Annotated in this window: 57 protein-coding genes (1 of these 57 cut by a window edge); 21 read left to right on the forward strand and 36 right to left on the reverse strand. The window is 58.6% G+C overall.

The window, feature by feature from the left end; all coding sequences use genetic code 11:
* Positions 1 to 405 precede the first annotated feature (405 nt).
* Complete coding sequence (gene sfsA / locus TQ39_RS04930; RefSeq protein ID WP_050004768.1) at positions 406 to 1,092, forward strand: DNA/RNA nuclease SfsA; 687 nt, start codon at positions 406 to 408, stop codon at positions 1,090 to 1,092.
* 135 nt (positions 1,093 to 1,227) lie between these two features.
* Here the strand turns inward: sfsA and TQ39_RS04935 are convergent, their stop codons facing one another.
* Positions 1,228 to 2,805, reverse strand: coding sequence for an ABC transporter substrate-binding protein (locus tag TQ39_RS04935; protein ID WP_050004769.1), 1,578 nt, complete (start codon positions 2,803 to 2,805; stop codon positions 1,228 to 1,230).
* 229 nt (positions 2,806 to 3,034) lie between these two features.
* On the opposite strand from TQ39_RS04935, the gene TQ39_RS04940 reads away from it, so the two are divergent.
* The 9 genes from TQ39_RS04940 (at position 3,035) to TQ39_RS20705 (ending at position 13,105) form a co-directional block, all read left to right on the forward strand.
* Positions 3,035 to 3,616: a helix-turn-helix domain-containing protein gene (locus TQ39_RS04940; RefSeq protein WP_050004770.1), complete on the forward strand. Its 582-nt coding sequence runs from the start codon at positions 3,035 to 3,037 to the stop codon at positions 3,614 to 3,616.
* 132 nt (positions 3,617 to 3,748) lie between these two features.
* A complete protein-coding gene (locus TQ39_RS04945; RefSeq protein ID WP_050004771.1) occupies positions 3,749 to 4,696 on the forward strand; it encodes an ABC transporter permease in 948 nt (315 codons plus the stop codon).
* 13 nt (positions 4,697 to 4,709) lie between these two features.
* Entirely contained in the window at positions 4,710 to 5,567 is an 858-nt protein-coding gene (locus TQ39_RS04950) for an ABC transporter permease (RefSeq protein ID WP_050004772.1), read from the forward strand.
* 1 nt (position 5,568) lies between these two features.
* On the forward strand, positions 5,569 to 6,573 hold the full coding sequence (locus TQ39_RS04955) for an ABC transporter ATP-binding protein (RefSeq protein WP_050004773.1): 1,005 nt from the start codon (positions 5,569 to 5,571) through the stop codon (positions 6,571 to 6,573).
* On the forward strand, positions 6,551 to 7,591 hold the full coding sequence (locus TQ39_RS04960; RefSeq protein WP_050004774.1) for an ABC transporter ATP-binding protein: 1,041 nt from the start codon (positions 6,551 to 6,553) through the stop codon (positions 7,589 to 7,591). Before TQ39_RS04955 ends, TQ39_RS04960 begins: the two co-directional genes overlap by 23 nt.
* A 57-nt stretch (positions 7,592 to 7,648) precedes the next feature.
* Positions 7,649 to 8,725: a mandelate racemase/muconate lactonizing enzyme family protein gene (locus TQ39_RS04965; protein ID WP_050004775.1), complete on the forward strand. Its 1,077-nt coding sequence runs from the start codon at positions 7,649 to 7,651 to the stop codon at positions 8,723 to 8,725.
* Between the two features lie 90 nt (positions 8,726 to 8,815).
* A complete protein-coding gene (locus TQ39_RS04970; protein WP_050004776.1) occupies positions 8,816 to 10,909 on the forward strand; it encodes a CocE/NonD family hydrolase in 2,094 nt (697 codons plus the stop codon).
* A 397-nt stretch (positions 10,910 to 11,306) separates the two neighbouring features.
* On the forward strand, positions 11,307 to 12,464 hold the full coding sequence (locus TQ39_RS04975) for a ribose-phosphate pyrophosphokinase (protein ID WP_050004777.1): 1,158 nt from the start codon (positions 11,307 to 11,309) through the stop codon (positions 12,462 to 12,464).
* Between the two features lie 170 nt (positions 12,465 to 12,634).
* Entirely contained in the window at positions 12,635 to 13,105 is a 471-nt protein-coding gene (locus tag TQ39_RS20705) for a helix-turn-helix domain-containing protein (protein WP_139056064.1), read from the forward strand.
* Between the two features lie 67 nt (positions 13,106 to 13,172).
* On the opposite strand, the gene TQ39_RS04985 is transcribed toward TQ39_RS20705, so the two are convergent.
* From TQ39_RS04985 to TQ39_RS05005, 5 genes are all read right to left on the reverse strand, one after another.
* Positions 13,173 to 13,616: a PH domain-containing protein gene (locus tag TQ39_RS04985; RefSeq protein ID WP_009322295.1), complete on the reverse strand. Its 444-nt coding sequence runs from the start codon at positions 13,614 to 13,616 to the stop codon at positions 13,173 to 13,175.
* 13 nt (positions 13,617 to 13,629) lie between these two features.
* Positions 13,630 to 15,234: a hypothetical protein gene (locus TQ39_RS04990; RefSeq protein ID WP_050004778.1), complete on the reverse strand. Its 1,605-nt coding sequence runs from the start codon at positions 15,232 to 15,234 to the stop codon at positions 13,630 to 13,632.
* The gene (locus tag TQ39_RS04995) at positions 15,227 to 15,952 is read right to left on the reverse strand and encodes an ABC transporter ATP-binding protein (protein ID WP_009322293.1); all 726 of its coding nucleotides are present in this window, start codon (positions 15,950 to 15,952) and stop codon (positions 15,227 to 15,229) included. Before TQ39_RS04995 ends, TQ39_RS04990 begins: the two co-directional genes overlap by 8 nt.
* A 679-nt stretch (positions 15,953 to 16,631) precedes the next feature.
* Entirely contained in the window at positions 16,632 to 17,786 is a 1,155-nt protein-coding gene (locus TQ39_RS05000; RefSeq protein WP_050004779.1) for a Gfo/Idh/MocA family protein, read from the reverse strand.
* A gap of 27 nt (positions 17,787 to 17,813) precedes the next feature.
* Positions 17,814 to 20,918 (reverse strand): alpha-mannosidase, encoded by a 3,105-nt coding sequence (locus tag TQ39_RS05005; protein ID WP_050004780.1) that lies wholly within the window; start codon positions 20,916 to 20,918, stop codon positions 17,814 to 17,816.
* A gap of 305 nt (positions 20,919 to 21,223) precedes the next feature.
* Between TQ39_RS05005 and TQ39_RS05010 the strand changes: the two genes are divergently transcribed.
* From TQ39_RS05010 to TQ39_RS05040, 7 genes are all read left to right on the forward strand, one after another.
* Positions 21,224 to 22,975, forward strand: a complete 1,752-nt coding sequence (locus tag TQ39_RS05010) for a sensor histidine kinase (protein WP_050004781.1) — start codon at positions 21,224 to 21,226, stop codon at positions 22,973 to 22,975.
* Between the two features lie 20 nt (positions 22,976 to 22,995).
* Entirely contained in the window at positions 22,996 to 24,042 is a 1,047-nt protein-coding gene (locus TQ39_RS05015; protein WP_050004782.1) for a response regulator transcription factor, read from the forward strand.
* Between the two features lie 279 nt (positions 24,043 to 24,321).
* Positions 24,322 to 25,656 carry an ABC transporter substrate-binding protein gene (locus TQ39_RS05020; protein WP_133303731.1) on the forward strand — a complete coding sequence of 445 codons (1,335 nt, stop codon included), beginning with the start codon at positions 24,322 to 24,324 and terminating at the stop codon, positions 25,654 to 25,656.
* Positions 25,657 to 25,820: 164 nt separating this feature from the next.
* A complete protein-coding gene (locus TQ39_RS05025) occupies positions 25,821 to 26,744 on the forward strand; it encodes a carbohydrate ABC transporter permease (protein WP_009322287.1) in 924 nt (307 codons plus the stop codon).
* Between the two features lie 7 nt (positions 26,745 to 26,751).
* A complete protein-coding gene (locus TQ39_RS05030; RefSeq protein ID WP_050004784.1) occupies positions 26,752 to 27,615 on the forward strand; it encodes a carbohydrate ABC transporter permease in 864 nt (287 codons plus the stop codon).
* 33 nt (positions 27,616 to 27,648) lie between these two features.
* Positions 27,649 to 29,544: a glutaminase domain-containing protein gene (locus TQ39_RS05035; RefSeq protein ID WP_050004785.1), complete on the forward strand. Its 1,896-nt coding sequence runs from the start codon at positions 27,649 to 27,651 to the stop codon at positions 29,542 to 29,544.
* Positions 29,545 to 29,678: 134 nt separating this feature from the next.
* The gene (locus TQ39_RS05040; protein WP_050004786.1) at positions 29,679 to 30,734 is read left to right on the forward strand and encodes a Gfo/Idh/MocA family protein; all 1,056 of its coding nucleotides are present in this window, start codon (positions 29,679 to 29,681) and stop codon (positions 30,732 to 30,734) included.
* Between the two features lie 252 nt (positions 30,735 to 30,986).
* On the opposite strand, the gene TQ39_RS05045 is transcribed toward TQ39_RS05040, so the two are convergent.
* The 5 genes from TQ39_RS05045 to TQ39_RS05065 form a co-directional block, all read right to left on the reverse strand.
* Complete coding sequence (locus TQ39_RS05045; RefSeq protein ID WP_050004787.1) at positions 30,987 to 31,901, reverse strand: glycoside hydrolase family 43 protein; 915 nt, start codon at positions 31,899 to 31,901, stop codon at positions 30,987 to 30,989.
* Between the two features lie 890 nt (positions 31,902 to 32,791).
* Positions 32,792 to 33,268, reverse strand: a complete 477-nt coding sequence (locus tag TQ39_RS05050) for a hypothetical protein (RefSeq protein WP_050004788.1) — start codon at positions 33,266 to 33,268, stop codon at positions 32,792 to 32,794.
* Between the two features lie 71 nt (positions 33,269 to 33,339).
* Positions 33,340 to 34,518 (reverse strand): cation:proton antiporter, encoded by a 1,179-nt coding sequence (locus tag TQ39_RS05055; RefSeq protein WP_050004789.1) that lies wholly within the window; start codon positions 34,516 to 34,518, stop codon positions 33,340 to 33,342.
* A gap of 35 nt (positions 34,519 to 34,553) precedes the next feature.
* Positions 34,554 to 34,886, reverse strand: a complete 333-nt coding sequence (locus TQ39_RS05060) for a P-II family nitrogen regulator (RefSeq protein ID WP_009322280.1) — start codon at positions 34,884 to 34,886, stop codon at positions 34,554 to 34,556.
* A 160-nt stretch (positions 34,887 to 35,046) separates the two neighbouring features.
* Positions 35,047 to 36,270: a 6-phosphofructokinase gene (locus tag TQ39_RS05065; protein ID WP_009322279.1), complete on the reverse strand. Its 1,224-nt coding sequence runs from the start codon at positions 36,268 to 36,270 to the stop codon at positions 35,047 to 35,049.
* 260 nt (positions 36,271 to 36,530) lie between these two features.
* Here TQ39_RS05065 and TQ39_RS05070 point away from each other — a divergent pair, with 260 nt between their 5' ends.
* The 3 genes from TQ39_RS05070 to TQ39_RS05080 are packed head-to-tail and all read left to right on the forward strand — an operon-like array spanning position 36,531 to position 38,496.
* A complete protein-coding gene (locus TQ39_RS05070; RefSeq protein ID WP_050004790.1) occupies positions 36,531 to 37,556 on the forward strand; it encodes a DUF4349 domain-containing protein in 1,026 nt (341 codons plus the stop codon).
* A 31-nt stretch (positions 37,557 to 37,587) separates the two neighbouring features.
* Complete coding sequence (locus TQ39_RS05075; RefSeq protein ID WP_050004791.1) at positions 37,588 to 38,202, forward strand: hypothetical protein; 615 nt, start codon at positions 37,588 to 37,590, stop codon at positions 38,200 to 38,202.
* Positions 38,203 to 38,223: 21 nt separating this feature from the next.
* Entirely contained in the window at positions 38,224 to 38,496 is a 273-nt protein-coding gene (locus tag TQ39_RS05080) for a hypothetical protein (protein ID WP_133303730.1), read from the forward strand.
* A 181-nt stretch (positions 38,497 to 38,677) separates the two neighbouring features.
* On the opposite strand, the gene TQ39_RS05085 is transcribed toward TQ39_RS05080, so the two are convergent.
* From TQ39_RS05085 to TQ39_RS05095, 3 genes are read right to left on the reverse strand one after another with little or no spacing between them, the layout of a single operon-like run.
* Positions 38,678 to 39,250, reverse strand: coding sequence for an AAA family ATPase (locus tag TQ39_RS05085; RefSeq protein ID WP_208489924.1), 573 nt, complete (start codon positions 39,248 to 39,250; stop codon positions 38,678 to 38,680).
* Between the two features lie 39 nt (positions 39,251 to 39,289).
* Positions 39,290 to 39,835 carry a flavodoxin domain-containing protein gene (locus TQ39_RS05090; protein WP_009322274.1) on the reverse strand — a complete coding sequence of 182 codons (546 nt, stop codon included), beginning with the start codon at positions 39,833 to 39,835 and terminating at the stop codon, positions 39,290 to 39,292.
* Positions 39,832 to 40,293, reverse strand: coding sequence for a MarR family winged helix-turn-helix transcriptional regulator (locus tag TQ39_RS05095; protein WP_009322273.1), 462 nt, complete (start codon positions 40,291 to 40,293; stop codon positions 39,832 to 39,834). The genes TQ39_RS05090 and TQ39_RS05095 overlap by 4 nt, the downstream gene beginning before the upstream one ends.
* A gap of 119 nt (positions 40,294 to 40,412) precedes the next feature.
* On the opposite strand from TQ39_RS05095, the gene TQ39_RS05100 reads away from it, so the two are divergent.
* On the forward strand, positions 40,413 to 40,682 hold the full coding sequence (locus tag TQ39_RS05100) for a GNAT family N-acetyltransferase (protein ID WP_009322272.1): 270 nt from the start codon (positions 40,413 to 40,415) through the stop codon (positions 40,680 to 40,682).
* A 67-nt stretch (positions 40,683 to 40,749) separates the two neighbouring features.
* Here TQ39_RS05100 and TQ39_RS05105 read toward each other — a convergent pair whose 3' ends face one another.
* From TQ39_RS05105 to rplE, 22 genes are all read right to left on the reverse strand, one after another.
* Entirely contained in the window at positions 40,750 to 41,202 is a 453-nt protein-coding gene (locus TQ39_RS05105; protein ID WP_009322271.1) for a hypothetical protein, read from the reverse strand.
* A 28-nt stretch (positions 41,203 to 41,230) separates the two neighbouring features.
* Complete coding sequence (locus TQ39_RS05110; RefSeq protein ID WP_050004793.1) at positions 41,231 to 43,642, reverse strand: transglutaminase-like domain-containing protein; 2,412 nt, start codon at positions 43,640 to 43,642, stop codon at positions 41,231 to 41,233.
* Positions 43,629 to 44,609 carry a DUF58 domain-containing protein gene (locus TQ39_RS05115; protein ID WP_082052124.1) on the reverse strand — a complete coding sequence of 327 codons (981 nt, stop codon included), beginning with the start codon at positions 44,607 to 44,609 and terminating at the stop codon, positions 43,629 to 43,631. Before TQ39_RS05115 ends, TQ39_RS05110 begins: the two co-directional genes overlap by 14 nt.
* Positions 44,606 to 45,523, reverse strand: coding sequence for an AAA family ATPase (locus tag TQ39_RS05120; protein WP_050004795.1), 918 nt, complete (start codon positions 45,521 to 45,523; stop codon positions 44,606 to 44,608). The genes TQ39_RS05115 and TQ39_RS05120 overlap by 4 nt, the downstream gene beginning before the upstream one ends.
* Positions 45,524 to 46,149: 626 nt before the next feature.
* Complete coding sequence (gene rplQ, locus TQ39_RS05125) at positions 46,150 to 46,491, reverse strand: 50S ribosomal protein L17 (RefSeq protein WP_009322266.1); 342 nt, start codon at positions 46,489 to 46,491, stop codon at positions 46,150 to 46,152.
* 21 nt (positions 46,492 to 46,512) lie between these two features.
* Positions 46,513 to 47,466, reverse strand: a complete 954-nt coding sequence (locus tag TQ39_RS05130) for a DNA-directed RNA polymerase subunit alpha (RefSeq protein WP_009322265.1) — start codon at positions 47,464 to 47,466, stop codon at positions 46,513 to 46,515.
* A gap of 81 nt (positions 47,467 to 47,547) precedes the next feature.
* Positions 47,548 to 48,174 (reverse strand): 30S ribosomal protein S4, encoded by a 627-nt coding sequence (rpsD, locus tag TQ39_RS05135; protein ID WP_009322264.1) that lies wholly within the window; start codon positions 48,172 to 48,174, stop codon positions 47,548 to 47,550.
* A 17-nt stretch (positions 48,175 to 48,191) separates the two neighbouring features.
* Complete coding sequence (gene rpsK / locus TQ39_RS05140) at positions 48,192 to 48,602, reverse strand: 30S ribosomal protein S11 (RefSeq protein ID WP_009322263.1); 411 nt, start codon at positions 48,600 to 48,602, stop codon at positions 48,192 to 48,194.
* Between the two features lie 21 nt (positions 48,603 to 48,623).
* Entirely contained in the window at positions 48,624 to 48,992 is a 369-nt protein-coding gene (gene rpsM / locus TQ39_RS05145) for a 30S ribosomal protein S13 (RefSeq protein ID WP_009322262.1), read from the reverse strand.
* 101 nt (positions 48,993 to 49,093) lie between these two features.
* Positions 49,094 to 49,207, reverse strand: coding sequence for a 50S ribosomal protein L36 (gene rpmJ, locus TQ39_RS05150; protein ID WP_009322261.1), 114 nt, complete (start codon positions 49,205 to 49,207; stop codon positions 49,094 to 49,096).
* Positions 49,208 to 49,241: 34 nt separating this feature from the next.
* Positions 49,242 to 49,460, reverse strand: coding sequence for a translation initiation factor IF-1 (gene infA / locus TQ39_RS05155; RefSeq protein ID WP_009322260.1), 219 nt, complete (start codon positions 49,458 to 49,460; stop codon positions 49,242 to 49,244).
* 4 nt (positions 49,461 to 49,464) lie between these two features.
* Positions 49,465 to 50,223, reverse strand: a complete 759-nt coding sequence (map, locus tag TQ39_RS05160; protein WP_009322259.1) for a type I methionyl aminopeptidase — start codon at positions 50,221 to 50,223, stop codon at positions 49,465 to 49,467.
* Positions 50,220 to 50,858 (reverse strand): adenylate kinase, encoded by a 639-nt coding sequence (locus tag TQ39_RS05165; protein WP_050004796.1) that lies wholly within the window; start codon positions 50,856 to 50,858, stop codon positions 50,220 to 50,222. The genes map and TQ39_RS05165 overlap by 4 nt, the downstream gene beginning before the upstream one ends.
* Positions 50,859 to 50,890: 32 nt before the next feature.
* Positions 50,891 to 52,210: a preprotein translocase subunit SecY gene (secY, locus tag TQ39_RS05170; RefSeq protein WP_050004797.1), complete on the reverse strand. Its 1,320-nt coding sequence runs from the start codon at positions 52,208 to 52,210 to the stop codon at positions 50,891 to 50,893.
* A 1-nt stretch (position 52,211) separates the two neighbouring features.
* A complete protein-coding gene (gene rplO / locus TQ39_RS05175) occupies positions 52,212 to 52,649 on the reverse strand; it encodes a 50S ribosomal protein L15 (RefSeq protein ID WP_009322254.1) in 438 nt (145 codons plus the stop codon).
* 21 nt (positions 52,650 to 52,670) lie between these two features.
* On the reverse strand, positions 52,671 to 52,835 hold the full coding sequence (gene rpmD, locus TQ39_RS21585; protein WP_040909768.1) for a 50S ribosomal protein L30: 165 nt from the start codon (positions 52,833 to 52,835) through the stop codon (positions 52,671 to 52,673).
* 266 nt (positions 52,836 to 53,101) lie between these two features.
* Positions 53,102 to 53,602, reverse strand: a complete 501-nt coding sequence (rpsE, locus tag TQ39_RS05185; protein WP_009322250.1) for a 30S ribosomal protein S5 — start codon at positions 53,600 to 53,602, stop codon at positions 53,102 to 53,104.
* 11 nt (positions 53,603 to 53,613) lie between these two features.
* Positions 53,614 to 53,973, reverse strand: coding sequence for a 50S ribosomal protein L18 (rplR, locus tag TQ39_RS05190; RefSeq protein WP_009322248.1), 360 nt, complete (start codon positions 53,971 to 53,973; stop codon positions 53,614 to 53,616).
* A gap of 18 nt (positions 53,974 to 53,991) precedes the next feature.
* Positions 53,992 to 54,537, reverse strand: coding sequence for a 50S ribosomal protein L6 (gene rplF, locus TQ39_RS05195; protein ID WP_009322246.1), 546 nt, complete (start codon positions 54,535 to 54,537; stop codon positions 53,992 to 53,994).
* A gap of 16 nt (positions 54,538 to 54,553) precedes the next feature.
* Positions 54,554 to 54,952, reverse strand: coding sequence for a 30S ribosomal protein S8 (gene rpsH, locus TQ39_RS05200; RefSeq protein ID WP_009322244.1), 399 nt, complete (start codon positions 54,950 to 54,952; stop codon positions 54,554 to 54,556).
* A gap of 55 nt (positions 54,953 to 55,007) precedes the next feature.
* Complete coding sequence (locus TQ39_RS05205; RefSeq protein WP_009322242.1) at positions 55,008 to 55,193, reverse strand: type Z 30S ribosomal protein S14; 186 nt, start codon at positions 55,191 to 55,193, stop codon at positions 55,008 to 55,010.
* 15 nt (positions 55,194 to 55,208) lie between these two features.
* On the reverse strand, positions 55,209 to 55,624 hold the 3' portion of the coding sequence (gene rplE, locus TQ39_RS05210) for a 50S ribosomal protein L5 (protein ID WP_009322240.1). It continues 124 nt past the right edge of the window; the window shows 416 of its 540 coding nt (coding positions 125–540); its start codon lies beyond the right edge, outside the window — the gene reads right to left on this strand; it ends in the stop codon at positions 55,209 to 55,211.

Here is a 55,624-nt window from a genome sequence, read left to right on the forward strand (position 1 = left end):
ATGCGGTTTTGTTGGGGCCGCTGCGCGGCGTCAGGGTATAATAACCCCAAAGCCGCCGCTTGTGCGGCTGCGCGTGTGCACGGCACACGCCCCTGTGCCGGCGCACAGGGCTTTGTGAACATTGAACCATGCAAAACCGCAGCACATGCGGTTTTGTTGGGGCCGCTGCGCGGCGTCAGGGTATAATAACCCCAAAGCCGCCGCTTGCGCGGCTGCACGTGTGCACGGCACACGCCCCTGTGCTGGCGCACAGGGCTTTGAGAACATTGAACCATACAAAACCGCAGCACGTGCGGTTTTGTTGGGGCCGCTGCGCGGCGTCAGGGTGTAATATACCATCCGGAATGTTTCATAAAAATATACATACGGTCATCTTTGACGGACGGCCGGAAAGGACAATCTGCGATGCAGTACTCCAATGTGGTCCCGGGACGCTTCGTTTCCCGGCCCAACCGCTTCCTTGCACAGGTGGAAACCGCGGACGGCGTGCAAACCTGCCATGTGAAAAATACCGGACGCTGTGCCGAGCTGCTGCTGCCCGGCGCTCCGGTATGGCTGCAGCGGTTCGGCGCGGACGCAAAGCGCAAGACAAAATTCGACCTTATCGCCGTGCAGAAGGGCGCGCTTCTGCTGAACATCGACAGCCAGGCGCCCAATGCGGCGGCACGGGAATTTCTGGCCTCCGGCGGGTTAGGCTGGATTCCCAGCGTACTGCGCCCCGAATACACCTGGGGCGATTCCCGTTTTGACTTTTATTTGGAACACGGCGGGCGCCGGTGCCTTGCAGAGGTGAAGGGCGTCACGCTGGAGGAGGACGGCACGGCGCTGTTCCCCGACGCGCCCACGCTGCGCGGCATAAAGCATCTGGAGGGCCTTTCACGCGCCGCGGCGCAGGGCTTTGCGTGCTGCGTGCTGTTCGTCGTTCAATTTTCTCCCGCAGCCGCCTTCGCGCCCAACCGGCGCACGCACCCTGCTTTCGCAGACGCCTTGCGCGCCGCACGGGACGCAGGAGTACGCGTACTGGCCTACGACTGCGCCGTCACACCGGAGTCCATGGTCCTGCGCGCGCCCGTCCCCGTCACAGGGCTTTGAAAAACGCGCCGCCCATCAGCGTCCTCCCCGTCCCTGCATCCGGACGGCAAAAGCCCCGTCCCCAAAGGCCGTTCGGCCGCTGGGGGCGGGGCTGCTTTTTATCCTTTATCCTGCGCCGTGCACGATTTTTCGCGCTCAGACCGTTTTCTGCATGGTATAAGGCAGGATGCCCAGGAACAGGTTATACTGCACGCCGGACACATTGCTGTGCATGGCATAGACGTCCTGGTTCACATAGGTGGGGATGAGAGGCGCTTCGTCCAGCTCGATCTCCTGCATGCGCGCCCACATCTCCGCACGTTTTTCAACGTCCAGCTCGGAGCAGGAGGCCAGATAAAGGCTCTCGCACTCATCATTCTGCCAGCCGGTATACATACCGTTGGTGATTGGGTTGTACACAATGAAAGACAATGCCAAGGCGCTGTCCGGGCCCGTGCGACCCAGATTGGTCAGGCCCACCTGATACTCGCCGTTTTTCTTCATGGCGGTAAGCGTGGCCGCGTCGTATTGGGTGACCTCCAGCGTCACGCCCGCCTGCGCCCACTGCTCCTTTAGAATGGCGGCGATCTGTGCCTCCGTGGTATTGCCGGAGGTGATGCTCAGCGTGAGCGTCAGGCCGTCGGCATAGCCCGCATCCGCCAGCAGGGATTTCGCCTTTTCCACATCGTGGGTGTAGCCCTCCAGCCCGGTGTTGCGCAGCACGTCCAGATTGTCGGTAAAGGTGGTGACGCGCTGGGCGTACCCCTGGTTCGCGCCTACGATCAGATCATCCACATTGGTAGCATACGCCAGCGCCTGGCGCACTTCCTTGCTGGAGACCGCCTCAGCCTCCACATTGAAGCCGATGTAATTCACCGTTACGGTGTCAAAGGCTTCTACCTTATAGTTGCTGTCCGCGCTGAGCTGGGGCAGATTGTTGCGCGGCGTGCTCATCATCAGGTCGATGTCGCCGTTCTGGAACTCCATCAGGCGGGTGGAATCATCCGCCACGACGGTCACCTTGATCTCCTCGGTAACAGCCTTGGACGGGTCGTAGTAATTGGGATTCTTTTTGAACAGCATGTACTGGTCTTTCACCCAGTCGGCAATATAATACGGGCCGCAGGTGACGAGGTCCTTATAGTCGCCGCTCTCGCCGCTGTCCTTCTGGACAATGGCGCAGCAGGGCATTGTGAAATTGGACAGGAAGTCCGGCGTCGGGGCCTTCAGCGTCACAACGACCGTCGTGTCGTCGGGGCATTCAATGCCCGCGATGGCCGTCAGAAAGCCCGCGAAGATGGATTTTTCCGGGTCGATGGCACGGTTGAGAGAATACAGGATATCCTCTGCCGTAACAGCGTCGCCATTGTAGAATTTCAGCCCGTCGCGCAGATGGAAGGTGTACGTCAGGCCGTCCTCGGAAACGTCCCAGCTCTCGGCCAAAGCGCCCTCGATGGCGGTGCCGTCATTGGCCGGAAACACAAGGCCTTCAAAGTTCCAGGCCACAGTCATCAGGTCCGTGGCGTTGGAGGTCTGCGTCGGATCCACAAGAGCGGCGTCCTTATTGCGTGCAACGACGATCTGCTGCGCAATGCCCGCGTCCGCCGCGCCGGAGGAGGCGGACGCCGCACCCGAGGCCGCCGCGCCGCCGGAGGAGGCGGGCGCGCCGCCGCAGCCGGCAAGGCCCGCTGCCAGCAGGGCCGCCGCCAAAAGGCTGGCGATCAATTTTTTCATATTGAAAACTCCTTCACAAGTTTTTTCTTCCCCGCGCCCGGCCCCACCCTGTTCCTGCCGTAAGCGCTTGTTTTTTAACTGGAAGTTAAACCAAATTATAAATCTCCGGCTGCGCCCTGTCAATAGAAAATATGTATAAAGATACTCTTTTTTGTTTTTTGAATGCAAAATCGGGGCTTGCAAAACGCCGCCGCATCCCGTACAATATCGGTGAAACGAGGTGCATGTTATGCTGGAATCCATCCGCGAGCTGCGGCGCCGGAAAAACTTCACTCTGCGCCAGCTCAGTGAAAAAACAGGGTATACCGTCAGCTTCCTTTCCCAGCTGGAGCGCGGCATCAAAAACCCGTCTCTGGACGCGCTGCGGGCCATTGCGCAGGCGCTGGACGTCTCGCTTGTGAGCCTGATGAACAATTCCGATTACACGGCCGGAAGCCGCGGCGAAACCGGCGACGACGCCGGAGAGAGCGGCTTTTGCGTGCTGCCGCCGGACGGCCGGCGCACAATGCCCATTGATCTTCCGGGCGTCCGCTACCAGCTTTTGAACGCGCAGCAGCTTGCCCCGGGCCACGCGGGCGACGTGACGATGGTGCTGTGCACGCTGCAGCCCGGCTGCTCCTCCAGCGGCAAAATGGTGAGCCACCTTTACACCGAGGTATGCTTTGTCATCGCGGGGCGCATCCGCGCGCTGCGCGCGGGCGGCGAGGAGCTGCTCGGCCCGGGAGACACCATCCGCGTGACGCCCGGCGTGCTGCATGATTTTTACAACGTGGGCGATGCGCCCGCTGTTGTACTGGCCGTTACATTTTAGCTTGACAATTGGTTTGTGTTTGCTATAATTTACTGTAAGTTAACTTTGTCGCATTAAAGCGGAAAAGAGCGATCCAATTGCGAAGGCTCTCCGACGGCGGAGGGCTTTCGCATATCTTTTTTGTCGGGGGAGATGTCCGTGAAAGAAATCAATTACATTTTAAAGCGGGTGCTGCAGATGATCCCGGTGCTGCTGCTGGTGATGGTGCTGATCTTCGCGCTGATCCGCTTTATCCCGGGCGACCCGGCCGACGTGATGCTCGGCGCGCGCGCCACCGAAGAATCACGCGCCATGCTCCATGCCAAGATGGGCATCGACAAGCCCATCTATGAGCAGTTTTTCCTGTTTATGAAAAACTGCCTGCGGCTGGATTTCGGGGAATCCATCCTCAGCGGCGAGCCTGTTTCGCAGATCCTGGCGCGCCGCTTTCAGGTGACGGCCTCGCTCACGGGCATGACGGCCCTGTTCACGATGCTGCTGGCGCTGCCCATCGGTTATTTTTCGGGTGTGAACAAGCACAACGCCGCCGGAAAGGCCATAAATACCTCGGCGCTGGTCGTCATGGCGGTGCCTGCGTTCTGGGTCGGCATCCTTCTGATGTATTTCTTCGGGCTGAAGCTGCACTGGTTTCCCATCTCCGGCTGGGGCGATACCTTCGGCGAGCATGTGTGGTCCCTCATCCTGCCGGCGTTCACACAGTCGCTGGGCATCTCGGCGCTGCTCATCCGCAATATGCAGAACGAGGTGGCGCAGATTTTTACCATCGACTATGTGGATTTTGCCCGCAGCAAGGGCCTTGCCCCCATGCGCGTGCGCGTGTGGTATATCCTGCGCAACGTAATGATCTCCACCACCACGCTTTTTTCCATCGGCATCGCCAGCATGCTGGGCGGCAGCGTCATCATCGAAACGGTGTTCTCTTTGCCGGGGCTCGGCTCGCTGATCATGTCCAGCATCCTGGCGCGGGATTACCCCGCCGTACAGGGCTGCGTTATCCTGTTTGCCGTTATCATCATGGCGGTGAACCTGCTCACCGATATTTTGTATTCCGTGCTTGACCCCCGCGTCAAGCTGCAGTAAAGGAGGCGCACAGATGCAGGCAGAAGCTGTAAAAGCAACGCGGCGGCGCACCGTATGGAACGTGCTTCGCCGCAACCTTTCGCTCACCGCAGGGTGCTTGATCCTGCTTTGCGTGGTGTTCACGGCGCTGTTCCCGGGGCTCATCGCAAGCCAATCCCCCACGGACCAGAACCTCACGGCCATGCTCGCCGCGCCTTCGGCACAGCATATCTGGGGCACCGACGAGCTGGGGCGGGATATTTTCGCCCGCGTCATCTGGGGCACCCGGTATGACCTTGTCATCGGCCTGGCGGCCGCCAGCATCCCGTTCGTCGTTGGTACGCTCATCGGCCTGTTCACGGCCTATTTCGGCGGCATTCTGGACACGCTTTTCATGCGCCTTGTGGATGTAATGATGTCCTTCCCCGTCATCGTGCTCATCATTGCCATCGTGGCGGTGCTGGGGCCCGGCATCGGCAATATGTACCTGGCCATGTGGCTGGTGGGATGGACGAGCTACGCGCGCCTGGTGCGCAGCGCCGTCATGGTGGAAAAAAACGCTGAATATGTGCAGGCCGCGCGTACGCTGGGCTATTCCCACCTGCGCATCCTGTTCCGGCATATTCTTCCCAACGTCATCTCCGGCGCCATCGTATACGCGGTTTCAGACGTATTGATGTGCATGCTCATGGGCGCGGGGCTCAGCTTTCTGGGCGTTGGCGTACAGCCGCCCACCCCGGAGTGGGGCGCCATTATTTCGGGCGGCCGTTCCTTTTTGTTCAACGCGCCGTGGATCAGCATTTTTCCCGGCGTCTTCCTGGCCGTCACGGGCGTGGGGCTCAGCCTTTTGGGCGACGGCCTTGCAAAGTTCTTCCAAGTAAAGGGGCATTGACATGGATAAACCTGTATTGCTCGAAGTCAAGGACCTGAAAACCTATTTCTATTCCGGCAAACACGCGCTCAAGGCCGTGGACAGTGTGAGCTTTTCCATTCGGGAGGGCGAGGTGTTCGGCCTCGTGGGCGAGAGCGGCAGCGGTAAGAGCATCACCTGCAAATCCCTCATCGGGCTCATCCACCGCCCGGGGCGCATCGCGGGGGGCAGCATCCGCTACCGCGGGCAGGAGCTTGCGGGCCTTTCCGAAAAGGCGCTCACCGCCGTGCGCGGCAAAGAGATCGGCATGATCTTCCAGGAGCCGATGGTGGCGCTGAACCCGGTGCTGCGCATCGGCCAGCAGATAACGGAATCCTTCAAGGACCCCGGGCTTTCAGGTGAGGAAAAGCACGCCCGCGCCGTGGAGCTGCTGCGGCGCGTGGGCATTCCCAACCCGGAGCAGCGCATGCGGGAATATCCGCACCAGTTCTCCGGCGGAATGCGCCAGCGCGTGGTCATCGCCATCGCGCTGGCCTCCAATCCCAAGCTGCTGCTGGCGGATGAACCGACCACGGCGCTGGATGTGACCATCCAGGCTCAGATCCTGCAGCTGCTGCGGGAGCTGAAGGACGAATACGGCATGGCCATGGTGCTTGTGACGCACAACCTGGGCGTGGCCGCGCAGATCTGCGACCGCATCGCGGTGATGTACGGCGGTCATATCATGGAGCTTGGCCCCACGCGGGAACTGTTCGCACACCCGCAGAACCCGTATACCCGCAGCCTGTTGGCCTCGCTGCCCGTGAATAAACGCAAGGGCGAGCCGCTCTCCGCCATACCGGGCACGCCGCCGAATCTGGGCGAGATGCCCGTGGGCTGCCCGTTTGCCCCACGGTGCGCGCGGGCGCAGGACGTGTGCTTCAGCCAGCCTCCCGCCGAGCGGGAGGTCGGCCCCGGCCACACCTGCCGCTGCCATTTCGCGGACGGCCCCTGCCGAGAGGAGGATGACTGTGGAAAACCGCAATAACGCACAAGAGCCCCTGCTGCAGGTGCGCGGGCTGAGCCTGCGCTTTCCCGTAAAGCAAGGCCTGCTGGACATCCTGATGCGCCGCCCCCAGCAGGCGGTGACGGCCGTGGACGATGTGGACCTTGCTATCTACCCCGGCGAATGCCTGGGCCTTGTGGGCGAAAGCGGCTGCGGCAAAAGCACGCTGGCCAAAACCATCATCCGCATCTACGACCCGGACGCGGGCACCGTACTGCTGGACGGCGTGGATTTTACCGCGCTGAAGGGCAAACGCCTGCAGGCCGCGCGCCGCAGCGTCCAGATGGTATTTCAGGACCCTTACTCCTCGCTGAACCCGCGCATGAGCGTGGGCGCCATGCTCAAAGAAGTATTGCAGGTGCATCATGTGTGCCCGAAGGACGAAATGGACGCCCGTGTGGCGGCTCTGCTGGAGATGGTGGGCCTTGCGCCGGACGCCGCACAGCGCAGCCCCGGTGAATTTTCCGGCGGCCAGCGCCAGCGCATCGGCATCGCCCGCACGCTGGCCCTGCAGCCCAAGCTGCTCATCGCGGACGAGGCGGTCTCCGCCCTGGACGTCTCCGTGCAGGCGCAGATCATCAACCTGCTGGAGGAGCTGCAGAAAAGCCTGCATCTGACGATGCTGTTCATCTCCCATGATCTTTCCGTGGTGCGCTGCATGACGGACCGCGCTGTGGTGATGTACCTGGGCAAGATCATGGAAATGGGCCCCACGGAACACCTGTTCGGCGCGCCCGCCCACCCCTACACGCGCAACCTCATCGACGCCGTGCCCGAGCCGGATCCCGACTGTCCGCCCAAAGAGAGCACGATGATCGGCGAGCCGCCCAGCCCCATGGATATCCCCGGCGGATGCCGGTTCCATCCGCGCTGTCCCTATGCAAAAAACGTGTGCCGCCGCGCTCAGCCCGAACTCACGGACCTGGGCGGCGGACATTTTGCGGCCTGCCATTTCCCCTATGCGTGCGCTGGGGCGCCGCAGACGGAAGCTGAACAATAAGACCGCCCCGCGGCGCGCCGCGGCCCGGACAATGAATATGGGAAAGGAACATCTATTATGAAAATCACCGGCGTAAAGATCGAAAAGCTGCTGCTGGAGCTGACCAGCCCGTTCCGCGTGGCCTTCGGCACCATCACGCATTCCGAAAACGTAATGATCAAGGTCACCACAGACGAAGGCGTTACCGGCTACGGCGAGGCCGCGCCGCTGGCGTTCGTCACAGCCGAAACCACGGATTCCGTCATTGCGGCGCTGGAGCTGTTCCGCACCGGGCTGATCGGTATGGACCCGCTGGACATCGAAGCCGTGCATGCCATGATGGACGGCCTGATGGGCGGCAACTCCTCGGCCAAATGCGCGGTGGACCTTGCCATGTACGACATCCGCGGCAAAGCCGCGGGCATGCCCGTGTACAAGCTGCTGGGCGGCTATTCCAACACCGTGCTCAACGATATCACCGTCAGCATCATGGAGCCGCAGGCCATGGCGGACAAGGCGCTGAGCTATGTGCGCGACAAGGGCTACCGCGTGCTGAAGGTGAAGGTGGGCGCGGACGTGAACGACGACATCCGCGCGCTGACGCTCATCCGCGAGGCTGTCGGCCCGGACGTCCGCCTGCGCGTGGACGCGAACCAGGGCTACGACGTACCCACGGCGCTCAAGGCGTTGAACGCCTTTGCCGCACTGGGCGTGGAATCGGTGGAGCAGTGCCTGCCCGCATGGAACATGGAGGGCGCGGCCTACCTGCGCCGGAAAGCGCCCGCCATCCATCTGATGCTGGACGAATCGATCCACGGCCCGGTGGACGCAGCCCGCGCCTGCCGCATGGACGCGGCGGATATCCTGAACATCAAGCTGATGAAATGCGGCGGCCTGTATCCGGCCGAGCAGATCAATGCCCTCGCCCAGGCCAACGGCCTCACCTGCATGGTAGGCTGTATGATGGAGACAAAACTTTCCATCACTGCCGGCCTGAGCTTTGTGGCGGCAAAGAAAAATGTAATGGACGCAGACCTGGACAGCTTTATGGAATATGTGGGCGGCGAGACCCACTTCCCCGGCGGCTTCACCCACAAGGGCAGCGATTTTGTGCTGTGCGACGCACCGGGTTTCGGGCTGGACATCGACTTTTGATTTACCGGAAAAGGCCGTGTGCGGGCGCTCCGGCACCCTTGTGCCCGGGCGGACGCCCGGCCTTTTCCCATTTTACGGAGGGATGAGCATATGGAGACATGGTCGTTTTATTCCGCGGGCATCCGCATCGCCCGCTTTTGGCCCGCCGCCGGCACGTTGGAGTGGGCGTGCCTGGACGACGGGGCGGGCGTTTTGGGCGCGCGCGGTGCAATGAACGAGGAGAACGCCGAATGGTTTGCCAGGCGGTACCAGTTTTCGCCCGCGGCATTTTTTGAAGGGCTGTCCGCATGGAACGAAGCGTTCGCGGGAGGCGGCTCGCCCGTCAGCTGCGGCGGCTCGCGCTACGACCGCCGTCCGGATGGATTTTACGCCCAGCGCGAGGCGCGTTTTCCCAAGGATATTTTGTTCGCGGACGGCGCTGTTCGCGCGCAGCTTTGTTCAAACGGCAACGGAACCACGGTGCTGGTGCAGGACGGCTGGGAGGCACGCACGCCCGCGGGCGCGTGGCTTGCCTATGCGCCTGCGGAGCCGGCATGCCCGGTGCGCGCGCTGGGCACCTTTATGGTGCCCGCGCGGGATGGGGTAAGGCTTGCCACGGATGTCTATGTGCCCGGCAATGCCCAGGGCCCCGTGCCTGTGATGCTGGTGCGCACGCCATACGACAAAACAGCTGCTCCGTGGAATTATTTCAACTTCGTGCGCCGCGGCTATGCGCTCGCCGTTCAGGACGTGCGCGGCCGCAGCGCAAGCGAGGGCGATTTTCTGCCCTGCTACCATGAGGTGGAGGACGGAGACGACACGCTGAACTGGCTCGCCGGGCAGGAATGGAGCAACGGCCGCGTGGGCATGATCGGCGGGTCTTACCTGGGCTATGTGCAATGGTGTGCAGCGGCCAGCGGCAACCCGCATTTGCAGGCGCTCGTCAGCATGGTCACGGCGGGCAGCGCTTTTGCCGACATTCCCCGCCGGGGCGGCTGCTTTGAATCCGGCATGATGGCTTGGGCCTTTGCGGTGTCCAACCATCAGATGGACGCCGCCCGCATGGTGCGGGACGACTGGGACGACGTGCTGCAGATCCGCCCGCTGGAAAGCATGGCCCGGGAGGCCATCGGCGAGGACATCCACTTTCTCAACACCTGGTTCGAGCACCCGGACAACGACGAATTGTGGCAAATGTCCGACTGGCAGGCCCGCAGCAAGGGCGCGCGCATCCCCGCGCTGATCTTCTCCGGCTGGTTCGACGACGACGGCATGGGCACCACCCAGGCGCTGGAGCTGGTCCACGACTGGCCCGCCGTTCAGCGTAAGGCCGTCCTTGGCCCGTGGATCCACAGCTTTAACAGCCGCTACGACATCCACGGCGTTCCCATGGGCCTGCAGGCCATCCGCTACGACGTGGACCTGCTGTACTTCCAGTGGGTGGACCATTTCCTGCGGGATGTGGAAAACGGTGTGGAGAAAGGAGCGCCCGTGGAATACTTCACCATCGGCGAAGACAAGTGGAAAACCGCTGAAAACTGGCCTGTCGCGGCGGCCCGCCCCCAGACGCTGTACCTGGACGGGGAGGCCGGCGCGGCCGTGGAAAACCACGGCCTGCTGGCGCTGTCCGTGCCTGGGGCGGACGCCTCCGACACCTACCGCTATGACCCGGACGACCCGGCCGTCAACATCATTGACATGTCGGAAAATGAAATCGAGGTGCCGGAGGATTACGCGGCCGAGGAGCTGCGCCCGGACGTATTGTGCTATACCACGCCCCCTCTGGCCACGGATGCCGTCATCACCGGGGACTGCAGCGTGGAGCTGTTCATTTCCTCTGACGCCGAAGACACGGATTTCATCGTCCGCGTCACCGAGGCCACGCCGGACGGAAAGTCCATCAAGCTGGCGGACGGCGTGCTGTGCGCCAAATACCGGGAAGGCTTTGAGGCTCCCCGGTATCTGCAGCCGGGCGCCGTATATCCCATCCATATCCGCACCACAAAATTCTCCAAGCGCTTCGAGAAGGGCAGCCGCCTGCGGGTCACCGTTACCTCCAGTGCCAAAAATTTCCTGTTTCCCAACAGCAACACGCGGGCGGGCTTCAACAGTGCGGAGACCGTGGTCGCCCACAACACCATCCATCACGGCCCGACGCATCCCTCCGCCATCACGCTGAACGTAGAAAAGGCATTGGAATTTTAAGCCCCGCAGCTTTTTTGCTCATATTTCCATTTTTCGACAGGATTCTCCATGGTTTGCCCGGGCAGACTGCGTTATAATAAGAATGCTGCCGCGTTCCCACTTCGCGGCGGCGGGCCGCGGCTGTTGCTTTGAATGGCCGCGGCCCATCCATTTCATGCGGCCGGCAGACGCACCGCCCGTCCCCCGAGCCGCCGCACAGCCTTTTCTACTACTTTTGTCTAAAAAAGCCATGCTTTACGCACGCTTTACGAACAAAACGACAAAAATATAAAAAATAGCAAAACATGTCCGATTTTGGCAGGCTTTTGTGATACAATATCGGTGTAGTATGCCCGGCCCCGCGGAGCCGGGCCAAACCCGCTTTGCGGCATCATAAAATTAGGAGTGTGCTTTCCCCATGGTGCAAGCCAGAACCAGTGCGAAGGAATTTTTCAACGCCGATGAACGTCTCGCCGACCTCGGCCTGATTGCCGTGCCCGGCGCCGAGGAGCTCACCGCCAAGATCGACCGTCACCTGCTCCGCTGGGCGCAGGAGGCCGGGATGGACCAGGACACGTTTATCATCGAGAGCGAATGCCCCCGCTTTTCCTCCGGCGACGGCAAGGGCCTCATCCGCTCCACCGTGCGCGGCGACGATATCTATTTCGTCGTAGACGTGGGCAATTACAACCAGAAATACAAGATTTTCGGCCATGAGAACTTTATGTCCCCGGACGACCATTTCCAGAACCTGAAACGTCTGATCCAGGCCACCAGCGGCAAAGCCAAGCGCATGAGCGTCATTATGCCGCTGCTGTACGGCAGCCGCCAGCACCGCCGCGCCTACCGGGAAAGCCTGGACTGCGCCGTCGCGCTGCAGGAGCTGCAGGCCATGGGCATCTCCAACATCGTCACCTTTGACGCCCACGACCCCCGCATGCAGAACGCCGTGCCCCTGATGGGCTTTGACAACGTGATGCCTACCTATCAGGTGCTGAAAGCCATGCTCCGCGCCGTTCCCGACCTCCAGCTGGACCGCGACCATTTCATGGTCATCAGCCCCGACGAGGGCGCGATGAACCGTAACATGTATTACGCCTCCGTGCTGGGGGTGAATCTGGGCATGTTCTACAAGCGCCGCGATTATTCCCAGGTGGTAAACGGCCGCAACCCCATCGTTGCCCACGAATACCTGGGTGAAAGCGTAGAGGGCAAGGACGTGTTTGTGGCGGACGATATCATCTCCTCCGGCGAAAGCATGCTGGACATTGCCTACGCGCTGAAAAAGCAGGGCGCAAAGCGCATTTTTGCCAACGCCACCTACGCCATTTTCACAAACGGCCTGGATTCCTTCGACAAAGCCTATGCCGACGGCATGATCGCGGGCGTGTTCGGCTCCAACCTTACCTACCGCACTCCGGAGCTGCTGAGCCGCCCCTGGTTCCACGAGGTGGACGTATCCAAGTATATCGCCTATTTCATCGCCGCGCTGAACCACGACCTTTCCGTCAGCGCCATCATCGATCCCCACGAAAAGATCAAGGCTCTGCTCGAACGCACCGGACAGGCCCGCTGAGCATTTTCCTTCGTTTTTACCGGAAGGCCCGCTGTTTTTACAGCGGGCCTCTTGTTTTCCGCCGTTTTTCGGCGCTCGACCAGCGGTCGGTTGTCAAAAGCGGGCTTTGGGGATACAATCAGGACAAAATAAAAACAGCACGGCAAAGCCGCCGCGCAGGGAGGAATCGAATGGACGCCAGATATACGGGAGAGCAGATCGCGGCCGCGCGCCGCGCCAAAGGGCTGACGCAAAAGCAGCTTGCGGACGCCTTGGGGGTAACGGATAAGGCCGTCAGCAAATGGGAGCGCGGACTGAATTATCCGGATATTGTATTGTTCCAGCCCATCTCCGAGTTGCTTGGGCTTCCGCTTTTGCAGCTTTTCTGCAAGGACGGGCTTTCCGCCGAGCAGGCCGTGGCGGCGGCGGCGGCGCTTTCCGCACAGGAAAAGCAGGCCGTCAGGCGCGACATGAAATGGCACGCGGTATTCCGCCTGGCGGCCGCCCTGACGCTGTCCGCTGCGCTGGTCTATGTTTCCCGCGTGCTGGATCTGCACGGCATTTACGGCTGGCCGCAGGGGTGTACCATGGGAATGCTGCCTTTCACCGGCTGGCTTGCGGGCGACGCTGTTTTTACGCTTCGGCAGATAAAAAAGCTCTGACAGGGTGGAAGAACGCCAAAAGGCCCGGCGCTGTTGCGCCGGGCCTTTTGGTGAGCGCCGCACCGGATTATGTCTTTGCGCGCGATGCCAGCTCTTCATAAACTTCCTTTGTCTTTTCCTCTGTTTCGCCGTTGAATACAGTGGTCTCATCCGCTCCGTGCCGCACGACAACGGCGCAGCGCACACGGTTGTGGAGGTACAGCCGGTATGCGCCGAATTCATCATTGGTAAAGGTACCGCTGGATATTTTTCCGGTCCCGGTCCCCCAGGTACGGCTTCCCTTGTCAAAAACATCGCGCCATTCCACGCCGGTGATCTCCGTGTATGGGATAGACGCCCTGTCCCCGATCCCTCCGGAAAGCTCCAGCGCCGTTCCGGTGAGCTTTACACTCACACCGGAAAACACGACGACGGCCATGGCGAACACGATGGACGCAATGCCGATCACGCCGCCGATCACTCCGCCGGCCTTCTGTATCCGCGCCTCCCGTTTTTTCATGTTCTCCGCCACTGTTCCCGCCTCCTTACAGTTTCTGCAGGATACGCGCGCCGGAACCGCACAGCCAGTGCCAGCCCAACGCCGCGCCCGCCAGCAGCACCGCGGCCGCGGCCAGGCTGAACCACACGAAGCCCAGCAGCTTGCCGCCAACAGCCCACAGCAGTGCGCCAAGCCCCACGACCAGCATGCCGCCGAAAATGCCGATCATCGATGAGGCAGACTGCTTCACCACAATGGTGTCGTTTTCACAATCCAGACGCGGCAGCCACAGGTTGACGGCCAGCCCCGCCACGGGAATGAACAGCCCCATGCACACACACAGCGCCAGCAGCGCCAATGCGTCCGGCGCGGACAGGCCCAGCCCGAACCACAGCAGCAGCACGCTCAGCGCCGCGGGCACGTCGGACACCAGCACGTTCACCAGCGCCTTTGCGCCAAACAGCTCACGGGGCGGGACGGGCGCTTCCTTCAAAATCCACAGCGTACGGCCCTCCAGGCTGATGGAGACGCACGCGGTATTCACCGTCGCCTGCATCAGGCAGACAACGGCCGCCAGCATGGGAGCCACCGCCTGCGCGCCGCCCATCTGCGCAACAAGCAGCGCCGCCTGTCCCCGCACGAACAGCACGTATACCGAAAAGCCCAGCAGCATCACCGCGCCGATCCCGGTGTTCAGCAAATAGATGGTGGTGCCGAAATAGCGGCCGCACTCCTTTTTGAACAGCGCCGCGAACCGGCCGCCGGCTTTTACCTCACGCAGCCTGTAATCGCTGCGCGTCACGTGGCTGGCAAGGCTGGACAGGATTCGCTTGTACTGCGTGCTCATACCCCAGACAAGCACCAGGAAGGGCGCCAGGCTGATGAGCAGAAAGCCCAGCAGCGCGCCCCAGCTGCCCACAAGGCCGTCCAGCAGCAGGCCCAGCGGCAGCAGCCAGGTATGCAGCGTGCGCCGCACGCCCTCGATGTTTTGCAGCAGTGCCGCCGCCAACGCATTGATCTGCAGGCTCCCCACCAGCACCGCCCCCGTCAGCACGATGCTGAGCACCGTGCCCACCAGGGATTTGTGCTTCATACGGCCGGAAAAATAGGCGATCACCCAGCCCCCCAGCAATGCCAAAACGGAAGGCAGCAAAGGCAAAAACAATGCGGCGGCAAGCAGCCGCACACAGAAGCCCGCAGCCTGCCCCGCTCCCAGCCCCGCATACACCAGATAAGCCGCGCCTGTGGGCAGCATCCACAGCCCGCAGAACACAAGATTTTCCAGGTACAGCGCCAGGATCTTGCTCAGCATCACGGTAAAGGCCGGCACCGGCAGCGCCAGCACGATATCGCTGTCCTTGCCGCCGAACACAAGACCGCTGGCTGCGAATAATGTAAACATCAGCGACATCACGCAGGCCATCAGCGCCATCAAAGGCAGCACCATCTCCACGATGCCCACCTCCGCCAGCATGGAGGCCAGCAAAAAGCTGTACACGCCGGAAAGGTACAGCGCCAAAAAGGCCATCAGCAGCAGCGCGCCCAGGCCGCCCGCGGCCTTCTTTTTGCTGCTGCCCGCTCCGCTGCGAAACGAAAACGCCCGCAGCATCGCGCGGAAATTCAGCTTCAAAAGCACCCACAGTTTACGCATGTGCACCGCCCTCCTGCGCCAGCTCCAGGAACACCTGTTCCAGACTCTCATCTCCAACAACGGACGCCGTGGTGCCCATTTTCACCAGTCGGCCGCCTTTTATAATGGCAATGCGGTCGCACAGCTTTTCCGCTACCTCCAGTACGTGCGTGGAGAAAAACACCGCGCCGCCTGCCGCGCAGATCTCGCGCAGAAAGCCCTTGAGCACGAACGCGGCCTGCGGGTCCAGCCCGACAAAGGGTTCATCCAAAATCAGCAGCCGCGGCGCGCGGATAAGCGCCGAAATGACAGCCAGCTTCTGCTTCATGCCGTGGCTGTATCCGCCGATGGGGCTGCCCAGCGCGCCCGTCAGCTCAAAGGCATCCGCATACTTGCGGATACGCTCTTCGCGCACGTCCTTCGAGATACCGTAGATGTCCGCAATGAAAGCCAGATATTTGATGCCCGTCAAAAATTCGTACAGATCCGGATTGTCCGGCAAAAACGCCGTCACCTGCTTTGCCGCCACGGGTTCGTCCTTTACGGAATGCCCGTCGATGACGATCTCTCCCTCGGTAAAATCCAAAATGCCCGCCACGGCGCGCAGTGTTGTGGTCTTGCCTGCGCCGTTGTGGCCGATAAAGCCCATGATCTCGCCTGCATTGACGGTCAGCGACAAATTGTCAACAGCCTTTTTGCCGCCTGCATACGTTTTTGAAAAGTTGGTGATGGTCAGCATGATACCCTCCGTTCCGTCCGGCTGTGCGGACAAAAGGCGCGGCATTTTGCCGCGTCTCATTTAGATGAATTTCTAAATGTAGTATAACACAAAACCCGCACCTGTCAATAGGTGCTGCACGATAAAGACGCATTATAAATATGGGGATATACTGTTTTGGGAAGACGCAGGCAGCAGAGTTACCCGCACCGTTCTTCCGCTATACCGCAGCGGCAGTGTCAAACAGGTGATTCTCCATATTCAGTTCTTCATCGGGGAGCTTTCATCCCCTGATCGGAAAGCTGTCCTTTCCCCTCGCCTCCGCTACAAGCCTACATTTTCCCTCGGCGTTTTTCTATATTTTATTCCTGGCGCTCACACATACATTCGCAAATAACCAGAAGAAGGGGCCGTGGCCAACCGCATAGCTTTCTTCATGGCGCCGATGCCGTGGAACATGCGGGCCAGCCCGACAAACGGGTACGCGCCCGGCTCATACTTGCCAAAGCCAGGGGCAGGTCACATAGGCAGCGGCCGGGCAGGGGCTGGACAAGTTCATCCTGTCCCGCCCCTGCCCGGCCGCTCTCCGACTCACCCAATCAAGAAACCTGGAATGAAATTTCATGTGGCATCTGTGTCTCAATTTACAAAGGCAGGCCAAACGGGGCCTGCCTTTGTAAATTGTTGAAATGGCGCGCTGTCAACCCAGCTGAATCCCCAGCTCGGAGGGCAATGCCCGGTTTTCCGCACAGTGAACCAGCATCTGCTCCAGATTTTTAACACAATAGAAATCATCCGTATCCGTATGCACCGGCTGCACCAGCTCGGAACGCACCGGAGTGATAGGGTTTTGCTGCACCAGACGTACCGCGTGGATATGCGGCAAATCCGCTTCCACACCGCAAAGTGGCGGGTCACCGCTGTCAACCGCCTGAATCGCATCCATCAGCTTCTGCATATCGGCGCCTGGGTCCACATCGCTGTAATCAAAGGCGCTTCCATCCGCCATCACTCCGCGAAATACCGGCTTTTCCCGGGTGTAAGTGATGGTGGCGTTTTCAAATTCCAACACGCCCACCGGCCCCCAAAACTCTGTGCGGATCGGGTGCGCCGTATAGTACAGGAGCGGCAGCCCCTGTGCCGTTTGAAACCGCAGCGCGGCAATGTCATAGTTTTCAATCGTGGGATTCGCGCGGTACAGCTCCGCCTGCACGCTCTCGATGTCACAGGCTGTACGCATTGTCGGTCCCAGCAGAAAGGTCAGCATCTGAAAATGATGGGCACACGCGTTTGTAAAGGGACTGTCGAATACTTCCCGCCCCTGGCAGGTGATCCGCCCGGCCCAATTGTTGCGTGCATAGTAAGCGGCGCCGCGGCGGAAGCCATGGTAGACGGCGATGTGCTTTGCCTTGCCGAAACGCCCAAGCAAAATATCACGCTTGAGCGCCTGTACGTCCCTGCGGTAATTGAGCTGATAGCCGATGCAAAGGAATTTTCCCGTCTTTTTACTGGCTTCCTGCATGGCGGCGGCTTCCTTTACGGTCAGGCAGAGCGGCTTCTCGCACAAAACGTTCACGCCATGCTCCAGGCAGGAAAGTACCATATCGGTATGGAAATGCACCGGCGATACGAGCACCGCCAAATCGGCGCTGTCTTTGGCAAAAAATGCGTCCAGAGTAGGATAAACAGGGATCTGCCGCTGCCGTATCTGCGGCACGCGCTCTGCAAGATTGGGATCAATATCACAAATGGCCGTAAGCTCCGCCCCCATATCCTGAGACGTCAGAGCTTCTACATACAGCCTGCCGTATCCGCCCGCCCCTACAAGCACAACGCGCGGCCTTGTTTTTGACATAGCAATCTTCTCCTTCTTTCCAATTGGTTATTCCCGCAGCTTTATGCGGTAGGTGCTCACTTCAAAGGGCCGGACGTGCAGCTCGGCCTTCAAGGCTGCGGCCCTGCCGACAGGCGTTTCCAGCAGGTCGCAGGGTATCAGCGTCTCCACCGGCAGATCGGAGCGGATGTGGAAATACGTATCAGCCTTCTTGCTTTCGTACAGGCGCAGGATCAAATCTCCGCTTTCATCATCCGCCCGCTTCACCGTGTCGATGACAACGTTCGCCGCGTCGGTGGAAAAGGCAGAAAAGGCCTGCAGGCTTCCCGCTTCAAGCCAGACGGGGTCGTTGAAGGCCGCCGCCTGCTGTACAACAGGCGCCTGTGCAAAGCTCTCGCTCCAAGCCGTAAACCCGTAGCGGAAGCGATGCTCTCCCTGGTCACTGGCCATCTCCGGAGAGGCCGCAGCCCGCAGCAGCGTCAGCTCAATGCTGTTCTGCTCTACTCCGACACCGTATTTGCAGTCGTTCAAAACCGCACATCCATGGCTGTTATCGCACAGGGCCGTGTAACGGTGGTTGCATACCTCAAACCGCTGCTGGTCATAGCCGCGGCTGCGATGCGTCGGACGTTCCACATAGCCGAACTGAATCTCATGGATCGCATTTTCAGCCCGCACGTCTACCGGGAATTCCACCTTCAGCAGACGGTGAAGCTCCCGCCATTGAATCGTGGTGTCGAACTCCGCCACCGGACTTCCTGTACGCAGGGTGATGACCTGCGTAACCGCCGAGCGGCCAATGCTCCCGGTCCAGCGAACTGAGACGGAAAAGCCTTCCTCTTTCAGCAGTTCAAGCGTGTCGGCCCGTGCGGTGCAGGCCTCTTGTTCGCGGTAGTTGCTGTCAATGTCCCATGCGTCGAAGATGCGGGGTACGTCCTTGTACATCCGCAGGACGTTCATCGGACGGCCCGCCGCCATCTCACGCCCATCCAGCGTATAGGAGATCACATGTCCCTGCCGGTCCACCTGCATCGCCACGCGTTCGTTCTGCAGAAGGACGCCAGTCTCCAACTGCTTTGCAAACGCCCTGGGCTGGCTTTGGCCGCCCCCTGCGGGCAGCAACGTCACCGCCCCCAGAGCGGGCAGCGTTACCAACGCCTGCGTGCCGCACACTGCAACCGGCTCACCCTCGGCAGTCTGCGCACCGTGCGCGAAAGCCCGGGGCAGAGCAACGAGTTCCTCGCGCGCAAAGCTCAAGCCGTTGAAGACCGTTACGGCATCGTCCTGTTTCACAGGGCGGAGCAAGGCCCGGCGGGCGTCGGTGCACAGCGTCTGCGCGTCCCGCTGTAACGCTTCAAGCGCCTGGTTCGCTTCATTATATACCCTGGCAATGGAAGACCCCGGCAGAATGTCGTGAAACTGGTTGAGCAGCAGCGTTTTCCATAGCCTCCGCGCCTGTTCGGCATCATATGGGTGGCCGTGCCGCGCCGCCAATGCACCCCACAATTCCATGTGGTGAAGCGCGCGCTCACTGAGGCGATTGTTTTTCTTCACAGAAGCCTGTGTGGTGTATGTACCGCGGTGAGCGTTGAAGTACAGCTCTCCATCCCAGGTGTTTTGAGGCCCGCCCTTGGCCTGCAGGGCCTCAAAGAATTCCAGCGGGGAACACATCTCTACCTTGGGCATCCCTTCAAGGTCGCGTTCCCGCAGGGCATACTCAATGTGGTCCCGGCACGGGCCGCCGCCGCCGTCTCCGTAACCGAAGGGGATCAGGAAATCTTCCAGATGCCGCTTTTGCACCCGCTTTTTCCAAACGCCGCATAATTCCTTCGGATCGGTCCGGTAGGTGTAATTGGTAGGCAGAAAGGACACGACCTGGCTGCCGTCCATGCCCTTCCAATTGAAGTAATGATAGGGAAACGGGTCGCCTTCGTTATAGCTCCAGAAAATTTTCTGGGTAACCAGATACCGAACGCCGCAGCCTGCCAAAAGCTGCGGCAGAACCGCGGAGTAGCCGAACGTGTCCGGCAGCCACAGGACCTGGCTGTCAATACCCAGCTCATCGCGGTAGAAGCGCTTGCCAAACACCAGCTGCCGCACCAGCGCCTCGCCGGAAGGGATGTTGGTATCCGGTTCCACATACATGGCGCCCTCCGCGATCCAGCGGCCGGACCGGACGGCGCTGCGGATGCGTTCATACAGCTCGGGGTAATGCTCCCGGCACATCTCGTAGGCGGCCGGCTGGCTTTGGATATAGCGGTATTCCGGATATTGTTCCAAAAGACGCAGCTGGGCGGCAAATGTACGCGCCGTCTTTCGGTGAGTCTCTTGCATAGGCCACAGCCAAGCCAGATCCAGATGAGAATTGCCCACTGCCGCCATCAATGGTGCCGTGGAACCATTGTGGCATTCCAGCAGAGGCCGCAGCGAGGCACGGGCTTGGCGGTAACACTCGTCCCGCGTTTCAGCCGGTTGTTCAAAATCGACGATGCGCGTATACCGCTCCAGGCCGTCGGCGATCTGTGAAGCCCGCAGCGAATCTTCCGGCAGCTCATCCATCAGCATGGACAGAGTGGAAACATCCATCCAGAGCTGGTAAGCATTTTCGTTCCAGATGCCAAAGGTATTGCGTCCCATCCGGCTGCGGCAGCCTTCCGCCGCAGGGTCCTGCAAAGTTCCGGGAAGCACCGGTCCTGTGCTGCAGCCTCCCACATCCGGAAAATAATGCCCCGCGTACACCTCAAACAGAAGTGAAAAACGCTCCCCCGGTTGGGCACAATGGGTCAAAATATTGTCACAGATATAATGGTGCGGTACACTGACCCATTCGGCCCGGCGGGTGCCAAACGCTTTTCCGTTCACAAAGAGCGTGGCCTCGCCTCCAAGGTCCAGCTCCATGGCAACCGTTTTGTTGGCTGCCGCTTCCGGCAAGGTGATATCGGCGCGGCACCACATATACTCCCAAGTGTGCCCCCAGGCCGTTCCTTCCTCCATCGGGCAAAACGGTCCCTGCGCGGCCTGGCCGGGCGTAAGATGCCGCATGGTGGTAAAACCGTCAAATTGGATGCTTTCAAGCGGACGGTAAAAATCGCTGGCCAAGACACGCTGCCAATGAGCCAGCCGATCCCTGTATTCGGAATGAAGCAAAGACATGGCGTATTCCCCCTTAAGACATGTGTGATACGGAAAGGCCTTCCGACACTGGAAAGCGGATTTCTGATATGATACAATTTAGCATAGGTTCCATAAAACCTCTCCGGGCATAGCATACAGGAGATTATGGGGACACACAATTCACAAATTCGTAAATTGTTGACAAAATTTCGACTTTGTCTTTCGGAGGCATGCTTTTTGGGCAGCAGGATGCGAAAAGGCTCGAAAAAATGAACAGAAAACCGAAAATCTGAATTGACATTGATATGCCGCTTATTTATCCTAATATAAAAAGGAAGAAGTTTATGCAAAAATTGATTCGGTTCTGGCAGAATCTGCGCTTACGCGCAAAGTTTTTGCTGATTCTGCTGGTTGGCATTGTGCCGGTCGGCATTGTCGCCATCGTGACCCTCTATATCCCGCTTCGAGCCTACGACAGACAGCTCTACAAAAGCAGCGCTCAGATGATTTCCCTGTTCGCAGAGCAGATTCAGGACGAACTGATGAACTTTGAGGATATCAGCTACCGCATCCTGACAGATACAGCCCTTCAGGAAAACCTGTCCATCATGAAGGAGGCAGCCCCCGGCACACTGACGTGGATCAACGCTCAGACAAAGGTCGCAAACCGGGTAGCCTATTACAGCCTGTGGTTTTCGAACGCCGTCAGCTTTCAGCTAAAAACCAGCAGGGGCAATTCTTACAATCACTTTTTTGAAGTATCTGCGGGCAGCGACGAATTGACAGAAGAACGGATCACCGCCGCTGTCAACCATCGGGGGCGTTTTGTCTGGCTTACGGAAGAGGGGGCGCAAACCCGTCTGTTTCTTGTACGGGAGATTCGTGAAATGCAGGATATGGACCTGGACACCCTGGGCTGCCTGCTGATCGAAGTGGATTTCCCCGCACTGGTGGAGCAATACAACCACAGCATGGCACAGATGGGAGTGATGCCGCGGTGCGCTGTTTATAACGACGGGCTTTGTCTGTACGCCAGCGACGCGGCCATCCAGACTCTCGGTGTGGGCGAAGACGGCTACACCTATATGAAGCTGGACGGCCAACCGATGCTCTGTGTCCGTTACACGTCCAGCAATGGAATGAAGTATGTGACATTAGTAGATTACAGCGGCATCCGGGCCACCACACTGGTAGCGGTCAGCGTTACCATCCTTTGCATTCTTGCCGCAGTACTTTTAACATTGGCCGTCAGCACCGGGTTGATCGATAACATTCTGAACGATCTGCAGCTCCTTTTGCAGAAATTTGACGCCTTTGCCATCAGCGGAGAGCCAATCACCACCCATAACAGCCCATATCAGGGGCGGCTGGACGAGATTGGCGATCTGCACCGCGGTTTTGATTGGATGACCCGCGTATGGACTCGAGTCAACCATGAAAAAGAAGAACAGCGTCATCTTTTGCAGGAAAAGCAGATCCAACAGCTGCGTGCCCAAATCCGGCCGCATTTTTTATATAACACTTTGGAATCCATCTACTGCCTGGCCCAGAATCTGGAGGACCAGCGCATCGCAGTGATGACCAACGCTTTGGGCAAGCTGCTGCGTTCCTCCCTGAATGACAAGCGGGATGTAATTACCGTATCCGAGGACTTACAGGTCACGCGCGATTACCTGAGTATCCAGCAAATCCGCTATGGCGAACGGCTGCAGGTGGAGTATGATTTTCCGCAGGATATCCTAACCTGCCGGATTCCGGCCATGACCATCCAGCCGCTGGTGGAAAACGCCATTCACCATGCTGCCGAAAAAATGCTGGACGTCTGCGTCATTCGTGTCAGCGGTGCTGCAACGGCGGATGGTGTGGATATTATCGTGCAGGACAACGGCCCTGGTACAGACGAAGACATTCTTAACAAACTGGAAAGCGGCGAGGTGCAGCCGGAGGGGCTGGGCATTGGAATGCGCAACATCCACAAGCGCGTACAGCACGCCTTTTCCGAGCAGTATGGGCTGCGTGTCTGCAGTGAGGAGGGCCAAACACAAATTATCGTTCATTTGCCGGATACCCGGCCCGAGCCGCATAACAAAGCATGAAATAGAGAAATGAGGATACCGTGTATAAACTGCTATTGGTAGATGACGAGCCTATCATCCGTGAAGGGCTGGAACGGATTATTGATTGGGAAAAGCTGGATCTTAAGCTGACGGCCTCCTGTCCCAATGCAATTGCAGCACTGGACAGCATGACCGACGATATGCCGGATATTCTTCTGACCGATATCCGGCTGCCGGGCATGACCGGGCTGGAATTGGTTCAGCGGGCGGTGACGCTGCACCCCATGCTTCAAACGCTGATCCTCTCTGGCCATGATACCTTTCAGTATGCACAGCAGGCGCTGAAATACGGCGTTATCGAATATCTGCTTAAACCCTGCTCTCAGAAAGAGATGGAGGAAGCGTTGCTGCGCGCCTGCCAAGCCGTCGACCGGCAGCGGAAAAAGGTGCTTTATCTGTATGAAGAGCGGCGTCAGCGCATCAAATCGCTGGTAGACAGCTTCAATGCCTTGCGGGAGAGCGAGGCGGATGCTGAACAGCTGGAAAAGCAGGTCGGAGAGCTTGTCAAAACAGTGGAGGATCCCAGCCTGCTGCAGGAAACGCTGGTTGCCGTAGTGATCGGCTGCATGGGCGCGGGCCAGGCTGAATGGGGCATGAACATTATTACCGACGCCCTGCATGACCGAAGGTCTCTGGAGGAACTCATCAGCCGTACTTTGCTGCGGCTGCGCAGGGAAGGGAGCGCCGCTCGCAGCAACGATTTCGTGCAACAGATAATCTCCTATACGAGTGTCCATTATGCCGACGAGTCGCTTTCCTTACAATATCTGGCGGACAAAGTCGTGTATATGAACGCGGACTACATCGGCCGTGAATTTACCCGTGCCATGGGGCAGAAGTTCAGCAGCTATTTGTTGGGCATACGCATGGAGCATGCCAAATCGCTGATGCGCGCAGATCGCTCGCTTCACAGCTATGAGATTGCTGAGAAAGTTGGTTTGGGCGATAACCCCCACTATTTCAGCCAGCTGTTCCGTAAATATACCGGTACAACGCCTAAAGACTACCGCCGTTTTCTGGATGAACAGCCGGGCAGGCCGGAGTAAGGGGTAACCGCGCCTTTCCCAAAAAGCATATCAGGATCCGTTCAGGCGGGGCCAAAGTATGGCGCGCTCTTTCTTTGGCCTTTTGGGGGCGCCGGGCAAAAAGGCAAGACAAAAACCCGAAAAAACGTACAAAAAAATCAGAAATATGAATTAAGTTTTAGGGAAATCACCGCTATAATATGGATATCGCGAATAGAGATGAGCCAAACGCATCTTCCGCGAGCGGGCTGTGTTTCCGCTCATCCCTATATCACAAATCATACGGAGGTGCTCTCTAAAGTGAAGAAGAAAATAATCGCTACCCTGTGCGCCGCGTTGATGCTTTCCGGCGTCATTACCGGCTGCAGCGGTTCTGCCTCCAGCGGCTCACAGGCCGCTGCCAGTACCGGCACCAGCGCCAACACCGCATCCGGCGCCGAAGGCAAGACCACCCTGAACGTTCTGTGGTGGGGTTCTCAGACGCGCCATGAAATGACGACTGAGATGCTGGAAAAATTTGAGGAGCTGAATCCCGACATCGACGTGGTCATGGACTACTCCGACTGGGACGGCTACTGGACCAAGCTTCCCGCTCAGGTTGCAGGCGGTCAGACGCCCGACGTGTTCCAGATGGACTACGCCAAGCTGGCGGAATATGTAGAAAACGGCGTTACCGCCGATTTGAGCAGCTATATTGCCGACGGCAGCCTGGATATGAGCAACGTAGAGCAGAATATTCTGGACTCCGGCACAATAGACGGCAAAGTTTACGCAATATCCACGGGTACGAACGCGCCCGCTTTGCTCTATCGCCAGGACATTCTGGATGAATTGGGACTGAGCCTGCCGATGAATCCCACGATGTCCGAGTATGCTGAGGTATCCAAAGCAGTTTACGAGGCCACCGGCCTGCGGGATACCTTTATAACGGACAGCTCCGCTGTAATTTTCCGTCAGCATCTGCGTAACTATGGCCTGAACCTCTACAATGAGGATGCTACTGCTCTTGGTTTCGATGACCCGAAATATCTGGTGAATATGTGGAATCTGGCTTTGCAGGCGCAGGAGGAAGGTTGGGGGCTTTTGCCTGGTGAGGCAACCGCTACTACCGCATTTGATTCCATGGTTACGGATGCATGGTCTCGTCTCCAGAACTCCAACGAATTACAGGCTTACCGCGAAGCCACAGGTAAGGACATACGTATGGTCATGATTCCAAGTCTTGACGATGCTACTACACCTGCTTCATTCCTCAAACCTGCTATGTTCTGGTGCGTTAGCGCCGACAGCGACGTGAAAGATGCCGCGGTCCGCTTTATCAACTTCTTTACCAATAGCCCCGAATGTTATGACATAGTTGGCATCGAGCGTGCGGTCCCCATCTCCTCCAAGATGCGCGAATATGTCGCTCCGTCTCTGGACGAAGTCAGCCAGGAAGTTGTCGAATATGTTGACTATGTCAGCCAGCCCGAGATGTCTTCCCCCTTGATGAATCCAGATCCGCCGGAACACACCAAAGTTTCTGAGCTGTTGGATCAGTATTCTGAGCAGGTCCGCTACGGCGAGATCACCGATCTGGAAACGGCTGCCCAGCAGTTCATGGATGAAGCAAACGCGATTCTGGCTGCGGAATAAACGGCCTTTACAAGGCCAAAGGCGTCTGAGCCGCATCATCCGGGTCCGGCGTTCTCCATAAGGCCGGACCGGTATACAAAGATACGATGCTCTATCGCGCCGAAGGGAGCTCCTTCGGCGCGTTTCTTAAAGTCTCCCCAAAATCTGTGAAAGGAGCCGTTGTCATGACGAAAAACACCGGTCTCAAACACAAATGCGGCACTTTGCTGGATCGGGACAATGTGGCGGGGTACGTGTTTATCCTTCCTTTTATCATCGGTCTCGTCGTATTTACCGCCATTCCGTTCTTTACCTCGCTGTATCTGGCATTTACGAAGTACAACGTCTTGTCCGACCCCAAATGGGTGGGACTTGCAAACTTCAAAGAGATGTTTTTTGAGGACGAGCTGTTCTGGACCTCTTTTAAGGTAACCTTCAAGTTTGCCCTCATCCAAGTACCTGTCAAACTGACGGTTGCCCTGCTTGTAGCCATGGTCCTGGCCCGTGCGACCCGCGTGACCAGTTTCTACCGCGCGGCGTTCTATATCCCCTCGCTGATGGGCGGCAGCGTTGCCATCGCTCTGCTGTGGAAGCAGCTGTTTTCACCCAAGGGCGTCATCAATCAAATTTTGGGCTTCTTCGGCCTTCCGGATGATACGGCATGGCTTGGCAATCCCAAAACCGCGCTGGGAACGCTCATTGCGCTGGGCGTCTGGCAGTTCGGTTCTTCGATGCTGATTTTTCTGGCGGCCATTAAAAACATCCCGTCAAGCTATTATGAAGCCGCCATCGTGGACGGCGCCGGCCCTGTGCGCCGATTCTTTTCCATTACGCTTCCTCTGCTGACCCCCATTATCTTCTTCAACCTCATCAACCAGGTGATCGGCGCTTTCCAGGCGTTCAACTCCAGCTACCTGATCACCAAGGGCAAACCGCTGAACACCACGCTGTATTATGGAGTTCATCTGTACAACAAAGCCTTTAATCAGTTCGAGATGGGCTACGGAAGCGCCATGGCTTGGTTCATGCTGCTGATCATCGCTTTCTTTACGGCTCTGATTTTCCGCTCCTCCAGCGCCTGGGTTTATTATGAATCGGAAGGAAGGTAAAACAGAGATGATCAAATCTATCACACATAGCTTTTCCGCACAGCGCAAGCTCGGCACCTTTTTTTACCACGCTCTGATGATCGTCGTCAGCTTCCTGATGCTGTACCCGGTTCTGTGGCTGGTAGCCTCTTCTTTTAAACCCAACGGTGACATTTTTTCCACCGCTACGTCATTGTTCCCCGAAAACTTTACACTGGAGCATTATATCAACGGCTGGAAAGGCTTCGGAGGTTATACGTTCACAACTTTTTTCTCAAATTCACTTTTGGTAGCGCTTCTGTCTGCCGTGGGCATGATGGCCTCCTCCGCGCTTGTCGCTTTCGGCCTTGCGCGTATCAAATTCAAGGGCCGCAATATCTGGTTCGTGCTGATGGTCGTCACCATGATGCTGCCCGGCCAGGTTATGATGATCCCGCGCTTTGTGCTGTTCAACAGCATGGGCTGGGTGGGTACCTATCTTCCCATGATCGTTCCCTCCTTCTTTGCCAGCGGGTTCAATATCTTCCTCATCATGCAGTTCATTCGCGGCATTCCCCGTGATATGGACGAAGCGGCCAAAATCGACGGATGCAGCTGGTACGGTGTATTTTTCCGTATCATTGTCCCCATGATCGTGCCTTCGCTGGTAACGGTTGCCGTGCTGACCTTCATGTCCAGCTGGGAGGATTTCATGGGCGCTCTGCTTTACCTGAACAAACCGGAAACCTACACCGTCGCATATGCGCTGAAGATGTTCAACGACAGCTCCATGTCGGATTACGGCGCTACCTTTGCCATGTCCGCAGCATCGCTGGTGCCGATACTGGTCCTCTTCTTCTTCTTCCAGAAAAATCTGGTGGAAGGCATCTCCATCCAAGGCCTGAAAGGCTGATTCTCATCAACGATAGACAAGGAGGCACATTTTATGCCTTGTATTGACCGGCTCCCTGCAATCCCTCTGCTGGCGTCCGACCCATACCTTTCCATTTGGATGCCCGCAGACACCATGACCCAAACAGACGCCTGCCACTGGAGCGGCCCCGCAAAGCCGATTCGCGGCGTGCTGACCGTAGACGGCGCGGCCTGCCGGTTTCTCGGTGCGGGCCCCGAGCCCGAGGCCGACCTGACTGAGTTAAAGGTGACAGCCACCCGTACCTGTTTTACCAGTGAATTTGCCGGCGTGCGGCTTGAGACCTGTTTTGCTTCGCCGGCTCTTCCGCAGGATCTGGATCTGCTCAGCATGCCCGTCACCCTGGTGACGCTGTCCGCAGTTTCTCTGGATGGCGCAGAGCATGACGTTCGTGTGAAACTGCATCTGTCCGACCGGCTGTGCTATGATGGAGATATCCGCCCCGCCATGTCCGGCGCGTCTTTTGTTCTCAACGGCAAAAGTACCGCCTGGTGCGGGCAGACTACCCAGAAGCCGCTGAGCCACTCCGCCGACCATTCGACCATCGACTGGGGCTATCTGTACCTGAGCGCCGACGGCGAGACCACGCTTGTGGGCGACGGCCTGCAGACCTGCTGTTCTCTCTCAGCGGGCGGCCCTGCCGCGCAGCTCATCATCGCCTACGATGACATCGCCTCTATCAACTATTTCGGCGATCTGTGCAAGCCCTGGTACCGCCGGGACGGCCGGCAGATCACCGATGCGATCCGTTGTGTGCAGGAACATTTTGACACGATCCTGAACGACTGCGCCCGGCTGGACGCGCGGCTGGCGGAGGATGCCCGCAGCGCGGCGGGCGAGGACTACGAGCGGCTCGTCAACGCTGCGTGGCGCCACACCTTTGCCGCCCACAAGCTGATTGCCACGCCGGCGGGCGAGATGGCGTTTCTCTCCAAGGAGAACGACTCCAACGGCTGCATCGGCACCGTGGATGTGAGCTATCCTTCCATCCCGATTTTTCTGAAGTATTGCCCGGAGCTGGTCAACGCTCTGTGCCGGCCCGTGTTGGAATTTGCCTCTATGCCGGTGTGGACCGAGGATTTTGCCCCCCACGATGTGGGCCGCTATCCTCTGGCCACCGGCCAGGTCTATGCCGCCCGCAGGCACGTCGGTCAGGGGGAGTGCTATCCGCCCTACTACCTCTATCCCGCCGGGACCGATGTGTGGGACGTCCGCTATCAGATGCCGGTGGAAGAATGCGGCAATATGCTCATCATGCTGGAGGCAGGCCGCGCCTTTGGCGCAGACCCCGCGCTGGCTAAGCAGTATCGCTCCCTGCTGGACACCTGGGTGCAGTACCTTGTAAAATACGGGGAGGACCCCGACGAACAGCTTTGCACCGATGACTTTGCCGGGCATCTGGCCCACAACGTGAACCTGGCCGCCAAGGCCATCATCGGCGTGGCCTGCTATGCCCGCCTGACCGGCGAGGAGTCCTATGCGAAACAGGCTAAGACCATGGCGGAGCATCTGCTGGAGAAAATCGGCGACAAGGGCAATACGCCTCTGACGCTGGACGGCCAGGGCTGGAGCATGAAATACAACCTGCTGTGGGATAAGGTGCTGGGTCTCGGCCTAATGCCGGAGAGTTTTTACGCGGCGGAGACTGCCAGCTACCTGCCCCGCATCAACACCTACGGTCTGCCGCTGGATTCCCGCGCCGATTATACCAAGTCGGACTGGATCTGCTGGACGGCCCGCATGGCGGACGACGCGGCCGTTCGCACCGCATTGATCGCGCCCATTGCGAAGGAACTGCGGGAAACCACATCCCGCGTCCCCTTCTCCGATTGGTACGACACCAAAACCGGACGCTATGTGGCCTTTATCGCCCGCAGCGTACAGGGCGGCATCTTTGCACTGATGCTGTGAAATCTATAAAAAGCAGCCGCCGCACAGAACAGCTGTTCTGTGCGGCGGCGTCTTAACCGTTTGAAGCCTTAAAGGCGGGGACCGAGAGGAAACAGCCCCCCCTTCCCCGCAAAATGCAAAGGAGATGCTATAAAATGGAACTGCATCTGCCCCCGAAGCCCACCCCCACAGTATTGCCGGGAGAATTTCGGTTTGCTGCGGCCGGATTGGCCCATGGACATATTTACGGCATGGTGAACGGCCTGCTGGACGCCGGAGCGGAGCTGGTGGGCGTGTGGGATGAGGACTTGAAGAAAGTTTCCGCATTCCAAAGTGCCTTTCCGCAGGCTCATGCTGCATCCTGTCTGGATGAGCTGCTGGATGCCCCCGACATTTCCCTGATCGTCAGCGCCGCGGTTCCCAGCGAACGTTGTCCGCTGGGGCTTCGCGTCATGGCGGCAGGCAAGGACTACTTTGTTGACAAAGCCCCCATGACCACGCCGGACCAGTTGGCCGCAGCCCGGCGTGCCGTGGTGGAAACCGGCCGGAAATATATGGTCTATTATTCCGAACGACTGCACAACGAGGCTGCAACGCTTGCCGATGAGCTGATTCGCCGGGGCGAGATTGGACGTGTTCTGCATATGGAGGGCTTTGGCCCCCACCGGCTGGGAAACGCCCGGCCGGATTGGTTCTACCAAAAGGCCTGTTGTGGAGGCATTCTTTGTGATATCGGAAGCCACCAATTGGAACAGTTCCTATATTTTACCGGAGCGGAAGATGCTGATATCACCTTTGCCCACAAAGCCAACTACGCCCATCCCGGCCACCCGGAGTTCGAAGATTTCGGCGAATGTACAGCTGCCGCCTCCAACGGCGCCACCGGCTACTTCCGGGTAGACTGGTTCACACCGGACGGTTTGCGCAATTGGGGAGATGGACGCACCTTCATCTTGGGCACTGACGGTTATATTGAGCTGCGCAAATATATTGATCTGGCCGCTGACAAAAAGCAGGAAAACATGGTTTATTGGGCCAACCGGAAGGGAGAATTTCGGTTTGATGCCACCGGACAGGTGGGGTTTCCCTTTTTCACCCGGTTGATCCGGGACTGTATCGACAGGACCGAGACTGCCATGACACAGAAGCATGCTTTCAAGGCCGCCGAACTTTGCCTAAAGGCACAGGCTCTGGCTGACGAAGAAATATAAGGCAATACCGCACAATTCTAAGTGTCGAATCGCGCCGGCAGATTTTTGTGACAGCTGCCGGAAAATCTGCAAGCGAGACGACCCTTAAGGCATCAGCCGTGAATTGTGCGGTGTTGCCATAATGCAAAAGCAAGGGCCGCCCTTCTAATTCCAGAAAGGCGGCCCGTTTTTTATTGCGGATATCCCTCTTGCCTCCGCGGACAGGGGACAGCTCACGAAGCCGAAAAAGAGCCGCATGCGGTTTCCCGTATTTTACTCGGTTTCAACAATCAGCTTTCCGTCCGGCGTGAAATGCGCGGGAGAGATAAATGCGATACGATCCCGGCCGGTTGCCCTGGTCCGTCCGTGATAGCAAATCATCAGGGTACCATCCGTAGTGCGGAACATACAGCTATGTCCGGTGCCCGTAACATGACGGCTCCGTTCCAGAATAGGGTTTTCTTCCGCTTTGGCATACGGGCCTAATGGGTGCGCTGAAGTAGCATAGCCCACTGCATAATCCGGCCCGGCAAAAAAATTGCCGGAATAGGTCATGTAATACCGGCCTTCATGCCTCATCAGATAAGAACCCTCATTCCAGCGCCGGCCGGTAGCCGCCGCGCTGCGTCCCTCCCATTCCTGCTCGGGGCGCAGCAGCAAAACAGGCTCTCCCTTCACACCGGAAAAATCCGGAGCCAGCTCAACACCATAGATCCAACTCTCCTCCAGGCCGTCGACCTTGTGCTCGTAGCAGCAGCGGGAGTAATACAAATAATATCGCCCATCTTCGGCGAATACGTTCGCGTCAATGATAGGGTAGCCGGGGGCAAAAATCGGATGGTCGGAAATATCCGTAAAGGGGCCGGACGGGGTGCTGGCCCGCGCCACGCCAATGCGGAAGTTTTCCAAAGCGCCGGTGGGGTTTACTTTCCAGTCAGCGCTGTAAAACAGATAGTATATGCCGTCAATCTCATAGCATTCCGGTGCCCAGAAGCATCCCACGCCCCAGCGGGAGGTTTCTTTGCCCAGAGCGGTGCCGCAACGCTCCCAGAGCTGCAGATCTTCGGAAGTGTAGATAGGAAAACCGCTGCCGTCCTCGCTCGTACAGTAGAGGTAATAGCGCCCATCCGCAGCGCACAGAATGAATGGGTCGGCGGCCGGGAACGGCAGTCGAATTGTTTTTTGCATATCGGATTCTCCTCGTTGCCCTAAAAAATCATTTCCAATGTTCCCATGCCCTCGGCGGCCCTGCCCATTATAACGCCGCTGCTGTCTTTCCGGCGGAAGATGGCTCACTGTTTGCTCTGCAGGCTCTGGCAGCATCTTCTGTCGATAAAAAACGGCTCTGTTTGTCGTCCCAAATAGGAGCGCTGGATATGGAATTCCATATCCGGAAAGATCATGAGCTATTTTTCTGATTTTGATTGTATCATGTAAAATACCGCAAAAACAATTCAAAAAACCTATATAGAAAAATTGTCTTTTTCATGCTTCGACTCGGCCTTATTCGAAAAGTGCCAACATACCCGATCTGTGGGGCCTTTTCCGCCATGCTTTGCTGATTTTCATAACCTATGTTCAATATTCCTGCGCCAAATCTTTGTTTTGCGCAAAACTCCCTTGCTGTTTCGCATGCCGTTAATTTTCCCTGGCTTAAACAGACTCTTGATTTCGAAAATAGCCGCAAATTGTTTTCAGGCCATTTGGGCCACTCTCCCGGCTGTGGCTGGCGCGATAAATTTTATTGCGGAGCAATAAAAAATTCAGAATGGGTTGCCCCCGGTTTATGAGAATCTATTCGGTACTCCCCAACATCTTTGGCGGCCAATCGGTCGATCAGTTTGGCCTGACAGCAACCGCTGTGTATCGGTTCCCTTCGTGTCCTGCAGCTGCACTTCCCCTCATTTTTCAAACGCAAAAATCCATTCGTCTCTTTGCCTGCAAGACAACAATGCAGACAGAGCGTTTGACGGTGCTTTCCTCTCCGGCTATTCCGTATCGGTTCGCTGCAACTTCGCTATAGCTCAAAAAACAGTCTTACCCGATTCCGCTTACAGATGCGGGCCGGATTTTGATAATTATTCAGCGTTTTTTCCGTTCCGCCCGCACACACTGAAATACCGCTTCGCACCGGGCAGGAAAAACAGACAGGCCAATAGTCCCAGCTGTGCTGCCTGCCCTGCCAGAAACAGCGCCGCATAGGCTGCCGGGCCTCCTCCGTAAGAAAAATATTCCAGCAGCGCGGGCACCGTCTGCACAGCCGACACCGTCATGGCGAGCATGGCAAGCCCCGCAAGCGCACGCATGCCGGAAAGAATAAATGCGGCTACCAGAACACTGACGGCGAGCCCCACCGCTCCGCTGATCCAAAAATCCGCGTTCTGCGGGCCTGCCAGCAGCGCCGCGGGCATCAGCAGCGCGCGCACCGCCAGCCACGCGCCCAGCAGTACAAGCGCCTGGCGTTTTGCCATTGCAAGCGCCGGGTCGCGGCGCGCCGGCCGCGGCAGGGCCGCGGCCTCCTCCCGTTCTGCATCAAAGGCCTGTCTGGGTTTCATTTTCTTTCGCTCCCCCCGGTATTTGCTTGCCGCACTTTACCGGCGCGGCCGCACAGGCCGCACCTTGCCCGTTATTGTCCCGGCTCGATCTCTCCCGCCTTCTGCAGCGTCCATTTTGCGACACCCGGGCCCACAAGCTCATAGATCAGCGTGCCGCACAGCACCACGGCGCGCACGACCTCGGCATATTGCGGTACGACCTGCTGCGCCACCACGGTAAGGCCAATGGCAACGCCCGCCTGCGGTATGAGCGCCGGGCCAAGCCAGCGGCGCACATTGTGGTCCGCCTTCATAACGGTGGCGCCAAACCATGCGCCCGCCATTTTTCCCATCACGCGCAGCACCACATAGATCACGCCCACAACGCCGATGGACGGCAATATCGCCAAATTCAGCCCCGCGCCGGAAAGCACAAAAAACATCATAAAAACAGGCGGCGTCACATGATCGCATAAGGACATGACCTCGCTCGAGTTTTTGCACAAATTGGCGAACACTGCCCCCATGGCCATGGTCGTCAGCAGCGCCGAGATATTCAGCGCGTTGGCCACAGCGCTCGTCACCAGCACAAAAGCGATGGCCAGCACCATGCGGTTTGACTGCACCTTAAAGAACCGAAGCATCACAGTGAACAGCACGCCCAGCAGCGCGCCGCCCAGCAGCGCCTCGGCAATCTCCAGCACGGGCTTCAAGATGCTCAGCACCAGCGAAACGTCCGCCGTGCTGGTCAGCGTCTGCGCCACGGCCACAGCAATGCCGAATGCAATGAGCGCCGTAGCGTCGTCGATGGCGACAACACTGAGCAGCGTTTCGGTAACGGGCCCTTTGGCCCTGTACTGCTTGATGACCATAATGGTGGCTGCAGGCGCGGTAGCCGCCGCAATAGCGCCCAACACCAATGAAAACGGCAGCGTCTGCCCGCTGAGAACCAGCCCCAGTGTCACGAACAAAACAGCCACAAAGCTCTCAAATATGGCAATGACGATAGGCGTCATGCCCACACGCTTGAAATAGCTGAGCTTGAACTCACTGCCGATGGAAAATGCGATAAAGCCCAGCGCCACGTCCGATACGAGCGAAAGCCCGGCCACCGCGTCCGCCGAAAGCAGGCCCAGCACTGACGGCCCTATGATGAGCCCGCCGATGAGATAGCCCGTCACGTCCGGCAGTTTGAAATAGCGAATAATCTTTGCGAAGATCAAGCCGCAGAACAGCAGGATCGCAAAGTTAAAAAGCGTACCCAATTCCATTGTCTCTCACACCATAACGTCCGCAGGGGCTGCCCTTACTGGATGCCTTTCACAAAATCCACCGGCAGCGTAAACGCGATGCCGCTGTTGGGGGTATTGAAGCTGCCCGCCACCTCTTCCACGGCGGCAACGGCACGCTCCACATCCTCGTCTTTCAACACCATAAATACCGTCCGGTTCTCCTCACGGTCCGGCTCCATCATGGCCCGCAGCGAACCCAGAAACGAACCGTCGCAGTATTTGTCCAACGTCATGGCCATACCCCGGCTGGAGAGCACGGTCGCTCCGCGCAGGCCTGCATGCTCCAGCTTATTCAGCGCAGGCTCCAGCTTTTCTACCCGGTTCAGCACAAAAATCAGCATTTTCATATTCCCGGTCTGACCCCTTCCGATTCTTTATCCCTGTTTCTATTTATCAGTATAGCACTCTGCCGCACAAAAAAAAGGGCTGCGGCGCGTACAGGCGCAAAAACAGCGCGCCGCAAGTCAAATTTTTGTATGCGGCGCGCCTGTTTTTTGATGCCGTGTCCTATTTGATATAAATGTGGCGCGGCAGGCCGTCCACATAAATAGGGGTAAGCTCCGCCTGAATGAGCGGCCGCATATATGCCAGAAATTCCTGTGTCACACCTACGCCGTCCGGTGTGATCCACTCGCCCGGAACCTTTTTTTCAAAATTCGCGATGGTATGGATATCGTGCAGCTCGGTGGTGCACTGGTACGGGTCGTTGGAAAGGCGGCGCAGGCCCACCATCTCGCCGCTGTGCCCCTCGAAAGCAGCCTTGGCCGCCGCGCCGCCCACCTGGAACGCCTCGGTGATGTCCACACGGCTGGCCATGTGGCTGCTGCACCGCTGCAGGGTGGAAAGCTCGATGGCGCGTGCCTTGCAGCCCAGCTCCCGCACGGCTTTGTTCGCCAGAAAGCGCGCCGCGCCCGTCAGCGTTTTGTGCCCGAACGCATCCACCGGGCCAAGCTCTTCCGTCAGCTCGCATACATAACGGCCGTCGTGTACGCGCACGCCCTCAGACACCGCGATGACCACGCCTGCCTTGGCGCGCTGCAGGACGTCCAGCCGCTCGATGAAATGGTCGATGTCAAAGGCCACCTCCGGCAGGCAGATCATATCCACGCCTTCGCAGTCCTCCGCTTTGGCCAATGCCGCCGCACCCGTCAGCCAGCCCGCATTACGCCCCATCACCTCAACAATCGTGACGTTGCGCGTGCCGTATACCAGGCTGTCGCGGGTGATCTCCTTCATAATAGCGCCGATGTACTTGGCCGCGGAGCCGTAGCCCGGCGTGTGGTCGGTGTTCATCAAGTCGTTGTCGATGGTCTTGGGCACGCCCATGAACTTGATGTCGCTGCCTGTCATGCAGGCATAGTCCGAAAGCTTGGAGATGGTGTCCATGCTGTCATTGCCGCCAATATAGAAAAAGTAGCCCACATCCAGCTTTTTCAAAATACCAAACAGCTTTTCATACAAAGCCGGGTCCTCTGCCGGGACGGGCAGCTTGTACCGGCACGAGCCCAGGTATGAGGCGGGCGTGCGCTTGAGGATCTCAATGTCCAGATTATCCCGCAGCGTGTCCGAAAGGTCCACCACCTGTTCTTCCAGCAGGCCCTTCACACCGTACCGCATGCCGTAAACATGCTGTGCACCGCGGCTTTTCGCCGCCTGGAACACACCCACCAAACTTGAATTGATAACCGCGGTGGGGCCGCCGCTCTGCCCGACGATCGCATTTCTACCCATTTTTTCCACTCCTTTGCATTCCGCGCCCGGCCGGCATTTTCCGGCAAAGCGCGCCCTTGTCGCGGACGCACGGCACGCCCGCCCTGTTTTTTTACGTGTTCCAGTATAGCATGTTTTTCTCCCTGCCGCGAGTGCGCACGCCAAAAAATACACGCTTGTTACAAATTTGATAACGATTTGACATCGTTCCGACGCAATATCTGCGGCTTGTACGCCGTATATAGAGTAGCAGAACCTGACACAGAAAGGAAGGGAACTCGATGAAAAAGACGTTGTTCAGTATTCTTTTTTCACTGGCGCTCGCCGCCTCTCTGGCGGGATGCGGAGGCGCGGCCAGCAGCACGGCCGCGGCCCGTGCTTCTTATTCCTCGATGGACAGCGCGCCCCAGGCATATGCCGCGGATGCAGGCGGAACCGCCGCCGAAGCGGCCGGGACCTCGGACCTGTCCGACGCCGTGCAGAACAGCGCGGATCTGCTGCCCCAGGACGGACGGAAGATCATCCTGAACGCCACGCTCTCCATCGAAGCGCTGGACTTCAACGCCACCTGTACGGCGCTGGCGCGGGCCGCCCAGTCCTGCGGCGGATATGTCTCCTCCACCAGCATCGATACGCCCGCTTACGAGGGTGCATACCGCACCGCATATTATCAGTTCCGCATCCCGGCAGAGCAATACAGCGTCTTTCTGGAGGGCGCCGGCAGCGCCGGCAACCTGGTGAGCAAGCAGGAATCCACCCAGGATGTGACCAGCGCTTATGTGGATGTGGAGGCCCGCCTGAAAAGCCTGAAGCTGCAGGAGGAGCGCCTGTACGCGATGATGGAGCAGGCCGGTGATCTGGAAACGCTGCTCGCCATCCAGAACCAGCTCACAGAAGTGCAGTACCAGATCGAGAGCTATACCGCCCAGCAGCGCACCTATGACGATCTGATCTCCTATTCTACCGTAGATGTAACGGTAGAGGAGGTAAAGCAGATCACCGAAAAAACCGAGACGTTCGGCGACCGCGTATCCGACGCCTTCCGCCGCAGCTGGCGCGACTTCGGCTACGGTGCACAGGACTTTGCCGTGGGCTTTGTCGCTGCGCTGCCCACGCTGCTGGTGTTGGCCGTACTGGCCGCAGTGGCCGTGACGGCCGCACGCGCGGCCGTCCGCCTTCATAAAAAAAGGCTGGCCGGCCGCCCGGCTCCTGCACCCCGCACGCCCGCCGACTATACGCCGCAGAACGGCAATGAGGCTGAAACAGGCAAAGACGCTCCGCCGTCCACACCGCCCAAATACAAATAAACGTACAAAAGTACACCGGGAGGGCAGTTCCATGAAACGCACGACATTCGCTGCAGCTTGTGTGCTTTGCCCTGCTTTGCTGCTGGCTGCATGCGCGCCGCAAGGCGCGGCTTCCGCCTCCGCATTCGGCGACAGGCCTCCCATGGACGAAAGCATTTCCGCCTCCAGCGCCGACGCTCTGCCTGCGGAAGACGGGTCGATCCTGCTGGCGGAGGGTGCCGTGACGCTGATGCTGTCCGCCGACAGCCTTCCGCCGCCTGGGGAAGCTTCTTCCGATGCGTCCGGCCTTGCGGAAAGAGACGGCTCTATCTCCTACACCATCACCAACACCAGCGGGCTGGAGCTGGGCGTCATACTCATTCCCCGCCTGGAACGCTGGACGGATGGCGGCTGGGAGGCTGTCCCCTGCGATGCCGTCTTCTGCGGAACAGCCGATCCGCTCGAAACAGAACGTTCCGGCCGCTTTCCGTTGGAGTGGTACCCGGCGCTTACTCCCGGCACATACCGCCTGGGTCTCCAGCTGGAGGATTATGGCCGGGGCTGCCTGCCGGAGGACGCTTGGGTGACCGCCTGCTTCACCCTCACGGAAAATACTGTCGAGCCTTCGCAGATGTGCGCATATCCACGGGCTTCGGGGGAATCCTAACTGTGGAGGCGAAATATTGCTATGAGTATATTAAGCAGTTTATATCACGGAGAAGTCCACAACAAACCCAACGATGTGCACAACACTCCCGAAAAAAGCACGGGGCATACGGACGGCAGCGCTGTGCTGCCCGCTCACGCCCAACAGCGCATGCAAGCGCTGCGGGACGGCAACCTTCGTCCGCCGCTGTACTACACGCAGCAGGAGCAGACGCCCTGCGCCAACGGCGTGTGGGAATCTCCGCACACGGTGGCCAGCAAGCTGGAAAGCAAGGAAGAATTCCCCCAGGGATAATGCAAAAAGTCTCCGTTTGTAGTCCTCTCCGTAAAGAAGTAATCAACCCACATCTGCAGAGATGACGAGCATCGGATTTTGTCCCTAAAAATTCACAGAAAAGCACCATCTAAAGTAAATTCTTTAGATGGTGCTTTTTGCGCCCGCGCAAGGAGGACAGTTATAAACTGAAATACACTTTTTATATCTGATTTATGATAAAATCTACATTTTCTTCAACGGGTTTTGTTCCGTCAATTCTTAGGATAGAACAACTTAATAGCTGTATCCATTCTTCAACCGTACTCTCTGGTCTGGATGTAACAAACTCAAAAAACTTTTCTTCCTGTTCATGCAAATCTCCACCTGGCAGCATTCTATTGCCAAACTTCTGAAAAGAGCGCTTTTTAACCCGTTGCACCCGAATGTCCTTTGGAGTATCAATCAATACAGCATACTGAAAAAAGGGATAAATCGCTTCTCCATAATCTCCTTTTACAGCAGCAAAAACAAAATTTTCATGTACCTTAATCGCATGGAAAAGCATTTTTTCAGTCTCCTCATGCGTGCGTGGAGAAGCATAGATATAATTTGGGTCTGTCTTAGGGAAAAACAGATCTTCATTATCTATAAAATAAAAATCCAATTTCTCAGCAAGCGCTTTTCCCAATGTACTCTTTCCAGCACCGTTTAAGCCACATATCACAATTCCTGTTCCCACAAAACTCACCGTTAACCCGATTTTCTGTTTCGCCCCAATTCTATGGCCCTTCATTTTCTGCCGTCGCTCCGTTTGGCTTACGGCCCGACGGCGTTATGCTTCGTCCCTGCACCAGGCGATAAGCGGGGCAAGCGCGGCCCTGTCTGTAAAGTCCACCGGCCTGTCATATGCGGCCAGCAGCCCTTTTTCTTCCGTACTGCGCTCGCTCTCCGGTTTTTTCAGCAGCATTTTTTTCAGCATTGCCATCATCGCCTTGTGTACAGGCCTCATATTCCGGTAATCCATCCCGCCGCGCAGGTGGAAAAAGCAGATATTCTCCAGCATTTCCGGCGTAAAGGCCCGGGCCGCATCCTGCATGATCTTTTTCACATTTTCCGGGTCGCTCGGGTCCGACAGCCCCACTGTAAACATTGCCAGACGTTTCCCCTGCAATGCACCATACAACTTTGCCATACGCGCAGCGCCGGCAATGCTCCCCGCATACAGGCCGCCGCCAAATATCACGCATTCATAGTTCTGCACAAGGCGCGCGTCCGCCTGCCTTTCCTCCGCAGCATCGGCATCCAGCGCCTGTGCCAGCCATTGAGCATACCGGCGTGTACTGCCATAATGGGAACGGTATACCACCAGCGTTTTCATTCCAACCCCTCCTCCACCGTTTGCATCTTCTCCAGGTTTTGCAGCATACGGGCCAGCACTCCGGCAGCCTGTTCAGCCTCGTCTGCACGGATGCCTGTATACAGCGCCCGCATGAATTCCTGCTGGCGTGCGCCGTATTTTTCCGGCAGCTCCGCGCACTTTGGGGTTCGGTGCACGCGGTTCTTGCGTGCGTCCCGCCCGTCCTGCGCCAGAGCCACATATCCCTTTTGCTGCAGCTTCAAAACCAGCTGCTTCACGTTTTGATGCGAACTTCCCACACCGCGCGCCAGCTCGCCCAGTGTTGGCGGAGCTGAAAAGTTCTCCAGCACCGCCAGCACAAACCACTGCTTTGTCGTGATCTCATCGTAAAACCGGTCCCCGGCGGCTTGCAGGCGGTTTCCCATTGCCAGCAGCGAGCCAAAAAGCACATAGGGTGCGGGATAATTTTTCAGCTCCATGCAAAGTCTCCTTCTGAATTTATATAATATATTACATTTTTATATAATATATTACACAAATAAAAAATTGTCAAGTTCCGCGCGATTTGTGCTATACTATGGACAGAGAGGTGATTTGTATGCCGTTCATTCTGACGGAAAACCGTATTGCATATGTGCAGGAGGGCCAGCTGCTGGCAGAGGCCACTTTTCCTGAATTCGCGCCGGGCGTTGTAAACATTGACCACACCTTCGTCGACGAAGCGCTGCGCGGGCAGGGTGTTGCCGCACAGATGATGGAACGCATCGCCCGCTCTTTGCGCGAAACGGGCCGCAAAGCCATCCCCACCTGCAGCTATGCAAAAAAATGGTTCGGCCAGCATCCGGAATATGCCGACGTGCTTCGCTGAACGCTCATACCCAAAACGCGCCTTCCCTGAAACGGACATCCGCTTTGGGGAAAGCGCGTTTTCTGTTTTATTTCTCCGGCAGCCGCTTCAGAGCGGCGCGAATATCCCGTTCCAGCAAAGAGGCCATGCTTTCGGAGTAACGGGAAAGGTCCGCGCACAGGAGCGCCTGTCTGGCTCGCGGAAAGCAGCCCGGGCAGGCTGCTGCAAACTGGGGCAGCCGTTGAACGCACCAGCGTGCAGCGGCCGCCTTTTCGTCTGTGATGTGGGCAAGATACCGCTCCAGCATCTCCATTACCTGCTCAGGGCCCGCCCACTGTGCGTTGCATGCCAGCAGGACCATGCCCCGCATGCGTACATAAGTGCGTTTATCGTCCAGCATTGCCGCAAAAGCATCCCAAAAGACACACACCGCGGCCGAAGCTTCACTTTCCGCCTCCAGCGTACACAGGGCTGCATATGCGGCGTCGTTGTTCTTCCCTGTCAGCTTTTTCACCTGCGCTGCAATTTGCTCATGCTCCATTCCGAAGCCTTCTCCTTTCTTTTTGCGGTCAATACAGGCATAAGATCCATTTTTCCCAAAAACGGCGCAGCGGCCCGCTCTCCTTCTCCCGTCGGGCCGCGCATTGGCCGGCATATTCGGTCAGCGCCCCAAGCTCCTCCGGTGTCAGCACATGATTGCTGAACTTTGCTTTTTCCGCCAGTTCCCTCAGACGCGCGGGCGGCGGCGCAGCGCCCCGGCACAGCCGTTCCAGATAGACCCACGTATCCAGCGCCGCCCGGCTGCGGGCAGGGCCCTGCATCCTGCGCGCCCTGCGCGCCAACACAAGGCGGCGGCGCAGCCATACGGCAGCCGCCAATGCGGGCAGCGCCAGCAGCCACAGCGCCTGCACCGGCAGCTGCCACGAATCCGCCCCCGCGGCCGCCGGCCCCGACGTGTCCGGCCGGGCCCCGCCCGGCTCCTCTTCGGAGCGTTCTGTTCCCGGCGCGCGGTCCGGGCCGTTCACCGCAGGGTCTGCTCCCTGTTCCTTTCGTCCTTCCGTTTCGGATGACGCAGTGTCGCGGGAGGCGGCATTGCTTTCCCCGTTCTCCGGCACGCCTTCACCGGAAAGCAATGCCTCCGGCAGCACACTGGTTTCGCGCGCAAAACCCGGCGTCGCTTCCAAAGGCAGCCAGCCGAAGCCGTCCAGATAATATTCCACCCATGCATGGGCGGCGCTGTCCGGCACATCGGCCCTACCGCCCTGTACAACAGCGACATAACCGCTCACATACCGTGCCGGGATATCCAGCGCGCGCAGCATAACCGCTGCTGCCGAGGCAAAATGCACGCAGTAACCCTGGCGGGACTGCGTCAGAAAATGCAGCACAAAGTCTTCATCCCGCGGCTGGACAGGCGTATCCAGACTGTACCGGGCCGCACTTCCGATGTATTGCGCCACCTGCCGGGCTGTCTCTGCCGTGCCGCCGTCGGTGCGGATGCCCGCCCTCGCCGCCAGCGCCTGCATTGCCTGCGCCGTATCCGCGGGCAGCGCGGTATATTCCCGATAGACGGCCTCTCTATAAAAGCGCTCCGGCTGTTCCAGCTCCGGCAGCAGCGGCAGTTCCAAATGGATCCGTTGTTCCGTCCATTCCTGCTCATCCGGCGGTACGCCCGCCAGCCAATATTCGCCGTAAAATTCCGTTATCCAGCTCTGCGTGTCCAAATCATGCGTCACACTGCCATCGGAAACATATGTCATCCCCGGCACAGCCAAAGGATAGTACGGCAGATAGCACAGATCCGTACCATCTCCGACGCTTGTCACCGTCATCTGCTCGCCTTCGCCGCCCAGCGCCCCCAGGTTCAGAGCAGGCAACTGCAGCGGGTGCGGCGCAGGCTCTGTGCCCTCCGCCGCAAGCTGCACCGCACCCAGGCTGCAATCCTTCCATGCACGGCCCGTATAATCACCGGCGGACGCGCCGCGCAGATAAAACACACCGTCAATTCCGCATTCCACCCGCAGCACTGTACGGCCTGTGTAAACACGGGGGCCTGCTGTCTCCAGCCGCAGTCCGCCGCCGGAGGATGCACGCCACGGCAATGCAGACGGCGTATTTCCCTGCACCAGAGCGATCACGTCCCGTTGCATCCTGCCCGCCCAGGACGGCCGGATAAAGTCTCTGTCCGGCAGAAAAATCTGCAGCCCCAGCAGCAGCGCCAGAGCGGGCGCCAACAGGCCCCAGGTAACACGGCCGGCCTGCGCCGGGCTGGAGCGCCGCAGCGCATGTGTCAGCAGCAGCAGCGTCCAAAACAACAGGCACATCAGCTGCGGAACGGGCGCGGCAGCCTGCGTTACTACCAGCGGCAGGCAAAACGGCGGCACTGTCAGCGCGGCCGAAAACAAAGCCGAACGCTGCCACAGCAGAGCCGCGCCCAGCAACCCCGCCAAAATCGCCGCATAAGCACAAAAAAATATTGTCAGGGAACGGTTTTCCAACGTCATTGGCACATCGGAAAACCACACGGGGATCGCCGGAAAATATGCATGGTACGCCTGTGTGATATTCTGTGCAGTCAAAACCGCACCGCGCAGGGCGTTTTCCCCTGCGGACGCCAGGAGCGCCGCTCCCAGCAGCAGCGCAGGAAGGCGCAGCAGGCGCGCCGCACGCAGCGGCAGCGCTAAAAACCATACAACAGCTGGAACCGCCGCACAGCTCAGCGCTACCGCTCCGCGCCCAACCGGCAGGTCAAAGCCTGTGACAACGGCAAATACCGTTCCTCCCACGCCCAGCCACAACAACAAAAGGCTGGAAAGCGCGCTCCACAACGGCGCTTTTCTTGGAGCGTTGTGCCGGCCTGTCCTGCGCCAAAAGGGCGTCCCGGCTTTTCCGACGCCGGCGTGCCCCGGGGCAAGGCGGGTATGCCGCCCCGCAGCAGAAAGCGAAATACCGGGCGTCTTTCGCCGTTTATCCCGCATCATCCGCCGCCTCCTTTTCCGCGCGCAGGGTATAGCTCCATTCCGCCTGCGGCGGCGCCCAACCCGGCGCCCAGCCGTCCGCACCGTCCGCCGGTTCAGCCAAAAGACGGTACAGCAGCGCATCCAACTGCCCGGCCTCATCCACCAGCGCCGTGTGCACCACGCCGTTCTCACCGGGCCACAACACAGTGTGAGACACTCCCTGCTGCGTCAGACGCGCGGACAACCAGCACAAATGCTCCAATACCCGGTCCAGCGCGTCAGGGCCGCCCCGCCTCTCCACCAGCAGAAGGGCGCGCGCCCGGCAGGGCACCAGCGCCTCCCGGACGATCATCTCTCCTGTTTTTGCCGTCAGCTTCCAGTGAACCGTGCGCATAGGGTCTCCCGGGCGGTAGGGCCGCAGCTCATGCTCCTCGGCATACGCGCCCACCCGGGGCTTCATCGGTCCGCCGGATACGGCCCCCGGCAGCGGCGGCTCCGGCGAAAGGGCAACGGGCCGCGGCCGCACGGTGACAATGACCGCGCCCGGCCTGCGCACAGGCAGGCGGAACAGGCCCAGATAATCATATACCCACGCACGCCGCACGCTGCACCGCAGTGCCGCGCAGTGCGCAGTGTCCAGCTCCCATTCCGCAGGAGCCTCCCCGCGCAAGTGAAGCCACCGCGCACAGTCCTGGCCCGGATGCGTCCGGTCCTCCACCGAAATACGTACTTCCATACGCGCGGCAGGCATCCATCCCAGCATATATACCTGTAAAACACAGGTTTTTTCCCGCTCTACCGCCGCGGGCGCGTGCAGCACGATACCCGCTGTCAGCATCGCCGGAAGGCTTACCACAAGGGAAAACAAAGGCAGGCAGACGGCCAGCATCAGAACATACCATGCCAATTGGCCGAAATAAAAGCAATAAAACAGCACGGCCCCGCCCAGCGCCAACCCATAGACCGCGCGCGCCGCCCACACCCTCATTTGAGCTGCGGCGCGCTTATACTGCGCATCAGATCGTCCAGCAGCGCGTCCACATCCCTTGTCTGCGGCGCGGGGATCAACCGGTGTGCCACCGTACAGTGAAAGATGCGCCGCACATCCGCAGGTGTGACATAATCCGCGCCCCGGGCAAGCGCCGCGGCCTTTGCCATAGCGGCCACAGCCAGTGTGGCGCGCGGGCTCGCCCCCTGTACCAGTTCCGGCAAGGTCCTTGTTCCCGCCACGAGCCGTACAATATAGTCCAGTACATCGTCGCTCACATAGATCTGGTCTGTCTGTGCGCGCAGCGCCGCCAGCCCGGCCTTGTCCAGAGCCTGCTGCACGCCATCCAGGGGATTGCCCTTCTGTTTCCGGCGCAGCATGCGCAGCTCATCCTGCGGTTCCGGGTATCCGAGGGACAACTTCACCATAAACCGGTCCATCTGGGAATCCGGCAAAAGCTGCGTCCCCGACGCTCCGGCGGGATTCTGTGTTGCAATAACGATAAAAGGGCGGGGCAGCGCATGCGTTACGCCGTCCACGGTCACTTGCCCCTCCTCCATGGCCTCCAACAGTGCGGCCTGTGTGCGGCTGGTCGCACGGTTCAGCTCATCGGCCAGGAACAGGTTGCACAGCACGGCGCCGGGCTGGTATTCCATTTTCCCCACAGCTTTGTTGTAAAGAGAGAAACCCGTCACATCTGAGGGCAGCACGTCCGGCGTGAACTGCATACGGTTATAGCGCAGGCCCAGCGCCTTGGAAAAAGCCAGCGCCATCGTTGTCTTACCTACGCCCGGCACATCCTCCAGCAAAATATGGCCGCCCGCAAGGATGGCCAGCACCGCACGCAGCAGCACCGCATCCTTACCCACCACAGCCTTTTTTACTTCGTCCATTACTTTGCCGATGCCCGCCATATCCGCACTTCCCCGCTCCCGATTTTCTACATTTTATCATAAAACGACAGCCCCCGCCACCGCAGGGGCCATTGCTACCTGTCCAAACATGTAAAAGTTTTCGCACCGCAGCGCGCAAAGGCCAAATATTGCAGGATGGTAAAGGCTGTATATCCGCTGTGCAGCAATATTTGAAAAATAACCGCAGGCTATTTTTCAGGCCATGCGGGCCGCCCCCGGCCCGCGGCCATCGGGATAAGCTTTTTTATTGCGGGGCAATAAAAAATGGCCTGCGGCCGCTCCGGCCCATATGGCCGTCAGGACGGGGCTTTTATTGCGCAGTCATAACCACCAGCTAAGCTGGTGGCTTGAGTAGGCTCTATAAGAGCCTATTACCGACAAGCGTCTTAAGACGCACTGAAATTTATTTCGCTTGCATAACTTGCCCCACAGCCCGTAAATGGGCGATTGCTGTTCTAACGGAAGCTTTCTATTATTGAAAGCTTTCTGTTAGCAGCTCGCTTCGCTCGATGCTTGAAGCTAAAGCTTTTTACGGGACACCTCCACCGGCAGAGCCGGTGGTTTCCGTAATCAATAAAAACATCCCCCGTGCCGATTTCCTGCACGGGGGATGTTTTAAACAGAACTTAAACCAGTTCGATGATCGCCATTTCGGCGGCGTCGCCGCGGCGCACACCAGTCTTGATGATACGGGTGTAACCGCCGTCGCGGTCGGCGTATTTCGGGCCGATCTCGTCGATGACCTTCTTTGCCACGCTCTCTTTCGTGATGAAGCCGTACACCTGACGCTTCGCATGCAGGTCTTCACGCTTGCCGAGGGTCACCATCTTCTCCGCCATCGCGCGCACTTCCTTTGCACGCGTCGCCGTGGTCTCGATCTTGCCTGTCTCAAACAGGAAAGTCACCATAGCGCGGAGCATCGCCTTGCGGTGGTCGCTGGTTCTGCCAAGTTTTCTTGTACCGGGCATCCCATTTCACTCCTTTGCAGTTTACTCGTCGTCTTTTGTAAGGGTAAAGCCGAGGGAATCCAGTTTCGCCATAACTTCCTCAAGGCTCTTGCGGCCGAGGTTGCGCACTTTCATCATCTCGTCTTCGGATTTGTTGATCAGGTCTTCCACGGTATTGATGCCGGCGCGCTTCAGGCAGTTGAAAGAACGCACGGAAAGGTCCAGCTCCTCAATGGTCATCTCGAGAGCCTTTTCCTTGCCCTTGTCGTCCTTTTCCACCATGATCTCGGCGTCCATCGCCTCCTGCGAAAGCGTGACGAACAGGTTCAGATGCTCGGTCATGATACGCGCGGCAAGGCTCACGGCCTCCTTCGCGCTAATCGTGCCGTCCGTCCAGACCTCAAGCGTCAGCTTGTCGTAGTCGGTAATCTGGCCCACGCGGGTGTTCTCCACCGTGTAATTCACCTTGAGTACAGGGGTATAGATGCTGTCGACAGGCAGAGCGTTCAGGGAAGCCTGCTCCGCAGCCTGCTTGTTGCGTTCCGCCGGGACATAACCGCGGCCCTTGTCGAACACAAGCTCCATGATGAGCTTCGCGCCGTCCGCCAGGGTCGCAATGTGCCAATCAGGGTTCAGCACCTCGATCTCCGCATCCTGCTGGATGCTGCCGGCAGTTACCTCGCCCTCACCGCTCGCTTCGATGCGAACGGTTTTCGGGGTATCGGAATAAAGCTTTGCGGTGATGCCTTTGACGTTCAGGACGATCTCGGTAACGTCTTCCTTCACGCCCTCGATCGTGGAGAACTCATGGACTACCCCGTCGATTTTAATGCTGGTGACTGCCACGCCCGGCAGGCTGGAAAGCAGCACACGCCGCAGGCTGTTGCCCAAGGTGGTACCGAAACCGCGCTCCAGCGGCTCCACGACGAATTTGCCGTAACGGCCGTCTGCGGAAAGGCTGGCGGTATCGATCTTGGGTCTCTCAATCTCCATCATTCTAAAACCCTCCTTAGTTCAGGCAGGCGGCGGCACGCCGCCTGCCAAAATGTTCGCATACGGTGATGAGGATCACGGGGATTATTTGGAGTACAGCTCGACGATGAGGTGCTCCTCGATGTCGAAATCGATGTCGGCACGCTCGGGCAGCTTCGTGACGTTGACAGTCATCTTCTCAGCGTCCTTGTCCAGCCACGCAGGCACGGGGCGGGCGCTGTTCTTCTCGATGCACTCTTTGATCTTGTCGCAGTCCGTGGTGCGGACGGCGACCTTGTCGCCCTCTTTCACGAGGTAGGAGGGGATGTTCACGGTCTGGCCGTTCACGGTAAAGTGACGGTGCAGCACCAGCTGGCGGGCTTCCTTGCGGCTCATCGCAAAGCCCGCGCGGTAGACGATATTGTCCAGTCTGCTTTCAAGGATCCTAAGCAGATTCTCACCGGTGATGCCGGATTTGCGCTCGGCCATTTCAAAGTAATGGGCGAACTGGCTCTCCAGAACACCGTAATAGCGTTTTGCTTTCTGTTTCGCGCGCAGCTGCAGGCCGTATTCAGAGACCTTCTTACGGGCCTGGTTCTGGCCGTGCTGGCCCGGCACGAAGCTGCGGCGGGCGAGCGCGCATTTGTCGGAGTAGCAGCGGTCGCCCTTCAGGAAGAGCTTCTGGTTCTCACGACGGCACTGGCGGCAAACTGCGCCTGTATATCTTGCCATTGTTTTTCCTCCTTCAATTAAATGCGGCGGCGCTTGGGCGGGCGGCAGCCGTTATGCGGAATGGGGGTAACGTCCTTGATCATATTTACCTCCAAGCCGGTGGCCTGCAAAGCACGGATAGCGGCTTCACGGCCGGAACCAGGGCCTTTCACATAAACTTCTACCGACTTCATGCCATGCTCCATCGCGGCGCGGGCGGCCGTCTCGGCAGCAGTCTGCGCGGCAAACGGCGTGCTCTTGCGGGAACCGCGGAAGCCCAGGCCGCCTGCGCTGGCCCAAGACACGGCATTGCCCTGCACGTCCGTAATGGTAACAATGGTGTTATTGAATGTGCTCTGGATATGCGCGCAGCCACGTTCAATATTTTTGCGCTCGCGGCGTTTGCCACGCACGGGGGCGCCTTTTTTAGCAGCGGCTTTTGTTGCCATCTAACTGTCCTCCTTGTTGGATTACTTCTTCTTGTTGGCTACAGTGCGCTTCGGACCTTTGCGGGTACGGGCGTTCGTTTTGGAACGCTGGCCGCGCACGGGCAATCCCTTGCGGTGACGCGTGCCGCGGTAGCACTGGATCTCGACAAGGCGTTTGATGTCGAGCGCGGTGTTACGGCGCAGGTCGCCCTCAACGGTGAAGTTTTTATCAATGTAGTCACGGATAAGCGCTTCTTCGTCCTTGGTCAGGTCCTTCACTCGGGTATCGGGATTGATCTTCGTGGCGGCGAGGATCTCGTCCGCAGCACTGCGGCCAATGCCGTAGATATAAGTGAGGCCAATTTCGACTCGCTTTTCCTTGGGCAAGTCAACTCCGGCGATACGTGCCATGGTTTTAGCACCTCCTGATTTATTTATCCCCTTGGTGGATCATGCCGCAGAAGGCCGGCGGGATAAGAACGTCCTTGTGCGGCTGGAATGCTGTTTGTCGATTAACCCTGGCGCTGTTTGTGCTTCGGGTTCTGGCAAATCACCATGACGCGGCCTTTGCGCTTGATGACTTTGCACTTTTCGCAAATCGGTTTCACGGAAGGTTTCACCTTCATACTTGGTACCTCCTTCAAGCTGCGCCCTGAATGGTTACTTCGAGCGCCATGTGATGCGGCCCTTCGTCAAATCGTAGGGGCTCATCTCAAGTGTGACTTTGTCTCCCGGCAGGATGCGGATGAAGTTCATGCGCAGCTTGCCGGAAATGTGTGCCAGCAGGCGGTGCCCGCCCTGGATCTCCACAAGGAACATCGCATTGGGCATGGCCTCTACCACGACACCTTCTACTTCGATGACGTCTTCTTTGGACAAGCTTCTACACCCTCCTTGGCTGTGTGAGGATGACCGGCCCGTTCGGCGTGATGGCGATCGTATGCTCAAAATGAGCCGCGAGGCCGCCGTCAACGGTCTTGGTCGTCCATCCGTCTGACATGGTTTTTACGACGTGGCTTTTTTCGTTTACCATCGGTTCGATGGCAAGCACCATCCCGTTCACGAGGCGCGGCCCGCGCCCCGCCGTGCCGAAGTTCGGCACCTCCGGGTCTTCGTGCAGCTCGCGGCCCACGCCGTGGCCGACGTAGGTGCGCACGACGGAAAAGCCGGCGTCCTCCACGTACTGCTGCACCGCCGCGCTGATGTCGCCCACACGGTTGCCTGTCTGCGCGGCCGCAATGCCGCGCATCAGCGCCTCCTTCGTAACGTCCATCAAGCGCTGCGCCGTTTCGGAAACTTCGCCGCACGCGAACGTGGCGGCGTTGTCGCCGTTCCAGCCATGGACGGCGGCGCCTGTGTCGATGCTGACGATATCGCCTTCGTGCAGCACGATGCCATGGGACGGAATGCCGTGGATAACGACGTCGTTCACAGAGATGCATGCGCTGCCCGGGAAACCGCCCAGGCCCTTGAAATTGGGCCGGGCTCCCTGGCTGACGATATAATCGTAAATGATCTTGTCGATCTGAGCCGTCGTAACGCCCGGCTTGACGGCCTCGCCGCCCAGCCGCAGCGCCTCTGCCGAAATCTGGCAGGCCGGCTTCATGGCCTCGACTTCTTTTGCTGTTTTAACGAGGATCACAGGCTGACCCCCAGCTTCTCAAGCAGGAGCCTTGTGGTATCGGCCACTTCTTCCTGCCCTTCCACCACCACCAGCTTGCCCCGTTCGCGGTAAAAATCCACCAGCGGCTCGGTAAGCTCGTGATAGATCTTCAGGCGTTCGAGAATGGTGGCCGGCTCGTCGTCCTTGCGCACGATCAGCGCGCCGCCGCAGCGGTCACACACATCGGGCTTGACGGACGGCTTGGCCGTGGTGTGGTAGCTCGCCCCGCAGGCCGAGCACACCCGGCGGCCGGACAGCCGCTGGATGATACGCTCGTCCGAAACTTCGATGTCCACGACCTTGTCGATGCCGACGCCCATCTCCTCGAGAGCCTCGGCCTGCGCCACGGTGCGGGGCACGCCGTCCAGAATAAAGCCGTTTTTACAGTCGTCCTGCGCGAGGCGTTCTTTGATGATGCCGATGATCACGTCGTCGGGGACAAGCGCGCCGGAATCGATAAAGGCCTTGGCTTTCACGCCCATCTCGGTTTCGTTTTTCATCGCTTCACGAAGAATGTTACCGGTGCTGATGGCCGGGATGTTCAGCTTGTCGCATACGATCTCGGCCTGCGTGCCCTTACCGGCGCCGGGCGCGCCTAAAAGGATCAGTTTCATAATGCCTTTCCCCCTTCAACAGTTTGCCGTGCTCATTCAAGGAAACCCTTGTGATGGCGCATCAGCATGTAAGATTCAAGGCTGCGGGACGTATCCAGCGCAACGCCGACAACGATCAGCAAGCTGGTGCCGCCCAGGGAGATGTTTACGCCCGTAACCGTTCCCAGCACAATGGGAAGGACCGCCACGATGCCCAGGAATACGGCGCCGATGAAGGTGATCTTGCCCAGCACCTTGGTGATGAAATCACTGGTCGGCTTACCGGGACGGTAGCCGGGGATGGTGCCGTTGTTGTTGCGCAGATTGTTGGCGATCTCCACAGGGTTATACTGCATCGCCACATAGAAATAGTTGAACGCAATGATGAGCAGCAGATAGATTGCTGCATACACCCAGCCGGTGGTGCTGAACATCCGCAGGAATGGAGCGGCAAACGGATGGTCCGCCGCATTGTACAGGTTCGGGAAGAACCCGCCGATGGTACCCGGGATGGAGGCCAGCGCACTGGCGAAGATGACCGGCATAACGCCGCTCATGTTCACCTTGATGGGGATGTGCGTGCTCTGCCCGCCGTACATCTTGCGGCCGACAACGCGCTTTGCGTACTGGACCGGGATGCGACGTTCGGCAGCGTTCAGGATCACGATGAACACAACCACTGCAACGGCCAGAACAACAAGCACCGGGATCAGGAAGTAATATTTCACTTCGCCGCCCGCCGCGAGGCCCAGCCAGGTCTTGATGGTGGTGAAGATACTGGTCCAGCGGGAAACGATGCCCGCGAAGATCAGAATCGAGATACCGTTGCCGATGCCCTTCACATCGATCTGCTCACCCAGCCACTGAATGAGCAAAGAGCCCGCAGTGAACGCAAGGATCACAACGATGGCAGAGAACACCTGCGCAAACATCTGCGCACCGCTGCCATAAACGAGGGCGCCCTGGCCGCGCAGCAGGAAATAATATCCAACGCCCAGCGCCAGCGCGATGCCCGCGCCCGTGTAGCGCGTGATGCGCGTCAGCTTCTTGCGGCCATCCTCTCCCTCTTTGGACAGGCGCTCCAGCGCCGGGATGGCGACCGTGAGAAGCTGGATGATGATGGATGCGTTGATATACGGCGTAACGCTCAGCGCGAACAGCGTCGCGCGGGAAAACGAACCGCCGGTGAGCATGTCGATGTAACCGAGCATGCTGCCGCTCTGTCCGGCCACCCAGCCCTGCAGCGCCTCAGGGGCGATGAAGGGCACGGGGATGGCGCAGCCGAGACGGAAAATGACGATGACCAAAAGTGTGTAAAGCAACTTCTTGCGCAGATCTTCGATCTTCCACGCATTGCGGAATGTTTCAAACACTTTAGATCACCTCAGCCTTCCCGCCTGCCTTCTCAATTTTCTCCTTGGCGGAGGCGGAGTAGGCGGTGAGTTTCACATTGAGCGCCTTCGTCAGCGTACCGTTGCCGAGGACCTTGACGCCGTCAAGCGTCTTTTTGATGATACCCTTTTCGATCAGGGCGTTCGCGTCTACCGTACTGCCGGCCTCGAACTTTTCCAGGTCGCTAACCTTAATGGTAGCATATTCGGTAGCGAAAATATTGTTGAAACCGCGCTTGGGCAGACGGCGTTGCAGCGGCATCTGGCCGCCTTCAAAACCGGCTTTCTTGGCGCCGGAACGCGCTTTCTGGCCCTTGTGGCCGTAACCGGCCGTCTTGCCGTTGCCCGAACCGGCGCCGCGGCCCTTGCGTTTCGCAGCCTTGCTCGCGCCCTCGGCGGGCTTTAATTCATGAAGCATCATTTCGAGTGCACCTCCTTGCTTTTACGCTTTGGTAACCTCTACCATGTGAGAGATTCTGTTGATTTTGCCGTGCGTGGCGGCATTGTCGGGCTGTGTGGTCACATCGCCGGCCTTCTTCAGACCCAGGGCCTTCGCGGTGGCGATCTGCTTCTCACTGCGCCCGATCAGGCTCTTAACGAGCTTGATGGTGAGGCTGCCTTCAGCCTTCGCGGGTGCCTTCTTTGCGGGTGCTTTCTTGGCCGGAGCCTCGGCGTCCGCTTTCGCGGCAGCCTTTTTGGCCGGGGCCTTCTTTGCGGCCGTTTCGCCGTCCGCCTTTTTGGCGGGGGCTTTCTTCGCGGCGGGCTTCTTTTCCGCAGCGGGCTTGGCGGCAGCTTTCTTAGCGGGAGCTTTCTTCTCCTCTACGGCCTCTTCGGCCGCGACGATCTTCTCTTCAGCCATTGGTCACTGCCTCCTTAACCCAGAATTTCTTTCACGGTCTTGCCGCGCTTCGCAGCCACCTGCTCGGCGCTCTGCAGGCTGCACAGGCCGTTCACCGTGGCGGTAACCACGTTGCAGGGGTTGTTGGTGCGCTGGCACTTCGTGCGGATATCCTTGATACCGGCAACCTCCAGCACAGCGCGCACAGCGCCGCCGGCGATCACGCCGGTGCCTTCGGGCGCCGGACGAAGCAGCACGCGGCCCGCGCCGAACGCGCCGACGGTCTCGTGCGGGATGGTGGTGCCCTTCATGTTGATGCGGTGCAGATTCTTCTTGGCGGCCTCGCAGCCTTTGCGGATCGCCTCGGGAACCTCGGCCGCCTTGCCAAGGCCGAACCCAACGATGCCGTTGCCGTCGCCCACGACGACCAGAGCGGAGAATTTCATCACACGGCCGCCCTTAACGGTTTTGGATACACGGTTGATGGCAACAACCTTCTCTTGTAAATCCAAAGTGGATGCGTCAATCATTTCCATTTGTATCCTCCTTACAGCTCCAGGCCGCCCTCGCGGGCGCCCTCAGCCAAAGCCTTGACACGGCCGTGATATACAAAGCCGCCGCGGTCATACACCGCTTTCGTGATGCCCTTGTCAGCAGCACGCTTCGCGATGGCCATACCGACCTTCTTGGCAGCCTCGATATTGCCGCCGAACCCTTCAAAATCTTTATCCATGCTGGACGCGGAAGCCAGCGTCACGCCGGCCACGTCATCGATAAGCTGGGCATAAATATGTTTGGAGGAGCGGAACACATCGAGACGCGGGCACGCTGCGGTGCCGGAGATCTTGCCGCGTACACGGCGGTGTCTGCGCAGACGAGACACATTCTTGTCCGGTTTATTAACCATTGTCGTTCACTCCTTCTCTTATTTAGCGCCCTTGCCGGCTTTACCCTCTTTGTGGGCGACATATTCGCCCGCATAGCGGATGCCCTTGCCCTTGTAGGGTTCAGGCGGACGTTTCTCGCGGACTTCCGCGGCAAACTGGCCGACACGCTGTTTGTCGATACCGTTGATGACGATCTTCAAGGGATCGGGAACGTCAATCGTGATACCGTCGGTCTCAGGCACGATGACCTGATGGGAATAACCCAGGTTCATCACAAGGTTTTTGCCCTGCTTTGCGGCGCGGTAGCCCACGCCCTGGATCTCCAGCTCCTTTTTGAAGCCGTTGGTAACGCCCTCCACCATGTTGCTGATGAGAGTGCGGGTGAGGCCATGCAGGCTGCGGGCCTCCTTCTCGTCATTGGGGCGGGTAACCACTACTTCACCATTCTCCACTTTGGCTGTCATCATGGGATGGATCTTGGAATCGAGCGTACCCTTGGGGCCCTTCACGGTAATGTTGCTGCCATCGATCTTGACCTCAACGCCCGTGGGAATGACGATGGGTTTTCTTCCAATTCTCGACATTGTCTATGCCCCTTTCTTACCACACAAAGGCGAGAACTTCGCCGCCAACGTTGTTCGCGCGGGCCGCCTTGTCCGTCATAACGCCTTTCGAGGTGGAGATGATCGCGGTGCCAAGGCCCTTCATGACCTTCGGCATATCTTCACAGTTGGTGTAGATACGCAGGCCGGGCTTGGAAACGCGGCGGATGCCCGAGATAACGGGAGCGCCGGTCTCGGTGTATTTCAGTGCGATGCGGATGACGCCTTGCTTGTCATCGGCGATGACCTGAACGCCCTTCACATAGCCTTCTTCCAGCAGAATGTTGGCAATCGCCTTTTTCAAGTTGGAAGCAGGGATGTCCACAGAAGGGTGTTTGGCAGTACTGGCATTGCGGATGCGGGTGAGCAGGTCCGCGATAGGATCAGTAATATTCACGCCACTAACCTCCTAAATTCATTGTAAAATCTGTTTGTGCCGGCAGCCGGACGGCTTACCAGCTGGCCTTCTTAACGCCCGGGATCTCGCCCTTGTAGGCAAGCTCGCGGAAGCAGATACGGCAAATGCCGTATTTGCGCAGATAAGCGTGGGGCCTGCCGCAGATTTTGCAACGGTTGTAAGCACGGGTGCTGAACTTCGGCGCCATCTGCTGTTTGATCTTCATGCTTGTCTTAGCCAAATCTCATGCCCTCCCTTAGTTCGCAAACGGAGCGCCCAGAGCCTTCAGCAGCTCTTTGGCCTCTTCGTCGGTCTTAGCGGTGGTTACGAAGCAGATGTCCATGCCGCGCACGGCGTCGATCTTATCGTAATCGATCTCAGGGAAAATGAGCTGTTCCTTCACACCGCAGCTGTAGTTGCCGCGGCCGTCGAAGGAGTTGCCGTTGATGCCGCGGAAGTCGCGCACACGGGGCAGAGCCACGCTGAAGAAGCGGTCCACGAATTCGTACATGCGTTCGCCGCGCAGGGTGACCTTCGCGCCGATGGGCATGCCTTCGCGCAGCTTGAAGTTTGCGACGCTCTTCTTGGCCTTGCAGACGATGGGCTTCTGGCCCGTGATCTTCGCCAGGTCGGAGAGGATCGCGTCCATGATCTTCGGATTATCGCGGGCTT

Origin of the sequence: Ruthenibacterium lactatiformans, assembly GCF_000949455.1 — a bacterium.
In the GTDB taxonomy this organism is placed as follows: Bacteria; Bacillota; Clostridia; order Oscillospirales; family Ruminococcaceae; genus Ruthenibacterium; species Ruthenibacterium lactatiformans.

What these genes read in the sequence shown, in the direction of transcription:
- sfsA (WP_050004768.1), top strand. Translation starts at nt 406, where the DNA reads ATGCAGTACTCCAATGTGGTCCCGGGACGCTTCGTTTCCCGGCCCAAC.
- TQ39_RS04935 (WP_050004769.1), bottom strand. Translation starts at nt 2,805, where the DNA reads ATGAAAAAATTGATCGCCAGCCTTTTGGCGGCGGCCCTGCTGGCAGCG.
- TQ39_RS04940 (WP_050004770.1), top strand. Translation starts at nt 3,035, where the DNA reads ATGCTGGAATCCATCCGCGAGCTGCGGCGCCGGAAAAACTTCACTCTG.
- TQ39_RS04945 (WP_050004771.1), top strand. Translation starts at nt 3,749, where the DNA reads ATGTCCGTGAAAGAAATCAATTACATTTTAAAGCGGGTGCTGCAGATG.
- TQ39_RS04950 (WP_050004772.1), top strand. Translation starts at nt 4,710, where the DNA reads ATGCAGGCAGAAGCTGTAAAAGCAACGCGGCGGCGCACCGTATGGAAC.
- TQ39_RS04955 (WP_050004773.1), top strand. Translation starts at nt 5,569, where the DNA reads ATGGATAAACCTGTATTGCTCGAAGTCAAGGACCTGAAAACCTATTTC.
- TQ39_RS04960 (WP_050004774.1), top strand. Translation starts at nt 6,551, where the DNA reads ATGACTGTGGAAAACCGCAATAACGCACAAGAGCCCCTGCTGCAGGTG.
- TQ39_RS04965 (WP_050004775.1), top strand. Translation starts at nt 7,649, where the DNA reads ATGAAAATCACCGGCGTAAAGATCGAAAAGCTGCTGCTGGAGCTGACC.
- TQ39_RS04970 (WP_050004776.1), top strand. Translation starts at nt 8,816, where the DNA reads ATGGAGACATGGTCGTTTTATTCCGCGGGCATCCGCATCGCCCGCTTT.
- TQ39_RS04975 (WP_050004777.1), top strand. Translation starts at nt 11,307, where the DNA reads ATGGTGCAAGCCAGAACCAGTGCGAAGGAATTTTTCAACGCCGATGAA.
- TQ39_RS20705 (WP_139056064.1), top strand. Translation starts at nt 12,635, where the DNA reads ATGGACGCCAGATATACGGGAGAGCAGATCGCGGCCGCGCGCCGCGCC.
- TQ39_RS04990 (WP_050004778.1), bottom strand. Translation starts at nt 15,234, where the DNA reads ATGCGTAAACTGTGGGTGCTTTTGAAGCTGAATTTCCGCGCGATGCTG.
- TQ39_RS04995 (WP_009322293.1), bottom strand. Translation starts at nt 15,952, where the DNA reads ATGCTGACCATCACCAACTTTTCAAAAACGTATGCAGGCGGCAAAAAG.
- TQ39_RS05000 (WP_050004779.1), bottom strand. Translation starts at nt 17,786, where the DNA reads ATGTCAAAAACAAGGCCGCGCGTTGTGCTTGTAGGGGCGGGCGGATAC.
- TQ39_RS05005 (WP_050004780.1), bottom strand. Translation starts at nt 20,918, where the DNA reads ATGTCTTTGCTTCATTCCGAATACAGGGATCGGCTGGCTCATTGGCAG.
- TQ39_RS05010 (WP_050004781.1), top strand. Translation starts at nt 21,224, where the DNA reads ATGCAAAAATTGATTCGGTTCTGGCAGAATCTGCGCTTACGCGCAAAG.
- TQ39_RS05025 (WP_009322287.1), top strand. Translation starts at nt 25,821, where the DNA reads ATGACGAAAAACACCGGTCTCAAACACAAATGCGGCACTTTGCTGGAT.
- TQ39_RS05030 (WP_050004784.1), top strand. Translation starts at nt 26,752, where the DNA reads ATGATCAAATCTATCACACATAGCTTTTCCGCACAGCGCAAGCTCGGC.
- TQ39_RS05035 (WP_050004785.1), top strand. Translation starts at nt 27,649, where the DNA reads ATGCCTTGTATTGACCGGCTCCCTGCAATCCCTCTGCTGGCGTCCGAC.
- TQ39_RS05040 (WP_050004786.1), top strand. Translation starts at nt 29,679, where the DNA reads ATGGAACTGCATCTGCCCCCGAAGCCCACCCCCACAGTATTGCCGGGA.
- TQ39_RS05045 (WP_050004787.1), bottom strand. Translation starts at nt 31,901, where the DNA reads ATGCAAAAAACAATTCGACTGCCGTTCCCGGCCGCCGACCCATTCATT.
- TQ39_RS05050 (WP_050004788.1), bottom strand. Translation starts at nt 33,268, where the DNA reads ATGAAACCCAGACAGGCCTTTGATGCAGAACGGGAGGAGGCCGCGGCC.
- TQ39_RS05055 (WP_050004789.1), bottom strand. Translation starts at nt 34,518, where the DNA reads ATGGAATTGGGTACGCTTTTTAACTTTGCGATCCTGCTGTTCTGCGGC.
- TQ39_RS05060 (WP_009322280.1), bottom strand. Translation starts at nt 34,886, where the DNA reads ATGAAAATGCTGATTTTTGTGCTGAACCGGGTAGAAAAGCTGGAGCCT.
- TQ39_RS05065 (WP_009322279.1), bottom strand. Translation starts at nt 36,270, where the DNA reads ATGGGTAGAAATGCGATCGTCGGGCAGAGCGGCGGCCCCACCGCGGTT.
- TQ39_RS05070 (WP_050004790.1), top strand. Translation starts at nt 36,531, where the DNA reads ATGAAAAAGACGTTGTTCAGTATTCTTTTTTCACTGGCGCTCGCCGCC.
- TQ39_RS05075 (WP_050004791.1), top strand. Translation starts at nt 37,588, where the DNA reads ATGAAACGCACGACATTCGCTGCAGCTTGTGTGCTTTGCCCTGCTTTG.
- TQ39_RS05080 (WP_133303730.1), top strand. Translation starts at nt 38,224, where the DNA reads ATGAGTATATTAAGCAGTTTATATCACGGAGAAGTCCACAACAAACCC.
- TQ39_RS05085 (WP_208489924.1), bottom strand. Translation starts at nt 39,250, where the DNA reads ATGAAGGGCCATAGAATTGGGGCGAAACAGAAAATCGGGTTAACGGTG.
- TQ39_RS05090 (WP_009322274.1), bottom strand. Translation starts at nt 39,835, where the DNA reads ATGAAAACGCTGGTGGTATACCGTTCCCATTATGGCAGTACACGCCGG.
- TQ39_RS05095 (WP_009322273.1), bottom strand. Translation starts at nt 40,293, where the DNA reads ATGGAGCTGAAAAATTATCCCGCACCCTATGTGCTTTTTGGCTCGCTG.
- TQ39_RS05100 (WP_009322272.1), top strand. Translation starts at nt 40,413, where the DNA reads ATGCCGTTCATTCTGACGGAAAACCGTATTGCATATGTGCAGGAGGGC.
- TQ39_RS05105 (WP_009322271.1), bottom strand. Translation starts at nt 41,202, where the DNA reads ATGGAGCATGAGCAAATTGCAGCGCAGGTGAAAAAGCTGACAGGGAAG.
- TQ39_RS05110 (WP_050004793.1), bottom strand. Translation starts at nt 43,642, where the DNA reads ATGATGCGGGATAAACGGCGAAAGACGCCCGGTATTTCGCTTTCTGCT.
- TQ39_RS05115 (WP_082052124.1), bottom strand. Translation starts at nt 44,609, where the DNA reads ATGAGGGTGTGGGCGGCGCGCGCGGTCTATGGGTTGGCGCTGGGCGGG.
- TQ39_RS05120 (WP_050004795.1), bottom strand. Translation starts at nt 45,523, where the DNA reads ATGGCGGGCATCGGCAAAGTAATGGACGAAGTAAAAAAGGCTGTGGTG.
- rplQ (WP_009322266.1), bottom strand. Translation starts at nt 46,491, where the DNA reads ATGCCCGGTACAAGAAAACTTGGCAGAACCAGCGACCACCGCAAGGCG.
- TQ39_RS05130 (WP_009322265.1), bottom strand. Translation starts at nt 47,466, where the DNA reads ATGATGGAGATTGAGAGACCCAAGATCGATACCGCCAGCCTTTCCGCA.
- rpsD (WP_009322264.1), bottom strand. Translation starts at nt 48,174, where the DNA reads ATGGCAAGATATACAGGCGCAGTTTGCCGCCAGTGCCGTCGTGAGAAC.
- rpsK (WP_009322263.1), bottom strand. Translation starts at nt 48,602, where the DNA reads ATGGCAACAAAAGCCGCTGCTAAAAAAGGCGCCCCCGTGCGTGGCAAA.
- rpsM (WP_009322262.1), bottom strand. Translation starts at nt 48,992, where the DNA reads ATGGCACGTATCGCCGGAGTTGACTTGCCCAAGGAAAAGCGAGTCGAA.
- rpmJ (WP_009322261.1), bottom strand. Translation starts at nt 49,207, where the DNA reads ATGAAGGTGAAACCTTCCGTGAAACCGATTTGCGAAAAGTGCAAAGTC.
- TQ39_RS05165 (WP_050004796.1), bottom strand. Translation starts at nt 50,858, where the DNA reads ATGAAACTGATCCTTTTAGGCGCGCCCGGCGCCGGTAAGGGCACGCAG.
- rplO (WP_009322254.1), bottom strand. Translation starts at nt 52,649, where the DNA reads ATGATGCTTCATGAATTAAAGCCCGCCGAGGGCGCGAGCAAGGCTGCG.
- rpsE (WP_009322250.1), bottom strand. Translation starts at nt 53,602, where the DNA reads ATGGAAATGATTGACGCATCCACTTTGGATTTACAAGAGAAGGTTGTT.
- rplR (WP_009322248.1), bottom strand. Translation starts at nt 53,973, where the DNA reads ATGGTTAATAAACCGGACAAGAATGTGTCTCGTCTGCGCAGACACCGC.
- rplF (WP_009322246.1), bottom strand. Translation starts at nt 54,537, where the DNA reads ATGTCGAGAATTGGAAGAAAACCCATCGTCATTCCCACGGGCGTTGAG.